This is a genomic window from Luteimonas notoginsengisoli (genome assembly GCF_042648885.1).
GTDB lineage: Bacteria > Pseudomonadota > Gammaproteobacteria > Xanthomonadales > Xanthomonadaceae > Luteimonas > Luteimonas notoginsengisoli.
In genome coordinates, this window is record NZ_JBHRYF010000001.1 from 831093 (window position 1) to 887603 (window position 56511).

At 69.8% G+C, this 56511-nt stretch carries 50 protein-coding genes and 1 tRNA gene (1 of these 51 cut by a window edge); 24 read left to right on the forward strand and 27 right to left on the reverse strand.

The window, feature by feature from the left end; all coding sequences use genetic code 11:
- The first annotated feature begins 14 nt into the window (after positions 1 to 14).
- From ACFOM9_RS03870 to ACFOM9_RS03895, 6 genes are all read left to right on the forward strand, one after another.
- Positions 15 to 1118: an acetylornithine deacetylase gene (locus ACFOM9_RS03870; protein WP_386707308.1), complete on the forward strand. Its 1104-nt coding sequence runs from the start codon at positions 15 to 17 to the stop codon at positions 1116 to 1118.
- A gap of 115 nt (positions 1119 to 1233) precedes the next feature.
- On the forward strand, positions 1234 to 2550 hold the full coding sequence (locus ACFOM9_RS03875) for an acetylglutamate kinase (RefSeq protein ID WP_386706342.1): 1317 nt from the start codon (positions 1234 to 1236) through the stop codon (positions 2548 to 2550).
- A 3-nt stretch (positions 2551 to 2553) separates the two neighbouring features.
- Complete coding sequence (locus ACFOM9_RS03880) at positions 2554 to 3171, forward strand: GNAT family N-acetyltransferase (RefSeq protein ID WP_386706344.1); 618 nt, start codon at positions 2554 to 2556, stop codon at positions 3169 to 3171.
- Positions 3164 to 4141, forward strand: a complete 978-nt coding sequence (gene argC / locus ACFOM9_RS03885; protein WP_386706346.1) for an N-acetyl-gamma-glutamyl-phosphate reductase — start codon at positions 3164 to 3166, stop codon at positions 4139 to 4141. The genes ACFOM9_RS03880 and argC overlap by 8 nt, the downstream gene beginning before the upstream one ends.
- A gap of 111 nt (positions 4142 to 4252) precedes the next feature.
- Positions 4253 to 5542 (forward strand): argininosuccinate lyase, encoded by a 1290-nt coding sequence (gene argH / locus ACFOM9_RS03890; protein WP_386706348.1) that lies wholly within the window; start codon positions 4253 to 4255, stop codon positions 5540 to 5542.
- A 39-nt stretch (positions 5543 to 5581) separates the two neighbouring features.
- Entirely contained in the window at positions 5582 to 7498 is a 1917-nt protein-coding gene (locus tag ACFOM9_RS03895) for a CocE/NonD family hydrolase (protein WP_386706350.1), read from the forward strand.
- A 132-nt stretch (positions 7499 to 7630) separates the two neighbouring features.
- Here ACFOM9_RS03895 and ACFOM9_RS03900 read toward each other — a convergent pair whose 3' ends face one another.
- Both ACFOM9_RS03900 and ACFOM9_RS03905 read right to left on the reverse strand, forming a co-directional pair.
- The gene (locus ACFOM9_RS03900; RefSeq protein WP_386706352.1) at positions 7631 to 8893 is read right to left on the reverse strand and encodes an MFS transporter; all 1263 of its coding nucleotides are present in this window, start codon (positions 8891 to 8893) and stop codon (positions 7631 to 7633) included.
- Positions 8894 to 8996: 103 nt separating this feature from the next.
- Positions 8997 to 9073 (reverse strand) — tRNA-Pro (locus ACFOM9_RS03905).
- A gap of 145 nt (positions 9074 to 9218) precedes the next feature.
- Between ACFOM9_RS03905 and hisS the strand changes: the two genes are divergently transcribed.
- The 12 genes from hisS to hisIE all read left to right on the forward strand — a co-directional run bounded on the left by hisS (position 9219) and on the right by hisIE (position 20933).
- Positions 9219 to 10577 (forward strand): histidine--tRNA ligase, encoded by a 1359-nt coding sequence (gene hisS / locus ACFOM9_RS03910; RefSeq protein WP_386706354.1) that lies wholly within the window; start codon positions 9219 to 9221, stop codon positions 10575 to 10577.
- Between the two features lie 234 nt (positions 10578 to 10811).
- Positions 10812 to 12710 (forward strand): HAL/PAL/TAL family ammonia-lyase, encoded by a 1899-nt coding sequence (locus ACFOM9_RS03915; protein WP_386706356.1) that lies wholly within the window; start codon positions 10812 to 10814, stop codon positions 12708 to 12710.
- A complete protein-coding gene (locus ACFOM9_RS03920; RefSeq protein ID WP_386706358.1) occupies positions 12707 to 13084 on the forward strand; it encodes a hypothetical protein in 378 nt (125 codons plus the stop codon). Before ACFOM9_RS03915 ends, ACFOM9_RS03920 begins: the two co-directional genes overlap by 4 nt.
- Positions 13085 to 13496: 412 nt before the next feature.
- On the forward strand, positions 13497 to 13823 hold the full coding sequence (locus ACFOM9_RS03925) for a YerC/YecD family TrpR-related protein (protein ID WP_386706360.1): 327 nt from the start codon (positions 13497 to 13499) through the stop codon (positions 13821 to 13823).
- Between the two features lie 11 nt (positions 13824 to 13834).
- Positions 13835 to 14749 carry an ATP phosphoribosyltransferase gene (gene hisG, locus ACFOM9_RS03930; RefSeq protein WP_386706362.1) on the forward strand — a complete coding sequence of 305 codons (915 nt, stop codon included), beginning with the start codon at positions 13835 to 13837 and terminating at the stop codon, positions 14747 to 14749.
- Between the two features lie 5 nt (positions 14750 to 14754).
- Positions 14755 to 16056 carry a histidinol dehydrogenase gene (gene hisD, locus ACFOM9_RS03935; RefSeq protein ID WP_386707311.1) on the forward strand — a complete coding sequence of 434 codons (1302 nt, stop codon included), beginning with the start codon at positions 14755 to 14757 and terminating at the stop codon, positions 16054 to 16056.
- Complete coding sequence (gene hisC, locus ACFOM9_RS03940) at positions 16053 to 17129, forward strand: histidinol-phosphate transaminase (RefSeq protein ID WP_386706364.1); 1077 nt, start codon at positions 16053 to 16055, stop codon at positions 17127 to 17129. The genes hisD and hisC overlap by 4 nt, the downstream gene beginning before the upstream one ends.
- Entirely contained in the window at positions 17126 to 18199 is a 1074-nt protein-coding gene (gene hisB, locus ACFOM9_RS03945) for a bifunctional histidinol-phosphatase/imidazoleglycerol-phosphate dehydratase HisB (protein WP_386706366.1), read from the forward strand. The genes hisC and hisB overlap by 4 nt, the downstream gene beginning before the upstream one ends.
- A 5-nt stretch (positions 18200 to 18204) precedes the next feature.
- On the forward strand, positions 18205 to 18807 hold the full coding sequence (hisH, locus tag ACFOM9_RS03950) for an imidazole glycerol phosphate synthase subunit HisH (protein WP_386707314.1): 603 nt from the start codon (positions 18205 to 18207) through the stop codon (positions 18805 to 18807).
- Positions 18804 to 19550, forward strand: coding sequence for a 1-(5-phosphoribosyl)-5-[(5-phosphoribosylamino)methylideneamino]imidazole-4-carboxamide isomerase (locus ACFOM9_RS03955; RefSeq protein ID WP_386707317.1), 747 nt, complete (start codon positions 18804 to 18806; stop codon positions 19548 to 19550). Before hisH ends, ACFOM9_RS03955 begins: the two co-directional genes overlap by 4 nt.
- Positions 19544 to 20320: an imidazole glycerol phosphate synthase subunit HisF gene (gene hisF / locus ACFOM9_RS03960; RefSeq protein WP_386706368.1), complete on the forward strand. Its 777-nt coding sequence runs from the start codon at positions 19544 to 19546 to the stop codon at positions 20318 to 20320. The genes ACFOM9_RS03955 and hisF overlap by 7 nt, the downstream gene beginning before the upstream one ends.
- Positions 20310 to 20933 (forward strand): bifunctional phosphoribosyl-AMP cyclohydrolase/phosphoribosyl-ATP diphosphatase HisIE, encoded by a 624-nt coding sequence (hisIE, locus tag ACFOM9_RS03965; protein WP_386706370.1) that lies wholly within the window; start codon positions 20310 to 20312, stop codon positions 20931 to 20933. The genes hisF and hisIE overlap by 11 nt, the downstream gene beginning before the upstream one ends.
- Here the strand turns inward: hisIE and ACFOM9_RS03970 are convergent.
- The gene (locus ACFOM9_RS03970; protein ID WP_386706371.1) at positions 20920 to 22725 is read right to left on the reverse strand and encodes a sensor domain-containing diguanylate cyclase; all 1806 of its coding nucleotides are present in this window, start codon (positions 22723 to 22725) and stop codon (positions 20920 to 20922) included. The genes hisIE and ACFOM9_RS03970 overlap by 14 nt on opposite strands.
- A 165-nt stretch (positions 22726 to 22890) precedes the next feature.
- Here ACFOM9_RS03970 and ACFOM9_RS03975 point away from each other — a divergent pair, with 165 nt between their 5' ends.
- Positions 22891 to 24477 (forward strand): calcineurin-like phosphoesterase C-terminal domain-containing protein, encoded by a 1587-nt coding sequence (locus ACFOM9_RS03975; RefSeq protein WP_386706373.1) that lies wholly within the window; start codon positions 22891 to 22893, stop codon positions 24475 to 24477.
- Between the two features lie 5 nt (positions 24478 to 24482).
- Entirely contained in the window at positions 24483 to 25067 is a 585-nt protein-coding gene (locus tag ACFOM9_RS03980) for a YdeI/OmpD-associated family protein (protein ID WP_386706375.1), read from the forward strand.
- Between the two features lie 105 nt (positions 25068 to 25172).
- Here the strand turns inward: ACFOM9_RS03980 and ACFOM9_RS03985 are convergent, their stop codons facing one another.
- From ACFOM9_RS03985 to ACFOM9_RS04010, 6 genes are all read right to left on the reverse strand, one after another.
- Complete coding sequence (locus tag ACFOM9_RS03985; RefSeq protein ID WP_386706377.1) at positions 25173 to 26117, reverse strand: C13 family peptidase; 945 nt, start codon at positions 26115 to 26117, stop codon at positions 25173 to 25175.
- Positions 26114 to 26815, reverse strand: coding sequence for an acireductone synthase (mtnC, locus tag ACFOM9_RS03990; protein WP_386706379.1), 702 nt, complete (start codon positions 26813 to 26815; stop codon positions 26114 to 26116). The genes ACFOM9_RS03985 and mtnC overlap by 4 nt, the downstream gene beginning before the upstream one ends.
- A gap of 210 nt (positions 26816 to 27025) precedes the next feature.
- On the reverse strand, positions 27026 to 27574 hold the full coding sequence (locus ACFOM9_RS03995; protein WP_386706381.1) for a 1,2-dihydroxy-3-keto-5-methylthiopentene dioxygenase: 549 nt from the start codon (positions 27572 to 27574) through the stop codon (positions 27026 to 27028).
- A gap of 179 nt (positions 27575 to 27753) precedes the next feature.
- Positions 27754 to 28395 carry a methylthioribulose 1-phosphate dehydratase gene (locus ACFOM9_RS04000; protein ID WP_386706383.1) on the reverse strand — a complete coding sequence of 214 codons (642 nt, stop codon included), beginning with the start codon at positions 28393 to 28395 and terminating at the stop codon, positions 27754 to 27756.
- A gap of 73 nt (positions 28396 to 28468) precedes the next feature.
- The gene (locus ACFOM9_RS04005; RefSeq protein ID WP_386706385.1) at positions 28469 to 29767 is read right to left on the reverse strand and encodes an amino acid permease; all 1299 of its coding nucleotides are present in this window, start codon (positions 29765 to 29767) and stop codon (positions 28469 to 28471) included.
- A 121-nt stretch (positions 29768 to 29888) separates the two neighbouring features.
- Complete coding sequence (locus ACFOM9_RS04010; RefSeq protein WP_386706387.1) at positions 29889 to 31427, reverse strand: amino acid permease; 1539 nt, start codon at positions 31425 to 31427, stop codon at positions 29889 to 29891.
- Between the two features lie 137 nt (positions 31428 to 31564).
- On the opposite strand from ACFOM9_RS04010, the gene ACFOM9_RS04015 reads away from it, so the two are divergent.
- Positions 31565 to 32158, forward strand: coding sequence for an NUDIX hydrolase (locus tag ACFOM9_RS04015; RefSeq protein WP_386706389.1), 594 nt, complete (start codon positions 31565 to 31567; stop codon positions 32156 to 32158).
- Positions 32159 to 32424: 266 nt separating this feature from the next.
- Here ACFOM9_RS04015 and serA read toward each other — a convergent pair whose 3' ends face one another.
- A complete protein-coding gene (gene serA / locus ACFOM9_RS04020) occupies positions 32425 to 33660 on the reverse strand; it encodes a phosphoglycerate dehydrogenase (RefSeq protein ID WP_386706390.1) in 1236 nt (411 codons plus the stop codon).
- Between the two features lie 313 nt (positions 33661 to 33973).
- On the opposite strand from serA, the gene ACFOM9_RS04025 reads away from it, so the two are divergent.
- Positions 33974 to 35362 (forward strand): FAD-binding oxidoreductase, encoded by a 1389-nt coding sequence (locus tag ACFOM9_RS04025; RefSeq protein ID WP_386706392.1) that lies wholly within the window; start codon positions 33974 to 33976, stop codon positions 35360 to 35362.
- A gap of 100 nt (positions 35363 to 35462) precedes the next feature.
- Here ACFOM9_RS04025 and yeiP read toward each other — a convergent pair whose 3' ends face one another.
- From yeiP to ACFOM9_RS04065, 8 genes are all read right to left on the reverse strand, one after another.
- On the reverse strand, positions 35463 to 36029 hold the full coding sequence (yeiP, locus tag ACFOM9_RS04030; RefSeq protein WP_386706394.1) for an elongation factor P-like protein YeiP: 567 nt from the start codon (positions 36027 to 36029) through the stop codon (positions 35463 to 35465).
- 152 nt (positions 36030 to 36181) lie between these two features.
- Entirely contained in the window at positions 36182 to 36952 is a 771-nt protein-coding gene (locus ACFOM9_RS04035) for an SDR family NAD(P)-dependent oxidoreductase (protein ID WP_386706396.1), read from the reverse strand.
- A 187-nt stretch (positions 36953 to 37139) separates the two neighbouring features.
- Entirely contained in the window at positions 37140 to 37628 is a 489-nt protein-coding gene (locus tag ACFOM9_RS04040; protein ID WP_386706398.1) for a GNAT family N-acetyltransferase, read from the reverse strand.
- Positions 37621 to 40203, reverse strand: a complete 2583-nt coding sequence (locus ACFOM9_RS04045; RefSeq protein ID WP_386706400.1) for a sensor domain-containing protein — start codon at positions 40201 to 40203, stop codon at positions 37621 to 37623. Before ACFOM9_RS04045 ends, ACFOM9_RS04040 begins: the two co-directional genes overlap by 8 nt.
- Complete coding sequence (locus ACFOM9_RS04050; RefSeq protein ID WP_386706402.1) at positions 40200 to 41099, reverse strand: hydroxymethylglutaryl-CoA lyase; 900 nt, start codon at positions 41097 to 41099, stop codon at positions 40200 to 40202. Before ACFOM9_RS04050 ends, ACFOM9_RS04045 begins: the two co-directional genes overlap by 4 nt.
- Positions 41100 to 41101: 2 nt before the next feature.
- Positions 41102 to 43156 carry an acetyl/propionyl/methylcrotonyl-CoA carboxylase subunit alpha gene (locus ACFOM9_RS04055; RefSeq protein WP_386706404.1) on the reverse strand — a complete coding sequence of 685 codons (2055 nt, stop codon included), beginning with the start codon at positions 43154 to 43156 and terminating at the stop codon, positions 41102 to 41104.
- A 29-nt stretch (positions 43157 to 43185) separates the two neighbouring features.
- Positions 43186 to 43359, reverse strand: a complete 174-nt coding sequence (locus tag ACFOM9_RS04060; protein ID WP_386707320.1) for a DUF559 domain-containing protein — start codon at positions 43357 to 43359, stop codon at positions 43186 to 43188.
- A gap of 29 nt (positions 43360 to 43388) precedes the next feature.
- Complete coding sequence (locus ACFOM9_RS04065; RefSeq protein WP_386706406.1) at positions 43389 to 44174, reverse strand: enoyl-CoA hydratase-related protein; 786 nt, start codon at positions 44172 to 44174, stop codon at positions 43389 to 43391.
- A 131-nt stretch (positions 44175 to 44305) separates the two neighbouring features.
- Between ACFOM9_RS04065 and ACFOM9_RS04070 the strand changes: the two genes are divergently transcribed.
- Positions 44306 to 46237 carry an FTR1 family protein gene (locus tag ACFOM9_RS04070; protein WP_386706408.1) on the forward strand — a complete coding sequence of 644 codons (1932 nt, stop codon included), beginning with the start codon at positions 44306 to 44308 and terminating at the stop codon, positions 46235 to 46237.
- Positions 46238 to 46375: 138 nt separating this feature from the next.
- On the opposite strand, the gene ACFOM9_RS04075 is transcribed toward ACFOM9_RS04070, so the two are convergent.
- The 8 genes from ACFOM9_RS04075 to ACFOM9_RS04110 form a co-directional block, all read right to left on the reverse strand.
- A complete protein-coding gene (locus tag ACFOM9_RS04075) occupies positions 46376 to 46747 on the reverse strand; it encodes a hypothetical protein (RefSeq protein WP_386706410.1) in 372 nt (123 codons plus the stop codon).
- Positions 46744 to 47295, reverse strand: a complete 552-nt coding sequence (locus ACFOM9_RS04080) for a bactofilin family protein (protein ID WP_386706412.1) — start codon at positions 47293 to 47295, stop codon at positions 46744 to 46746. Before ACFOM9_RS04080 ends, ACFOM9_RS04075 begins: the two co-directional genes overlap by 4 nt.
- Before the next feature lie 182 nt (positions 47296 to 47477).
- The gene (locus tag ACFOM9_RS04085; RefSeq protein WP_386706414.1) at positions 47478 to 49085 is read right to left on the reverse strand and encodes a carboxyl transferase domain-containing protein; all 1608 of its coding nucleotides are present in this window, start codon (positions 49083 to 49085) and stop codon (positions 47478 to 47480) included.
- A gap of 124 nt (positions 49086 to 49209) precedes the next feature.
- Positions 49210 to 49590, reverse strand: coding sequence for a hypothetical protein (locus ACFOM9_RS04090; protein ID WP_386706416.1), 381 nt, complete (start codon positions 49588 to 49590; stop codon positions 49210 to 49212).
- Between the two features lie 132 nt (positions 49591 to 49722).
- Complete coding sequence (locus ACFOM9_RS04095; RefSeq protein WP_386706418.1) at positions 49723 to 50064, reverse strand: hypothetical protein; 342 nt, start codon at positions 50062 to 50064, stop codon at positions 49723 to 49725.
- Between the two features lie 126 nt (positions 50065 to 50190).
- Positions 50191 to 51366 carry a thiolase family protein gene (locus ACFOM9_RS04100; protein WP_386706419.1) on the reverse strand — a complete coding sequence of 392 codons (1176 nt, stop codon included), beginning with the start codon at positions 51364 to 51366 and terminating at the stop codon, positions 50191 to 50193.
- Positions 51367 to 51698: 332 nt separating this feature from the next.
- Positions 51699 to 52856 carry an isovaleryl-CoA dehydrogenase gene (locus tag ACFOM9_RS04105; RefSeq protein WP_386706421.1) on the reverse strand — a complete coding sequence of 386 codons (1158 nt, stop codon included), beginning with the start codon at positions 52854 to 52856 and terminating at the stop codon, positions 51699 to 51701.
- 90 nt (positions 52857 to 52946) lie between these two features.
- The gene (locus ACFOM9_RS04110) at positions 52947 to 54050 is read right to left on the reverse strand and encodes a Glu/Leu/Phe/Val dehydrogenase dimerization domain-containing protein (RefSeq protein ID WP_386706423.1); all 1104 of its coding nucleotides are present in this window, start codon (positions 54048 to 54050) and stop codon (positions 52947 to 52949) included.
- A 407-nt stretch (positions 54051 to 54457) separates the two neighbouring features.
- Between ACFOM9_RS04110 and ACFOM9_RS04115 the strand changes: the two genes are divergently transcribed.
- On the forward strand, positions 54458 to 55225 hold the full coding sequence (locus ACFOM9_RS04115; RefSeq protein ID WP_386706425.1) for a flagellar brake protein: 768 nt from the start codon (positions 54458 to 54460) through the stop codon (positions 55223 to 55225).
- Between the two features lie 42 nt (positions 55226 to 55267).
- Here ACFOM9_RS04115 and ACFOM9_RS04120 read toward each other — a convergent pair whose 3' ends face one another.
- Positions 55268 to 56511 carry the 3' portion of a phospholipase D family protein gene (locus tag ACFOM9_RS04120; protein WP_386706427.1) on the reverse strand. 316 nt of this gene lie beyond the right edge of the window, so 1244 of the gene's 1560 nt are visible here — the last part of the coding sequence; its start codon lies beyond the right edge, outside the window; it ends in the stop codon at positions 55268 to 55270.

Below are 56511 nucleotides of genomic sequence, written 5' to 3' on the forward strand. Positions count from 1 at the left end.
TCAAGACTGACGACATGCTCGACCAGATCCTCCAGCACCTCACCGCCCTGGTGTCCTTCGACACCCGCAACCCGCCGCGCCGGATCGGCGTGGGCGGCATCTTCGACTACCTGCGCGCGCAGCTGCCGGATTTCCGGGTCGAGGTCATCGACCACGGCGATGGCGCGGTGTCGCTGTTCGCGGTGCGCGGCACGCCCCAGGTGCTTTTCAACGTGCACCTGGACACCGTGCCGTCGTCGCCGGGCTGGAGCGCCGATCCGCTTGCGCTGCGCGTCACCCGCAGCCGCGCGATCGGCCTCGGCGCGTGCGACATCAAGGGAGCCGCTGCATGCCTCGTGGCGGCGGCCCGCGCCACGCGTGGCGACGCCGCGTTCCTGTTCGGCAGCGACGAGGAAGCCAACGATGCGCGCTGCGTCGAGGCCTTCCTCAGGCGCGCCCACGGCTTCACCAGCGTGGTCGTGGCCGAGCCGACCAGCGGCGAGGCCGTGCTTGCGCATCGCGGCATCAGTTCGGTGCTGCTGCGGTTCAAGGGGCAGGCCGGGCACGCGTCGGGCGCGGCGGCGATGGAATCCAATGCGCTGCACCAGGCGATGCGCTGGGGTGCGCGTGCGCTCGACTTCGTGCAGGGCGAATCGCATCGCCGCTTCGGCGGCCTGACCGGCCTGCGCTTCAACATCGGCCGCGTCGAGGGCGGGATCAAGGCCAACGTGATCGCGCCAGATGCCGAGGTGCGGTTCGGTTTCCGGCCGCTGCCGTCGCACGACATCGACGAACTGCACGCGCGCTTGGGCGCGCTGGCCGAGACCGGCACCCTGGAGCGCTACGAGGAAACCTTCCGCGGACCTTCCCTGCCGGCCGGCGATGTCGCCGGGGCGGAGGAACGCCGGCTGGTCGCGCGCGACCTCGCCGATGCGCTGGGCCTGCCGATCGGCAACGCGGTCGACTTCTGGACCGAAGCGTCGCTGTTCTCCGCGGCCGGCCTCGACGCCGTGGTCTGCGGCCCGGGCAACATCGCACAAGCGCACACCGCTGACGAATGGGTGTCGCTGTCTGAGCTTCAGGACCACGCCGAAGCGGTGCGGCGGATCATCGCCAACAACAGCAGAATCACCCCTTGATCCTGTAGGAGCGGCTTCAGCCGCGAGTTCTTTCCTTGCAGGTGCCGACAGACAAGAGCTCGCGGCTGAAGCCGCTCCTGCAAAAGCAACGCCAGCACGAAAACCCGGAACACCCATGCAATCCAACCGCCAGACCCGCCAGACCATCGTCCGCCTGCTTTCCGGCATGGGCAGCACGAAGGAGATCAGCCAGTACCTCAAGCGCTTCTCGCAGGTCGATGCGGCGCGCTTCGCCGTGGTCAAGGTCGGCGGCGCGGTCCTGCGCCACGAACTCGATGCGCTGGTGTCGTCTCTGGCCTTCCTGCAGCAGGTCGGGCTGACGCCGATCGTGGTCCACGGCGCCGGGCCGCAGTTGGACGAGGCGATGCGGGCGGCGGGCATCGAGAAGCGCGTCGTCGACAACCTGCGCTGCACCGACGCCGCGGTACTCGCGGTGGTGCGCCGCGTCCTGCGCCAGGAGAACCTGCGCCTGGTCGAGGCGCTGCAGGCCGAGGGCGTGCGCGCGACCTCGATCCAGTCCGGGGTGTTCGAAGCCGCCTTCCTGGACCGCGAAAAATACGGACTGGTCGGGCGCGTCGCCGCCGTGGACACCGACGGCATCCACGCCGCGATCAAGGTCGGCTCGATCCCGGTGATCGCTTCGCTGGGCGAAACCGCGGAAGGCCAGATCGTCAACATCAATGCCGACTGGGCCGCCAACGAACTGATCAAGACCCTGCAGCCCTACAAGATCGTCTTCCTCACCGGCACCGGCGGCCTGCTCGACGGCGAGGGCCGGGTGATCGACTCGATCAACCTCAGCACCGAGTACGACGAACTGCTGGCGCAGCCGTGGCTGCACTCGGGCATGCGGGTCAAGATCGAGCAGATCCACGACCTGCTGATGGCGCTGCCGCCTTCGTCGTCGGTATCGATCACCCGGCCCGAGGAACTGGCCAAGGAACTGTTCACGCACAAGGGCTCGGGCACGCTGGTGCGGCGAGGCGAGCGGGTGCTGCGCGCGACGCGCTGGGACGAACTCGACCTGCCACGCCTGCGCGAGCTGGTCGAATCCGCATTCGGCCGCCGCCTGGTCGACGACTACTTCGAACGCACGCCGCTGCTGCGCGCCTACGTCAGCGAGCACTACCGCACCGCCATCCTGCTCACCGAGGTCGATGGCGTGCCGTACCTGGACAAGTTCGCGGTGCTCGACGACGCGCAGGGCGAAGGCCTGGGGCGTGCGGTGTGGCAGGTGATGCGCGAGGAAACCCCGCGCCTGTTCTGGCGCTCGCGCCACCACAACGCGGTCAACATCTTCTACCACGCCGAGTCCGACGGCTGCTACAGGCAGGAAAGGTGGAAGGCGTTCTGGTACGGACTGGATGGTTTCGCCGCGATCGAACGCGCGGTCGCGCACTGCGCCGTGCGCGAACCGACCTTGCAGGATTGAACGATGGATGCGTCCGCACATTCCTGGAACATCCCGCCACGACTCGAAGGCCGCCACGTCGCGCTCGAGCCGCTCTCGCCTGCGCACGCCGATGGCCTGCGCGCCGCGCTCGGCGACGGCGAGCTTGCGCGCTGCTGGTATACCCATGTGCCGGCGCCGCAGGACGCGTCGAACTACATCGCGGCCGCGCTCGAAAAGCAGGCGCGCGGCGGTTCGTGGGCGTTTGCGGTCCTCGACGCCGGCCGGGCGGTGGTCGGCAGCACGCGCTTCTACGACATGGACGCCTCGGTGCCGCGGCTGCAGGTCGGCTACACGTTCTACGCACCCCGCGTTCAGCGCACCGGCGTCAACACCGAGGCCAAGCTGCTGCTGCTCGGGCACGCGTTCGAATCGATGGGTTGCATCTGTGTCGGTTTCGAGACCAGCTGGTTCAACCAGCGTTCGCGCGCCGCGATCGCGCGGCTTGGCGCGAAACAGGACGGGGTGCTGCGCAGCCACCGCCGCCACGCCGACGGCAGCGTGCGCGACACGGTGGCATTCTCGATCATCGCCTCCGAGTGGCTGGCGGTGAAACGCAACCTGCTCGACCGGCTCGAAAACGGAGGACCAGCCCATGGCTGAGAAGAAGACCGTTGGGATCGTCGGCGCGCGCGGCCACACCGGCGCGGAGCTGATCCGGCTGGTTGCCGGGCACCCGCGGTTCGAGCTGGCGTTCGTGTCCTCGCGCGAGCTCGATGGCCAGCCGGTGTCCGCGCAGGTCGCCGAGTACGAGGGCCCGCTGCGCTACGCCAACGTCCAACACGAGTCGCTCGGGGATTTCAACGTCGATGCTTGCGTGCTCGCGCTGCCCAACGGCAAGTCTGGCGCCTGCATCGAGGGGCTGGCCGGGCAGGGCGGCGATCCGGTGATCGTCGACCTGTCCGCCGACCACCGCTTCGACGACGACTGGTACTACGGCCTGCCCGAACTCACCCGCGACCGCTACGCCGGCCAGAAGCGCATCGCCAACCCCGGCTGTTACGCCAGCGCGATGCAGTTCGCGATCACGCCGGTGCGCGACCTGATCGAAGGACCGGTGCAGTGCTTTGGCGTGTCCGGCTACTCCGGCGCCGGCACCACGCCGTCCGATCGCAACGACGCCGACAAGCTGCGCGACAACCTGATGCCGTACGCGCTGGTCGACCACCTGCATGAGCGCGAGGTCAGCCGGCAGACAGGACTGGCTATCGAGTTCATGCCCCACGTCGCGCCGCATTTCCGCGGCCTGACGGTCACCGCGAACCTGCACCTGGGCGAACCGGCGACGATCGATGCAGTGCGAGCAAGGTACGCCGGCCGCTACGCCGACGAACCGCTGTTGCGCATCGACGACGAAGCACCGTGGGTCAGCCGCATCGCCGGTCGCCATGGCGCCGAGGTTGGCGGCTTCACGCTGTCGGAAGACGGACGCCGGCTGGTGGTCGTCTCCACGCTCGACAACCTGCTCAAGGGCGCCGCGACGCAGGCGATGCAGAACCTCAACCTGGCCTTCGGATTCCCGGAAACCGAAGGCATCCCGATCGACCCGCCCGGGACGCGCCGGAACTCGTAGAAGCGGCGGAAGCCGCGACGTGTTGTCGCCGTGCCGTTGTCGCGGCTTCCGCCGCTCCTACAATGCGGCGGGCAAGCATCGGAACAAGCCAAACCATTCTTGGAGCGCCACATGGCCGACCTGCTCTGGCAAAAACCCGGCGTCGCCGTCGACGCGCAGATCCAGGCTTTCCTGGCCGGCGACGACGTGATCCTCGATCGCGAGTTCTTCCTCCACGACATCGCCGCCAGCCGCGCGCACGCCGAAGGCCTGCAGCGCATCGGCATCCTGTCGGCCGACGAGCTGGCAGCCATCGCGCGCGAGCTCGACGTGCTTGCCGACGACTTCCGCAGCGGCGACTTCGTCCTCGACGAACGCCATGAGGACGGGCATTCGGCGATCGAGGCGCGCCTGGTCAAGCGCCTCGGCGACACTGGCAAGCGCATCCACACCGGCCGCAGCCGCAATGACCAGGTGCTCGTCGCCACGCGCCTGTGGCTGAAGGACAGGCTCGCCGCGCTGCATGCCATCACGCATGAAGCCGCCGCGGTCGCGCTGGATCGCGCCGAAGCCGAGGCGGCGCTGCCGATGCCCGGCTACACGCACCTGCAGCGCGCCGTCGTGTCCTCGGCCGGCATGTGGTGGGCCGGCTGGGCCGAGGCCTTCATCGACAATGCGCAGCGTGCCCGCGATACCGCGGCATGGATCGACGCCAACCCGCTCGGCACCGCGGCCGGCTACGGCGTCAACCTCGCCCTCGACCGCGACCACACCACCCAGGCGCTGGGCTTCGGCCGCATGCAGGTCGCCGCGACCTATGCCCAGCTTTCGCGCGGCAAGTTCGAACTTGCCGCGCTCGAGGCCCTGGGCAGCGCCATGCTCGACCTGCGCCGGATCGCCTGGGACCTGTCGCTGTTCACCAGTGCGGAATCCGGCTTCGTCGCGCTGCCGCCGGAATACGTCACCGGCAGTTCGATCATGCCCAACAAGCGCAACCCGGACGTGGTCGAACTGATGCGCGGGACCTACGCCAGCGTCGCTGCCGCGAAGTCCGAGATCGAACACCTGCTGTCGCTGCCATCGGGCTACCACCGCGACCTGCAGGTCACCAAGGGCGCGCTGTTCCACGGCTTCGGCAAGGGGCTGCAGGCGCTGGCGCTGTTGCCCGACCTGCTGCGGCGCATGCAGTGGAATCCGGACGCCATGCGCGCCGCGCTGGAACCGTCGATGTACGCCACCGACCTGGCCGTCGATCTCGCACGGCAGGGCATGCCGTTCCGCGACGCCTATCGCCACGCGGCCGATCCCGGACAATGGGAACATGGAGATCCGCAGGCCAGTCTCGACGCGCGCGTCTCGCCGGGTGCGGCGGGCGACATGCGCCTGGATGCGTTGCGCGCGAGGTTGGCGGCGTTGCGCTGACCCGCGTTAAAGTCGGCCTTCGTTGCCGAAGGATCCGACATGCGCATTGCGAACTTCCGCCTGTCCTGCTGGCTGCTGCCGGCCCTGTTGCTCGCGGCGCCCGCCGTGGCGCAGACCGCCCCGGATATGCCGGACATCCCGCCGCGGTTCGTCGCCCCTACAGGCAGTTACGACTACGAGAAGCGCGAAGTGATGATCCCGATGCGCGACGGGGTCGAGCTGTTCACCGTGATCGTGGTGCCCAGGGGCGCGAAGGACGCGCCGATCGTGCTGACCCGCACGCCGTACAACGCGGCCGGCCGCACCAGCCGCATGGCCTCGCCGCGGATGCTCGACATCCTGCCGCAGGACGACGAAGTGTTCGTCGATGGCGGCTACATCCGCGTCGTCCAGGACGTGCGCGGCAAGCACGGCTCCGGCGGCGACTACGTGACCGCGCGCCCGCTGCGCGGCCCGCTCAACGACAGCGACACCGACCACGCCACCGACGCCTGGGACACCATCGACTGGCTGGTCAAGAACGTCCCCGAATCCAACGGACGGGTCGGCATGGTCGGCTCTTCGTACGACGGTTTCACCGCGGCGATGGCGCTGTTCGATCCGCACCCGGCACTGAAGGTGGCCGCAGCGTACAGCCCGATGGTGGATGGCTGGATCGGCGACGACTGGTTCAGCTACGGTGCGTTCCGCCAGGCCATGTTTTCTTACTTCCTCGGGCAGATGACCAAACGCGGTCGCGGCGTGCCCATCGCGAGCACGGGCTACGACGACTACACGACGCTGCTGCGCGCCGGCTCGGCGTCGGCGTATGCGAAGTCGATCGGCCTGGACCAGGTGCCGTTCTGGCGCAAGCTCACCGAGCATCCGTCCTATGACGCCTTCTGGCGCGGGCAGGCCGTGGACAAGCTGCTGGCGAAGGTGCCGCTCAAAGTCCCGACCATGTGGCTGCAGGGCCTGTGGGACCAGGAGGACATGTACGGCGCCAACCACGCCTACGCGGCGATGGAAGGCAAGGACCGCGGCAACGACCGCAACTACCTGGTGATGGGGCCGTGGCGCCACAGCCAGGTCAAGGTCGACGGACGCTCGCTCGGTGCGCTGCAGTGGAACGGCGACACCGCGCTGCAGTTCCGCCGCGACATCCTCAGGCCGTTCTTCGACCAGTACCTGGTGCCCGGCGCGCCCAAGGCGGATACGCCGCCGGTCCTGGTCTACGACACCGGCGCCAACCGCTGGGATCGCCTTCAGGCGTGGCCGCAGAGTTGCGCGAAGGGCTGCGCGGCAACGTCGAAGCCGCTGTACCTGCGCGCCGGCGGCGCGCTCTCGTTCGAGGCGCCGGTGGCGGGGCAGGCCGGGTACGACGAATACGTCTCCGATCCGGCCAAGCCGGTGCCGTACCTGCCGCGCCCGGTGAGTTTCGACGACCGCGAGGGCTGGACGACCTGGCTGGTGCACGACCAGCGCTTCGTCGACGGCCGCCCGGACGTGCTGACCTGGGTGAGCGAGCCGCTGACCGAGCCGCTGCGCATCGCCGGCGAGCCGAAGGTCCATTTGCAGGCCTCCACGACGGGCAGCGACAGCGACTGGGTGGTCAAGCTGATCGACGTCTATCCCGAGACCGTGGCCTCCCGGCCGGAAATGGGGGGTTACCAGTTGCCGCTGGCGTTGACCATCTTCCGCGGCCGGTACCGCGACAGCCTCGAGACCGCCAAGGCGATCGAACCGGGCAAGGTGCTGGCGTACGAGTTCCCGCTGCCCAACGCCAACCACACCCTCCAGCCGGGGCACCGCCTGATGGTGCAGGTGCAGTCGACCCTGTTCCCGCTTTACGACCGCAACCCGCAGACCTTCGTGCCGAACATCTTCTTCGCCGAGCCCGGGGATTACCGCAAGGCGACCCAGCGAATCTGGCATTCGCCGGAGGCGGCGAGCTATATCGAACTGCCGGTACGCTGAGAACGCCGGATCGCCGAGGGCGCTTTCGCCGCATCTCCCGAGCCGTCGCCATTCCCGAGTTCGCGGGAGGGCAACGCGGAGGGCTGCCGTTTCGCAGGCACCGGAGTCGCGAGACATCTGCTGCAGGCGGAGCTACCAGCAATCCTCCAGCACGCGCGGCTTGCACGCCTGCCAGCCGCCGATGACCATCACCACCACGCTCGCCGCCAGCATTGCGAACGGCCACGTCCAGCCGTGCGTGGCCTCGTGCAGGACGCCGAAAAGCAGCGGTCCGAGGCAGGAGATCGCATAGCCCACGCCCTGCATGAAGCCCGACAGCGATGCCGAGCCCCCCGGCGTTCGCGTGCGCAGGTTGATCAGGGTGAGGGCGAGCGGGAAAGTGCTGGGGCCGAGTCCCACCAGCGGCACCCACAGCAGCGGCGCGGTCATGGGCGCCAGCAGCAGGCCGGCGAACCCGGCGAAGTGGGCAGCGGCGCAAGCCAGGACCAGCGGGAACGGATTGGCCACGCGCACCGCCAGCGCGGGGATCGCCAGCGCTCCCGTCAGGCCCAGCGCCGAATACAGCGCCACCATCGCGCCACCGAATGCCGGCGTGGCGCCGGCCCCGGTCAGGATCTTCGGCAGCCAGGTGAACATCGAGTACGTCGCCAGCGACGTCATCCCGAACATCAGCGCCATGCCCCAGCCCAGCGACGTGCGCCAGACCTTGCCGCGCGCGGCGGGCGCGGCCAGCTCCGGCGCTTCGTCGCCCGTGGCGACGGCGGCGTCATGGCAGCGGGCGAGACCCGACTCCTTGCGGCGTTCGATCCACAGCACCCCGATCCACGGCAGCGCGGCGGCGATCGCCACCAGCGCCCAGGCGCCCATCGAAACGCGCCAGCCCACGGCCGCGGCCACCGGCACCGCGGCCAGCGCCGGCAGGATCGTGCCCAGCTGCAGCACGGTGATGTACAGCGTGCTCAGCGCACCGAGGCGATCGGCGAAGTAGCGCTTGACCAGCGGCGGCAGCACCACGTTGCCGATGCCCATGCCCGCCAGCGCCACGATCGAGCCGAACAGCAACCCGCCAGTGCCGCCGGCGAGCGAGCGCAGCACCAGCCCCAGCGCAGCGAGCAGCATCGACAGCAGTGCAGCGCGCTCGAGACCGATGCGGTGGGCGATGGCGGGCGTGGCAACGCCGAAGACCGCGAACGCCGCGCTCGGCAGCATCCCCAGTACCCCGGCCATGGTCGCGCCGAAGCCGAACACGCCGCCCAGCTCGTCGAGCAGCGGCGTGATCGAGGTGACCGCGGTGCGCAGGTTCAGCGCCGACAACACGATGCCGGCCAGGACCAGCGCGCGGCCTTCCGCGAGGCCCGGCCGGGCGGAGGAGGGCGGTGCGGCCTGCGTGCTCATGCGGCGGGATCCAGAACGGCGCCGGGGCGGCCGGGGGCGGCCAGCGGGGCCGGAAACGAAAAAACCGGCGCGCGCCGGTTTTTGTCTAAAACATTGATTCAATTGGTCGGGGAGACAGGATTCGAACCTGCGACCTCTACGTCCCGAACGTAGCGCTCTACCAGACTGAGCTACACCCCGACTGGGTGAGCCGCGCATTGTAAAGAGCCCGATGGGGTCGCGGCAATAGTCCGGGGTTGCCGGCACCCGGCGGTCGCGTCCCGAGCGGGTCGCGTTTCGCCAGCGGCTAAACTGTGCGGCTCGCGCATACCCCCGGAGTTTCGCCTTGATCAAGCCCCGCACCCCGCCCGGGGTCATGGAGCTGCTGCCCCGTGACCAGATCGCGTTCCAGCGGATGCTGGACACGATTCGCCTGACGTTCGAGCGCTTCGGCTTCCTGCCTGTGGAAACGCCGGTGTTCGAGCTGTCGGACGTGCTGCTGACCAAGTCCGGCGGCGAGACCGAACGGCAGGTGTACTTCGTGCAGTCGACCGGGGCCCTCGAGAAGGGCGGCGACGGCCTGCCCGAACTGGCGCTGCGCTTCGACCTGACCGTGCCGCTGGCGCGCTACGTGGCCGAGCACGAACACGAGCTGGCGTTCCCGTTCCGCCGCTACCAGATGCAGCGCGTCTACCGCGGCGAGCGCGCGCAACGCGGCCGCTTCCGCGAGTTCTACCAGTGCGATATCGACGTGATCGGCAAGGATGCGCTGTCGCCGCGCTTTGATGCCGAGATCCCGGCGGTCATCGCAGCGGTGTTCGAAGCCCTGGACATCGGTGAATTCACCATCTGGCTCAACCACCGCAAGCTGCTGCGCGGCTTCTTCGAGGGGCAGGGCATCGACGGCGACCGTCAGCTGGCGGTGCTGCGCGAGCTCGACAAGCTCGACAAGCGCGGCGAGGACGCGGTGCGCGCCACGCTGGTCGGCGAGGGCTTCGAGCTGGCCGCCGACGTCGCCGACCGGCTGCTGGCGTTCTCGCGCGTGCGCTCGTCCGGCCACGACGACGCCCTGTCGAAGCTCGATGCGCTCGGCGCGGGCACGCCGCTGTTCGAGGAAGGGCGCGCGGAGCTGCGCGAGCTGCTTGGCCGGCTCCGGGCGATGGGCGTGCCCGAATCGCGCTACGCGATCAACCTGTCGATCGCGCGCGGCCTGGACTACTACACCGGCATGGTCTACGAGACCACGCTCGACGCGTACCCGCAGATCGGTTCGATCTGTTCCGGTGGCCGCTACGACAACCTGGCCAGCCACTACACCAAGTCGAAGCTGCCCGGCGTGGGCATCTCGATCGGCCTGACGCGGCTGTTCTTCCAGCTGCGCGACGCAGGCCTGGTCGCGGGCGCGGCCAGTTCGGTCGATGCGCTCGTGGCGCTGCTCGACGACGCCGGCCTCGACCACGCCCTGGCGCTCTCGCAGCGACTGCGCGAGGCGGGCTTGAACGTGGAGACCCAGCTCGAGCCGCGCAAGCTCGCCAGGCAGTTGCAGTACGCCGATCGCGCCGGGATCGGCTTCGTGGTGATCCGCGGCGAGGACGAGGCAGCGCGCGGCGCGGTCGCGGTGAAGGACCTGCGCCGCGGCGAGCAGTTCGAAGTGTCCGAGGCCGGGCTCGCACAGAGACTGCTGGACGAGCGCCAGAAACCATGATCTCCGGCAAACCTGCAGGAGCGGCGGAAGCCCCGAGCTTTAGCTCCCTCCCCTGCGAAGGCAGGGGAGGGATGGGGAGGGGTGTCTTCAGCAGCACCGCGAGCCGTGGACACCCCCTCCCAGCCTCCCCCTGCCTTCGCAGGGGGTGGGGCCACAGCAAAAGCTCGCGGCTTCCGCCGCTCCTACAAGAATTTCCGGTGCCGTTGCGGTAACGGCCACCCACAGGATCGAAACATGAAACCCATCCTCCTCGACGGCAAGTCGCTGACCCAGCGCCAGCTCGCCGAAATCGCCTACGGCGCCTCCGTGGCCCTGTCGGACGATGCGCTGCGCGATGTCGCGCGCGCGGCCGACTTCCTCGCCGACCAGGTGCGCCGCGAAGAGCCGATCTACGGCGTGTCCACCGGCTTCGGCAGCAACGCCGACAAGCTGCTCGGCGCGCATCCGCTGCGCGACGAACTGCCCGGCGCCAAGCCCAGCGGGCGTTCGCTGCACCAGGAGCTGCAGACCAACCTGATCGTCACCCACGCGGTGTGCGTGGGTGAACCGTTCGCGCCGGAAGTGGTGCGCGCGATGCTGTGCATCCGCATCAACACCCTGCTCAAGGGCCATTCCGGCATCCGCGTGCAGACGCTGCAGGCGCTGGCGGCGATGCTCAACGCCGGCGTGGTGCCGGTGGTGCCGCAGCTCGGTTCGGTGGGCGCGTCGGGCGACCTCGCCCCGCTGTCGCACCTGGCCATCGTCCTGCTCGGCGGCGGCGAGGCGTTCTTCGAAGGCCAGCGCATGCCGGGTGCGGACGCGCTGCAGCGCGCTGGCCTGCAGCCGGTGTCGCTGTCGTACAAGGAAGGCTTGGCGCTGAACAACGGCACCGCGCAGATGCTCGCCACCGGCGTGCTGGCGCTGCAGAAGATCGAGGACCTGCTCGATACCGCGGACCTCGCCGCGGCGATGACCATCGACGCGTTCGCCGGGCGCATGGGCGCCTTCGCCGAGGATGTGCACGCGCTGCGCCCGCATCCGGGCCAGGTTCGGGTGGCGGCCAACCTGCGTTCGCTGCTGGGCGGTTCCACGCTCGCTGACATTCCCTACCACCTGGTGCCGAAATTCCGCTCGTGGCTGCCGTCGAGCTGGGAATCCGACTCGCCGCTGCAGCCGAACTTCGACATCGGCTGGGAGTGGGTGCCGTTCTCGCAGCGTCACGGGCGCGAGAAGTTCTACCAGCGCTTCAAGCCGTTCCGCGGCGGCAAGAAGCACCAGCCGCAGGACAGCTATTCGCTGCGCTGCATCCCGCAGGTGCATGGCGCGGTGCGCGATGCGGTGGCGCACGCGCGGCGCGTGTTCGACATCGAGCTCAACGCGGTCACCGACAACCCGCTGGTGTTCCCGGAGAAGCAGGCCGAGCACGTCGAACAGCAGGTGATCTCCGCCGGCCATTTCCACGGCATGCCGCTGGCGCTGGCGATGAGCTACGTGAAAGCCGCGATCCCGGTGCTCGCCTCCATCTCCGAGCGCCGCATCAACAAGCTGGTCGACCCCGCCACCAGCGACGGCCTGCCGGCGTTCTTGATCGGCAACGAGGACGGCACCGAGTCGGGCTTCATGATCGTGCAGTACACCGCGGCCGCGATCGTCAACGACCTGGCCAGCCGCGCGATGCCGGCATCGGTGTATTCGATCCCGACCAGTGCCAACGCCGAGGACCACGTCTCGATGGGCGCCAACGAGGCGCGCCACGTGCTGGCGATGGCCGACGACCTGGGCAAGGTGCTGGCGCTGGAACTGTACACCGCCGCGCAGGCGCTCGACCTGCGGCGCGAGATGATCAGCGCCGCGCGCGACCTGGCCGGGCGTGCGGGCGCGCGGGCGCTGGCGGTGAAGGTGCAGGGTGCTCCGGCCGCGGATGCGCGCGACCACGCCGGCTTCCTCGACGAGGTCGAAGCGCTGCGCGCCGAACTGGCCTCCGGCGACGACTACCACCCCGGAGCCGCTGTTGCCGCCGCGCATGCCGCGCTGCGCGAGGTCATCGCCTTCCTCGATCGCGATCGCGCGCTCGACGGCGAGGTCGCCGCCGCCGTGCGCCTGGTGGCTGACGGCACGCTGCTCGCTGCCGCCCGCAGCGCCGGCGCGCCGTGAACCTCGCCCTGCACAACGGTTGGCTCGGCGCGCTGGAAGCCGGCGCGCTGGCACTGGTGATCGGCCTGCTGGCCTATCTGCTGTGCCACTTCCTCGCCCGCGGCCTGCGCTGGCCGGAAGGCCATGCGATCGGTTGGGCCGCGTTCGCCTCGGTGGCCATCGGCGCCGGGATCGACCTGTGGCACCTGTTCTCGCTGTTCTTCGTCAATCCCGGCTCCCCGGCACGCGTGCAGCTGGCCCTGGCCGGTATCCACGATCCAGGCGGGCTCGGAACGCGGGTGATGATGGAAATCTTCGGCGCGCTGGGCGGGGTCCTGCTGGCGTGGCTCTGGTTCGAATCGCGCAAGGCCGGCCAGGCTCCCCGGACGCGATAGCAAACCGTCGCGGCGCCCGTCGCCGGCGGAAGTCGCGGCCCCGGGTGCCAGCTTCTTTTTTGATGCGTGACGCGTAGACGCGGCGCGTCGGTGGGCCGTGCCGACGCTTGGGTACAAGCGCTGCTGGGTCTCGCGACGGCGATGTCCGGGAGGGACTGAAGCCCAGTCCGCCTTGCGGGGGAGGGCGTCTAACCTGTCCCGCATCGGCAGTTCGTGTCGCGAGCGCTTTTTTTTGGAAAGACATGCCGCCCGTTCGCCGCCCGGGCACGCTGCGCATGCACGGGCCTGATGAAATCCCGCCTGCTCCTGCCGGGAGGCGCGCTATCCTGATTGGCATCCAGGTAAGGCACGTTCCCGCACGCGAACTTCGCCCGCGCTTGACAATGTAATAGCACGCTATTACATTGGCGCAATGAAGCAGCGCCCACAGCCCGTTCCGGAACGCGACACCAACGCCTCGCTGCGCGCGCTGGCGCGGGCATTCGCGGGCATCGAGCGTCCGCAGGACGTCCTGGCGTTCCTCGAGGACCTGTGCACCCCCGCCGAGCTGGAAGCCATGGCCGACCGCTGGCGCGTCGTGCCGCTGCTGTTGCAGGACGTCCCGTATCGGGAGATCCACGAGCGCACCGGCGTCAGCGTCACCACCGTCGGCCGTGTCGCCCGTACCCTCGAACGCGGCGCGGGCGGCTATTCGGTTGCCGCGCGCCAGCAGTTCCCGCGCCTGACCGCATCCCATTGAGGCGCCCCGCCATGGACCCCATCGCACCCAGCGAGGCGCGCGATCGCCTGCGCATCGCCATCCAGAAGTCCGGCCGGCTCGGCCCGCCCGCCCGCGCGCTGCTGTCCTCCTGCGGGCTGGCCTGGCGCGAGCAAGCCGACCGCCTGTTCTGCCGCGGCGAGACGCTGCCGGTGGACCTGCTGCTGGTGCGCGACGACGACATCCCCGGACTGCTCGACAGCGGCGCCTGCGACTACGGCGTGGTCGGGCGCAACGTGCTGCTCGAGTACGCCGGCCGGCGCCCACAGGAGACCGGGTCGGCCGCGGCGGTCGAGCTGCGGGGCCTGGGATTCGGCGGATGCCGGCTGGACATCGCCGTGCCGGAGGACTGGGACTGGCAGGGTCCGGCGCAGCTGCAGGGCCGCCGGATCGCCACCACCTATCCGCGGCTGCTCGATCGCTGGCTGGTGGCCCAGGGCGTGCAGGCCGACGTGGTCACGCTGTCGGGCTCGGTCGAGATTGCGCCGCGGCTGGGGCAGGCCGATGCCGTCTGCGACCTGGTGTCGAGCGGCGCCACCCTGCGCGCGAACCAGCTGCGGCCCGTGGTGACGCTGCTGCAGAGCGAGGCGGTGCTCGCCGGTCCCGCCCGGCCTTTCGCCGACGCGCGTGGCGCACTGGCCACGATGCTGCTGCGGCGGCTGGACGGCGTGCTGAAGCTGCGCGACAGCCGGCTGCTGCTGTTCCAGGCACGACGCGACGCGGTGCCCGGTCTGATGCAGCTGTTGCCCGACGCCGAGCCGCCCACGGTCATGCAGGTCGATGGCGGCGACACGCTCGCGCTGCAGGCGCTGTGCCACGGCGCGATGACCTGGCAGCGGCTGGAGCAGCTGCGCTCGGCCGGCGCGCGCGGCCTGCTGGTGGTGCCGGTCGAGAGGACGCTGGCGTGAGCGCGATGCCGGAGATCGTCGACTGGTCGGCGGCCGACGCGGCCACGCGGCAGCGGCTGCTGCAGCGACCCGCGCAGCAGGCCGGGCCGGAAGTTTCTGCGGCGGTGGCGCAGGTGCTGGCGGAAGTTCGCACCGGGGGCGAGGCCGCGCTGCGCGCCTGCACGCAGCGCTACGATGGTGTCGCACTCGACGAATTCGAGGTGGGCGCGGCCGAATTCGATGCGGCACTGGCCGCGGTGCCATCCTCGCTGCTGGGCGCGCTGCGCGAAGCGGCCGATCGGATCGCCGCCTTCCACCGCGCGGGCATGACGGGCGCCTACGCACTCGAGACGGCCGCTGGCGTGACCTGCGAACGGATCGTGCGGCCGATTCCCCGCGTCGGCCTGTACGTGCCCGCAGGCAGCGCGCCGCTGCCGTCGACCATGCTGATGCTCGGCGTCCCCGCGCAGCTGGCCGGGTGCCGCGAGCGCATCCTGTGCACGCCGCCGCGGCCGGACGGCAGCGCCGACCCGACAGTGCTCGCCGCCGCGCGCCTGACCGGCGTGTCCCGCGCGTTCAAGCTCGGCGGCGCGCAGGCGATCGCGGCGATGGGCTTCGGCATCGGCCCGGTGCCGCGCTGCGACAAGCTGTTCGGGCCCGGCAACGCCTACGTCACCGAAGCCAAGCGCCAGGTGCAGCAGACGGGCGCGGCAGCGATCGACATGCCCGCGGGGCCATCCGAGGTGCTGGTGGTCGCCGATGACGGCGCCAACCCGGCCTTCGTCGCTGCCGACCTGCTGTCGCAGGCCGAACATGGCCCGGATTCGCAGGTGCTGCTGCTGTCCGACAGCGCCGCGCTGCTGCGCGCGGTGGAGCGCGAACTCGATGCGCAGCTCGACGCGCTGCCGCGCCAGGCGGTCGCGCGGCAGGCGCTTTCGTCCTCGCGCCTAGTGCTGGTCGCGTCGATCGGCGAGGCGCTGGAGATCAGCAACGCCTACGCCCCGGAGCACCTGATCCTGGCGCTGCGCTCGCCGCGCGCCTGGCTCGATCGGGTGGAGTGCGCCGGCTCGGTGTTCCTCGGCGACTGGACGCCCGAAGCGCTGGGCGACTACTGCAGCGGCAGCAACCACGTGCTGCCCACCGGCGGTGCCGCGCGCGCGTGCAGCGGATTGTCGGTGGCGAGCTTCCAGACCTTCGTCAGCGTGCAGTCGGCGACGCCGGGCGGCATCGCCGCGATCGGCCCCTGCGCGATCACGCTGGCCCGCGCCGAGGGCCTCGACGCCCATGCCAACGCCGTGGCGCTGCGCATGCCAGGGGCTGCCGCATGAGCGCGGTGCTCGAGCTGGTGCGGCCCGACCTGCGCGGCTTCGCCGGATACCAATCCGCGCGCAGCGACGCCGCGCGCGGCGAGGTCTGGCTCAACGCCAACGAAGCGCCCTGGTCGAGCGTCGCCGACCGCGGCGGCCGCAACCGGCGCTACCCGGAACCGCAGCCGGCCGCACTGCGCGATGCGCTGGCCGCGCTGTACGGCTGTGCTCCGGACGCGCTGCTGCTCGGCCGGGGCAGCGACGAGGCCATCGACCTGCTGGTGCGCGCGCTGTGCGCGCCCGGGCGCGGCGCGGTCGTGGTCGCGCCGCCGGTGTTCGGCATGTATGCGGTCAGCGCGCGCCTGCACGGTGCGCGGGTGCTGGAGGTGCCGCTGCGCGACGGCGTTGCGGGCTTCGCCCCGGACCTGGACGCCATGGCGGACGCGGCGCTGTCCGGCGCGGCGAAGCTGGTCTTCCTGTGCTCGCCGGGCAATCCCACCGGCGAGCGGATGTCGACCGAAGCCGTCGAGCGGCTCGCGCAACGACTCGCGGGGCGCGCGGTGGTGGTGGTGGACGAGGCTTACGCCGAGTTCGCCGACGCGCCGTCGGCGCTAGTGGCGCTGCCGCGGCACCGCAACCTCGTGGTGCTGCGCACGCTTTCCAAGGCGCACGCGCTGGCCGGGGCGCGGATCGGCTGCGCCATCGCCGATCCGGGACTGGTGGAGGTGCTGCGCGCCTGCCAGGCGCCGTATCCGCTGCCCGCGTCCTGCGTTGCACTGGGGTTGGCCGCGCTGGCGCCGGCCTCGGTCGACGCCACCGGCCGTCGGGTTGCGCGCGTGCGCGAGCAGCGCGACCGGTTGGCTGCGGCGCTCGCGCACTTGCCCGGCGTGCGCCGCGTGTATCCATCGCAGGCGAATTTCCTGCTGGTGCGTTTCGACGATGCAGGCGCTGCGCTGCGGCGACTGCGCGCGGACGGCATCGTGGTCCGCGACCAGCGCGCCGCACCGCAGCTTGGCGACGCGCTGCGAATCAGCATCGGCACGCCGGCGCAGAACCGCCGCGTGCTGGCCGCCCTGGGTGGAGCAGCGGCATGAGGCCGATCCTGTTCGTGGACCGCGACGGCACCCTGATCGAGGAGCCCGCCGACTGCCAGATCGATGCCTTCGAGAAGCTGCGCTTCGTCGAGGGCGCGGTGCCGGCCCTGTGCAGGCTGCGCGATGCCGGCTACCGGCTGGTGATGGTCAGCAACCAGGACGGCCTGGGCACGCCCGCGTTTCCGCAGCACGCATTCGACGGACCGCACGCGCTGGTGCTGCAGGTGTTCGCGAGCCAGGGGGTGGCGTTCGAGCAGGTACTGATCGACCGCAGCCTGCCCGCCGAGTGCGCGCCGACCCGCAAGCCGGGGATCGGGCTGGCGTTGCCGCTGCTGCGCGAGCGCGATGTCGACTGGGCGCGGTCGGCGGTCGTGGGAGATCGCGACACCGACCTTGCATTCGCCGACAACCTTGGCATCCGCGGCTTCCAGCTGCGGACGGAGCGCTTCGGCGGCGACTGGGACTGGGAGGCGATCGCGCACGCGCTGGTGGATGCGCCGCGCACCGCGACGGTGGCCAGGCGCACGCGCGAGACGGCGATCCGTGTCCGCATCGACCTCGATCGCGCTGCCGAGCCGCGGGTGCAGACCGGGCTGGCGTTCTTCGACCACATGCTCGAGCAGATCGGCAAGCACGCCGGGATCGATCTCGACATCACCGCCGACGGCGACCTCGCCGTCGACGAACACCACACCGTGGAGGACACGGCGCTGGCGCTCGGCCAGGCCCTGCGCGAGGCGCTCGGCGACAAGCGCGGCATCGGTCGCTACGGCTTCGTGCTGCCGATGGACGAGGCGCTGGCGAGCGCCGCACTGGATCTCGGCGGGCGGGCGATGTGCGTGTTCCAGGGCGACTTCCACCGGGAGCGGGTCGGCGCGCTGCCGACCGAGCTGGTGCCGCATTTCTTCCGCTCACTGTGCGACGCCGGCGGCTTCAACCTGCACCTGCAGGTGCGCGGCGAGAACGACCACCACCAGGTCGAAGCCTGCTTCAAGGCGTTCGCGCGTGCGCTGCGCCAGGCCGTGGCGCGCCAGGGCACGGCGCTACCCAGCACCAAGGGCGTGCTGTGAGCGCGATGGCGGGCGAGGTGGCCGTTGTCGACGCCGGCGGCGCCAACCTGGGCTCGGTGTGCGCGGCGCTGCGGCGCCTGGGCGCCACGCCACGGGTGGTGCGCGACGGCCGCGAGCTGGCCGGCGCCGGGCGCGTGATCCTGCCGGGCATCGGCGCCGCGGCGCCGGCCATGGCGCGGCTGCGCGCGCGCGGTTTCCTCGTGCCGCTGCGCGCGCTCGACGTGCCGCTGCTCGGCATCTGCCTGGGCATGCAGTTGCTCTACGAATGGTCGGACGAAGGCGATACGCCGTGCCTGGGACTGCTGCCCGGCCGCGTGCGCGCGCTGCGCGGCGGCCTGGGCGTGCGCGTGCCGCACATGGGCTGGAACACGCTCGAAACCACGGACGACGAACCCCTGCTCGACGGCATCGCAACCGGGGAGCACGCGTACTTCGTGCACGGCTATGCGGTCGCGCCTGGCGCCGAAGCCCGCGCGGTGACGTGCCACGGCGACCATTTCGCGGCAGTCGTGCGTCGCGGCCTGGTGGCCGGCGCGCAGTTCCACCCCGAACGCTCGTCTGCGGCAGGCGCGCGCCTGCTGCACAACTTCCTGGCATGGCAGCCATGAGCGCGGCCGAGGTCGGGTTCACCGTGTATCCGGCGATCGACGTGCGCGACGGCGCCGTGGTGCGCCTCGCCCAGGGCGACTACGCGCGCGAAACGCGCTACGACGTCGATCCGCTTGCGCTGGCCGCCGCGTATGCGCGCGCCGGTGCGGCTTGGCTGCACCTGGTCGACCTGGACGCCGCGCGCGCGGGCGGGCCGACGCTGCATGGGCTGCTGCGGCGCATCCGCGACCAGACCGGCCTGCGGGTGCAGGTCGGCGGCGGCGTGCGCGACGAGCGTGACGTCGAGGCGCTGATGGAAGCCGGCGCCGAGCGCGTCGTGGTCGGCTCGGTCGCGATCCGCGAGCCGGAGCGGGTGCTGCGCTGGATCGCGTCGACGCCGGCACGGATCGTGGTGGCGCTGGACGCCCGCTGCGACGAAGACGGGCGCTGGGTGCCCGCCAGCGACGGCTGGACGCGCCCGGCAACACGCGGGCTCGACGCATTGGTCCGGCTCTATGCCGACGACGGGTTGCAGCACCTGCTGTGCACCGACATCGGACGCGACGGCATGCTCGCCGGCCCCGCACTGGCGCTGTACCGTGCGCTCCACGCCTGCGCGCCGGCGCTGCGCCTGCAGGCATCCGGCGGGGCGCGCGACGCTGCCGACGTCGCCGCGGCCCGCGCGGCCGGCTGCGCCGGCATTGTGCTCGGCAAGGCGCTGCTGGAAGGACGCCTCGAACTGCAGGACGCGCTGCAATGCTGAGCCGGCGGATCATTCCATGCCTGGACGTGCGCGACGGACGCGTGGTCAAGGGCGTGCGCTTCCGCGACCACGTCGACGTCGGCGACGCACTCGCGCTGGCCCGCGCCTATCGCGACCAGGGCGCCGACGAACTGGTGTTCTACGACATCGCCGCAAGCCCCGCCGGAAGCAGCGTCGACCCGAACTGGGTCGAGCGGATCGGCCGCGAGCTGGACATCCCGTTCTGCGTCGCCGGTGGCATCCGCAGCGTCGAGGACGCGCGGCGGGTGCTGCATGCCGGCGCGGACAAGATCTCGCTCAACACCCCGGCGCTGGAACGGCCAGCGCTGGTGTCGGAGCTGGCCGCGCGATTCGGTAGCCAGTGCGTCGTGGTCGGCATCGATTCGATCCGCGAGGCCGACGGCCAGTGGCGCGTGCGCAGCCACACCGGCCGCCCCGAGGCCATGCGCGCGCCCGGGCGTTCGACTATCGATTGGGTGCGCGAGGTACAGGCGCTCGGCGCCGGCGAGATCGTGCTCAACTGCATGGGCAGCGACGGCGTACGCGCCGGCTACGACCTGGCGCAGCTGCGCGCCGTGCGTGATGCGTGCGCGGTGCCACTGATCGCCTCGGGCGGCGCCGGCAGCCTCGCCCACTTCGTCGACGTCTTCCGCGAGGCCGATGTCGACGGTGCGCTCGCGGCCAGCGTGTTCCACGACCGTAGCATCGCCATTCCGGCGCTCAAGCGTGCGCTGGCCGATGCCGGCATCGAGGTGCGCCATGTCGCATGAGGGCACGCTCGACCCCGACGCGCTCGCGTGGGAACGGCAGGGCGGGCTGCTGCCGGCGATCGTGCAGGACGCCCGCTCGCATCGGGTCCTGATGCTGGGCTACATGGACCGCGCGGCGCTGGACGCGACGCTCGCCAGCGGCCTGGTCACGTTCTTCAGCCGCAGCCGCCAGCGCCAGTGGACCAAGGGCGAGACCAGCGGCCACGTGCTGGCGCTGGCCGCGATCGAAACCGACTGCGACGGCGATGCGCTGCTGGTACAGGCGGTTCCCCGCGGGCCGACCTGCCACCTCGAACGCACCAGCTGCTTCGCCGATGCGCCGGGCTCGGCGCTGGGGGAACTCGACGCGCTGCTCGCGACGCGCGAGCGCGAGCGCCCGCCCGGAAGCTACAGCACGCAGCTGTTCGAATCGGGCGTGCGCCGGATCGCGCAGAAGGTGGGCGAGGAGGGCGTGGAAACCGCGCTGGCGGGCGTGGCGCAGGACGATGCTGCGCTGCGCGCCGAGGCCGCGGACCTGGCCTATCACCTGCTCGTGCTGCTGCGCGCACGCGGCCTCGGGCTGCGCGAGCTGGAAGCCGAACTCGCCGCCCGCGCGATGGCTACGCCGCGCTGATCGACGTCTTGACGCAGTCGCGGCCGTTGGCCTTGGCAGCGTAAAGCGCGCGATCGGCGATCTCCAGCGCGGCGTCGATGTTGTCGATGGTGCCGGGCGCGATGGTGTGCACGCCCACGCTGGCGGAGATGCGGATCTCATGGCCCTGCGCGCTGCAGGTGTGGTCGACCAGGGCCCGGCGCAGGCTTTCGGCGACTTCCACCGCCTGGTGCAGGTCGTGCCCGAGCAGGCCGACCACGAACTCCTCGCCGCCGAAGCGCGCCAGCAGCGCATCGTGCACGCGCAGGACCTTGCCGACGCGCTGTGCGGTGCAGCGCAGGCAGTCGTCGCCGGCCAGGTGTCCGTGGCGATCGTTGATGGCCTTGAAGTGGTCGAGGTCGATCATCAGCAGCGACACCGCCCGGTGCGACTGCCGGCCTTCGGCCAGCATCTTCTCGAACGCCTCGTGGAAGTAGGTCCGGTTGTACAGGCCGGTCAGTCCGTCGCGCCGGCTGGAGTCGCGCAGGCGCCCATGCGCCTCCTCGAGCTGCACCAGCGCGCTGCGCACCTCCTGCGTGCGCTGTGCGACCTTGCGCTCCAGCTTCTGGTTGGCTTCCTCGGTGATGCGCGCGTTCTCCCTGCGCAAGGCGGCGTAGCGGTTGCCCAGCGCGATCGAGAGCAGCAGCATTTCGGCCGCCGAGCCGATCTGCACGCCGTACTCGGTGTAGAAGGTCTTGGGCAGGGCGCCAAACGCGATCAGGGTGAACAGCGTGGTGCCGAGCAGGAACATCGACCACGCCAGCATGAACAGTCGCGCCGGCACGTAGCCGCGGCGGACCACCACGATGCCCGCCACCGCGATCCACAGCACGCCCACCAGCACCGCGCGCGCCGCGATCGGGGTGGCCACCCGGTAGGGAAGCCACAGCGATGCGATGCCCAGCAGGACGAAGAAGCCGATCAGCGCGATGCTGACCTGGTTGCCGCGCGGGAAGCGCTTCTTCAGCTCCAGGAACGTGCGCGCGAACTGCTGCATGCCGATCAGCGCCAGGCAGATCGACAGCGGGACGGACTTGTCGGTCATCCACGCCGAGTTCGGCCACAGGTATTCGAACCCCAGGCCGTTGAGCGTGAACAGCACCATGCCGAACGCGCTGAGGTGGAACAGGTACCAGAAATAGCTGCCGTCGCGCAGCATCAGCCACAACACGGCGTTGTAGAAGAACAGCGCCAGCAGGATGCCGTAGTAGACGCCGATGGCCAGTTGCGCGTCGCGCGCGAGGCCGGCAAACGCCGTCGGAGTGAGCAGCGCCAGCGGTACCTGCATCGAGCTTTCGCTCTGCACCCGCACCAGCAGCTCCACCGGCTGTCCGGCGGGCAGGACGAACTGGAAGTTGGGGTGGCGGTCGCTGATGCTGCGCGCGTCGAACGGGCGGTGGTCGCCGCCGGCCTGGTGGACAACGCGACCATCGGCGTAGCGCACGTACAGGTCGACGTAGTCGCTCAGTGCGTATTGCTGGACGAGGATCCAGCGCGTCTCGGCCGGGTCGCGATTGACGACCCGCGCATGGAACCAGTACGCGCCGGGCTGGAAGCCGAATTCCGACTGTCCGGGCAGCGGCGCGAATTCGCCCGCGGCGAAACGGCGGAAGGCATCATCGGCTTCGTCGATGCCGCCGCTGTCGTGTCGATAGGCGAGATACGGGGACAGCTGGATGTCGTCGAAGCCGGGCTGGAGCTGCAGCACCTGCTGCGCCGACGCGACGCCAGGCAGCCACGCCGCGAGCAGCAGCGAGAAGAGCCACGCGAGCATCCGTACGTTGCGCATTCCCGGGCCCCGAATAAAGTCCCCTGGACCGCTGGCGCGGCCCTGCCGGCATTCTACGTCAGCGCGGGGTGCCGGCGCGGCGACGTTTCGGGCGGGCCGACCGTCTCGGGACGGCATAATGGCGGCCGATTCGGCAGAGGGAGAGCTGCGATGCGGCGTGGACTCGCGGCGGTACTCTGGCTGGCCTGCGGCGCAGCGCTCGCGCAGGCGCAGGGCGGCGTGGTGTTCGACGACGGCAACGGCAACGGCGTACAGGACGTCGGCGAGGCCGGCGTCGCAGGCGTCGCGGTGTCGAACGGCCGTGCGGTCGTGCGCAGCGACGGGCAAGGCCGGTACACCTTGCCGATAGCGGCCGGCCAGATCGTATTCGTGGTCAAGCCGGACGGCTGGCAGGTCCCCGCGGGCGCGGAGGGGCTGCCCGCGTTCTGGCACCAGCAGTCGCCAGGCGAACCCTCGACCCTGCGCCATGGCGGCTTGCCGGCAGGCCAGCCAAGCGATCGCGTCGATTTCCCGCTGCGGCGTGCGCCGACACCTGGCGCGGAGCTCGAAGTGCTGGTGTTCGCCGACCCGCAGCCAAAATCGCCTGCCGACATCGACTACTACCGCCGCGACATCGTCGCGCCGCTGCTGGACAGGACGCGCGCCACGCTGGGCCTGAGCCTGGGCGACATCGTCGACGACGACCTGTCGCTGTATCCGGCGATCAACGCGGTCACCGCATCGCTTGGCGTGCCGTGGCTGCACGTGGCCGGCAACCACGACATCGACCGGGACGCGCGCGACGATGCCGGTGCGTTGCAGACCTTCCGCAGCCACTTCGGCCCCGACACCTACGCCTGGGAAGAAGCGCGCGCAACGTTCGTGATGCTTGACGACGTGATCCACCAGCCCGGGTCGAAGCCTGGCTACACCGGCGGCTTCCGCGACGACCAGTTCGCCTTCCTCGAGGCCTACCTGCCGACGCTGCCGACCGATCGGCTGCTGGTGCTCGGCATGCACATCCCGCTGTTCGAGGCCGCGGGCCGCGACACCTTCCGCGACGCCGATCGCGAGCGGCTGTTCGCGTTGCTGCGCGACTTCCCGCACGTGCTGGTGCTCAGCGCCCACAACCACACCCAGCAGCACTGGTATCACGACGCAGGCACCGGCTGGCACGGCGCGCAGCCGCTGCACGAGTACAACGTCGGCGCCAACTGCGGCGCGTTCTGGTCCGGGGTCAAGGACGCGGCCGGCATTCCCGATGCGACCATGGCCGACGGCACGCCGAACGGACATGCGACGCTGAAGGTCTTCGATGGCGGACGCTATGCGCTGGCCTGGCACCCGGCGCGATTGCGCGGAGGCGATTCGGCTTTCACCGGGGCGATGGCGCTGCACGCGCCGAAGGTGCTGCGCGCCGGTGCGTATCCGGCGTGGGGGGTGTACGCCAACGTGTTCATGGGCGGCGACGACACGCGCGTGGAATTCCGGGTCGACGATGGCGAGTGGAAGGCGATGGCGAAGGTGGCAGCGGCCGATCCGCGGCTACTGGCGGAGAACGTCCGCGACGACCTCGCCGATGCGCTGCGCGGCTACGACCGCTCGCCGGAGGCCAAGCCGTCCGCGCACCTGTGGCGCGGCGCGCTGCCGACCGGCCTGGGCGTCGGCGAGCACCACGTCGAAGTCCGTGCGTTCGATGCCTGGCAAGGCGAGCAGCGCGCCGCGACGCGGTATCGTCTGCAGGACGCTGCGGAGTAGCGTCCATGGCCGATCCGTTGCCCATCGACCTGCAGCCCAGGCACTTCCGCGACGCCGCGAGCTGGGAGAAATGGCTGGTGGCGTGCGGCGATGGCCGCGGCGCATGGCTGAAGATCGCGAAAAAGAACGCCGGCGCGAACTCGGTGAGCTATGCGGAGGCGCTCGACGTTGCGCTTTGCCACGGCTGGATCGACGGCCAGAAGCGCAGCTTCGACGAGGTGTTTTTCCTGCAACGGTTCACGCCGCGCCGGCCGGGCAGCCTGTGGTCGAAGATCAACATCGGCCACGTCGAGCGGCTGGCGGCGGCGGGCCGCATGCAGCCAGGTGGCTGGCGCGAGGTCGAGGCCGCGAAAGCGGATGGACGCTGGGAGGCCGCATATGCCGGCGCGGCCAGCATGACGGAGCCGGAAGAACTCACGGCGGCACTGGCGAAGAACCGCAAGGCGCGCGCGTTCTTCAATGCGCTGGACAAGACCAACCGCTACGCCGTGTGCTGGCGCGTGCAGACCGCGAAGAAGCCGGAAACGCGCGCGGCCCGCGTCGCCAAGCTCGTGGCGATGCTGGCCAAGGGCGAGAAGATCCACGGTTGATCCGCTGGTAGCAATCGTTCTCCCGCCAGCTTGCGGGCGGAAAACCATCCGCGTTCGGGGCAGTCGCTTCGACGAGAAGCGCTGGCCTCGGTCAGCGTGGCGGCATCATCGTACGGGCGGATCCGCCGTAGCGGCGGGTTCAAGCAGACGCGACCCGGCATCGGCGGGCGCCGTGTTGTCGTCATAGGGGTAGGGAACGACCGGCCCGGGCACGAATTGCGATCGCCACAGTCCCAGCCGGTGCGCGATCTCGTCGCCCACGTCGATCTGCGGCAGCGAAGGCGTCTCGCCGTCCTCGCGTTCCCATCGAGAGATCTCGCCGCGGGCGATGTCGTAGGCGCCGGCGAAGCTGTTGCTGCGGTTGAGCCCGTCCACCAGCCACGCCCGGCCGAAATAGGTGGCGTCCGATTCGCTGCCGCAGCCGAAGGAGGCGCGGTCGGCCCGCGCGGCGGTGACCACCAGCGTGCGCGGCTCGCGCAGGGCGGGGATGAAGCCGCCCGAGTAGCAGGCCGAGATCGCCACCACCCGGTTGCGGATGCCGGCATCGTCCAGCGCCTTGCGCAACTCGCGCGGCGTGATCCATTGCTCCAGCACCGGCGGCAGCTGCACGGCGAGCTCGTGATCTTCGGTGCCGTGCAGGGTGAGATAGAGCAGCAGCACGTCCTCGTCGCGGTCCATCACCTCGCCAACGCCGGCCAGCGCGATGCGCAGGTTCTGCAGGGTGGCGAGCGGACGCGGGGCGGTGGTCAGGCTGTCGAGGTGGTTGACCAGGGTGACCACCCGATCCTGCGCGCCGAATCGCCGCGACATCAGTTCGTCGAGGTAGGCGACTTCATTGCGGAACACGTTCTCGGTGCTGTCGCCGGCGAAGCCGACGACATACAGGTCCACCTGGCCAGGACGCTGCGGCGCCAGCGCCGCGATGTCCCCGGCGATCAGGCGCCGGTCGCGGGCCCCCACGCTCTCGTCTTCGGCGCATGCCGGCAGCAGCAACAGCGCGGCGATCCCGAACAGGACCGCGGCGACGCCGGATCGGCGCCGACGGATCATGGCGCGGCGGGATCGATGTCGGTGAAGCGCTCCACCCGCACGTGGCCGTTGGTCGCGGCGCCGGTGCGCGGTTGCGGATAGTCCTCGCGGCGGTCGACGAGCACGGTGCGCATGCCGGCATCGCGCGCGGCGTCGAGCTCTTCGACCACGTCCGACAGGAACAGCACCTCGCCCGGCTCGCGCCCCAGCGAGCGCGCGATGCCACGGTAGCTGTCGGCTTCGCGCTTGTGGCCCACGGCGGTGTCGAAGAACGCGTCGAACAGCGGCAGCAGGTCGCCGGCGTCGGAGTTGCCGAACAGCAGCCGTTGCGCCGGCACCGAGCCGGAGGAATACACGGCGAGCACATGGCCGGCCTCGTCCCACCGCCGCAGCGCCTCGACCGCGTCGGGATAGACCGGCGCGGTGAAGTCGCCGCTGCGGTAGCCCGCGTCCCACACCATGCCCTGCAGCGCCTTGAGCGCGGTGTGCTTGCGGTCCTGGTCGATCCAGCCCTGCAGGGTCTCGACGACCATCGCGTCCTGGCACATGCCGCCGTTTTCCATCGCCACCTGGTCCAGCCAGTGGCGCACCTCCGGCTCGTTGCCGCGCGCGCGGACGAAGCCGGGCAGCGCCCGGCGGGCATAGGGAAACAGCACGTCCTTGACGAAGGAGATGCTGCTGGTGGTGCCTTCGATGTCGGTGAGGATGACTGGCTTCATGGGATGCCTTGATGCTCTTGTAGGAGCGGCTTCAGCCGCGAGCTCTTCTGGCTGCGAGGGGAGATTGAAAACTCGCGGCTGAAGCCGCTCCTACAGGGAGTCGGGTCGGTCGGTCAGAGGCGTGATGCGTGATTCACGATTCGTGATTCGTGATTGGTGGGCGGTTCCAGCGTCTTTGCGAATCACCAATGACGAATCACCAACCACCAATCACGACTTCTCGTAACGCGGGAAACGCTGCGCGATGTCGGTGCCGGTGAAATGCCCGACCCAGCCATCGGGCTCGGTGAAGAAGCGGATCGCCACGAAGTTCGGCTCCGGGCCCATGTCGAACCAGTGCGTGGTGCCGTCGGGCACCGCGATGAGGTCGTCCTGCACGCACTCGATCTCGTAGACCCGGTCGCCGACGTGCAGGGTGAACAGGCCGGAGCCGGCGACGAAGAAGCGCACCTCGTCTTCCTTGTGGAAATGTTCCTCGAGGAACTTCGCGCGCATCTCGTCGCGCTTGGGGTTGTCGGGCGCGATGCTCACCACGTCCACGCTCTTGAAGCCGCGCTCGGCGACGAGGCGGTCGATGTCGGCGCGGTAGGCGGCCATGACGTCTTCGGGGCTGGCGCCCGGCGCGATCGGCTGCGTGGCCCGCCAGCGTTCGAAGGTGACGCCGATCGCGCGCAGTTCGCGGGCGATCGCCTCGCCGTCACGGCTGTCGAATGCAGGAGTGTCGGGCGCGTTGTCGGCGAAAATGCGAAGACGGCTCATGGCGGCGGCTCGGATGGGGCCATCAGCCTACCAAGCCTTGCCTGCGCCGGCACGGACGCGGCCGAAACGCAGTGGTGCGCGTCGCGCGGGAAGCCCCGGAGCGGTCCGGAACAAGCATTCGCGTCGATCCAGGGGGAGGCACGCCCAGGGAGTTGCAAGCGCGTGCGACGCCAGCTCCGCTATGCGCAGCCGAGCTTGCGCAGTTCCAGCTCGCAGCCGAGCAGGAATTCGAACGCCTCCAGGTGGCGCCGCGCATCGGCCATGTCGCGACCCCATGCGTACAGGCCGTGGCCATCGATCAGGTAGCCCCACATGTCGCCGCGATCGAGCAGCGCGTCGACCTGCGCCGCCAGCGACGGCATGTCCTGGGTGTTGGGCAGGACCGGCAGGTCGAGCTCGGTCTCGTGCGTGGTGTTGCCGCTGAAGGCCTTGAGCAGTTCGTAGCCTTCCAGGTGCACATGGCCGGCGCCGGCATACAGCCTCGAGGCCACGGTCTGCACCTGCGAATGGGTATGCAGCACGCAGCCGATCCCGGGGAAACGGCGGTACAGCTGCGTGTGCAGCAGGGTTTCGGCGGACGGGCGGTGGTCGCTGCCCACGGCGCGGCCGTCGAAATCGACCACCATGATGTCGGCCTCGCGCAGCTTGCCCTTGTCGCGTCCGGAGACGGTGATCGCCGCATGGCGGTCGTCCAGGCGGCGGGAGAAGTTGCTGCTGGTCGCCGGCGTCCAGCCGAGCGCGGACAGTTCGCGGACGTTGACGATGATCTCGCCGGCCAGTTCGCACAGGCGATGGGTGTCGTAGGGCAGGGCGTCGGTCATCGCGCAATTCTAGCGCGCGGACAGTGCCTGCCCGGGCTCCCCCCGGAAGCGCCCGCGGGGCCGGCCCCCGGGATCACGCCCGGGCTTCGCGCCGGCGGCCGAAGCCGCGCCAGGCCGCCCATGCCAGCAGCACCACGATCATCGCGCCGACCAGGGTGTCGACCGGGGTGGAATACACGAGCAGGCCGCAGGCGATCAGTGCGCCCATGCCGAGCATGCGTTCGCGGGTCCCGGAGGGCTTCGCCCGGGTGCCGAGCAGCAGGCTGAGTCCGGCGGCGATGTAGGCCATCACCACCAGGATCACGACGATGCCGATCAGGAACTCGAACTGGTTGGCGACCGTGTCCGAAGAGCTCACGAACGCGAGCACGGTCATGGATGCCGCGATGACCAGCAGGCCCCAGCCGGCGGAGCCGTTGCTCCGCAGGCGGCCGAACAGCGAGGGCAGCATGCCGCGCTGGGCGGCACGGGCGCCGGATTCCCCCGTCACCAGCATCCAGCCCCCGAGCGTGCCGGTGGCCTTGAGCGCAGCGGCCGCGGCGATGATCGGGATCGCCCAGGCGCCGAACATCTTTCCGGCGACCAGCGCGAACGGGGCGCCGGAGGCGGCCATTTCCGCGGCGGGCACGATGCCCATCATCAACACCGACGACACCAGGTACACCAGCCCGGCGATCGCGATCCCGCCCAGCGTCGCGCGCGGCACGTTGCGGTCAGGGTCTTCGACCACGCCCGCCACCATCGCCCCGGTTTCCAGGCCGACGAAGGCCCAGAAGATCGGCGCCAGCGAACTGAACACGACCGACACGTCGGACTGCTCGGTGACATTCCACGCCGAGCGGTACAGCGCGGGGTCGAAGCTGGCCCAGCCGGCGGTCAGCACCGCGACGACGGGCAGCAGGCCAAACACCACGCAGAACGACTGGAACCTGGCGATCGAGCGCGGGCCGAGCAGGTTGAGGGCGAACATCAGCCAGATCAGGCCGATCTGCCCGAACAGGCGGACGGTCTGGCTGTCACCGATCGGCAGCAGCAGGACCAGGTAGCCGAACGCCGCCACCGCGATCGCGTTGTTGCCCATCCACGACGACAGCCAGTACAGCGTGGTGGCGAGAAAGCCCATGTCGCGCCCCAGCGCGGGCCGGACATAGTCGTCGGGCGACTGCATGTGCGGATATTCGCGCGCCAGTCGCGCGAACGCGCCGCCCAGCACCACCGCCAGCACGGTGCCCAGCAGCCAGGCGATGGCGGTGACGCCGCCGGATTTCGCAAGGGTCGCCGGAAGCAGGAAGAATCCCGATCCGATCATGTTGTTGGCGACCACGAAGGTCGCGAGCACGGGGCCGATCTTGCGGGCGGAGGCGGTGGTCATCGCGTGGTCCAGTGGCCCGCGGGCGGGCCGGAGGTTGACGATTCGGTCAAGGAAAGACGGCGCGGTTGCCCGCGCCGTCGTGGTTCACTGCGCTCCGGGCCGGTTCCCCGGAGCGGCCGCGTCAGGCCTGCGGGCCTTCGTGGAACGGCGGTTCCGGCGGCGGGATCTCTCCGGCCTTGGCATCGCGGATATCGCGTGCGAGCTCGCTGTGCCGGTACCCGTACAGCCGGTAGATGATGATGCCCAGGACCGCCCAGCCGAAGAACATCGACAGCGTATAGCCGGACAGGTTGAGGAACAGCAGCAGGCATCCCGCGATCGCGGCGGGGCAGACGATCCACGCGAACGGCGTGCGGAACGGCCGGTGCCGGTTGGGTTCGCGCTTGCGCAGGATCAGCACGCCCGCGGCCACGGCCATGAACGCGAACAGCGTGCCCGAATTGGAGATGTCCGCCAGGATGCCCACCGGGAACAGCGCGGCGAACAGCGAGACGAACAGGCCCGTGAGCAGCGTCACCACGTGCGGGGTGTGGAAGCGGGGGTGGATCCGGGACAGCGCTTCGGGCAGCAGGCCATCGCGAGACATCGTGAAGAAGATGCGGGTCTGCCCGAACATCATCATCAGGATCACCGAGGGCAGGGCGAGTGCGGCCGCCAGGCCGATCGCGTTGCCGACGTTGGCAAACCCGAGCATGCGCATCACGTGGGCCAGCGGCTCGCGGCTGCAGACCAGCGCCTGGCTGTTGGCACAGGCTTCGGCCATCGCCGGAGTGCCCGGGTGGATGGCGACGCCGGCCGCGTCGAACATCGGTTGCGCCCCCATCGAGCCGACCGCGCCATAGCTCACCAGCAGGTAGAACACCGTGCACACCGCGAGCGAACCGATCAGGCCGATCGGGATGTTGCGGTTGGGATTCTTGGTTTCCTCCGCCGCGGTGGACACCGCGTCGAACCCGACATAGGCGAAGAAGATCGACGCCGCGGCGCCCAGCACGCCGATGCCGCCCAGCGGACTGCCCCAGCCGGTCGGAAGGAACGGTTCGAAGTTGGGAGCCTGCGCAGCCGGGACCGCGATCGCGATGAAGATCACCAGCGCTGCCACCTTGATCGAGACCAGCACCGCATTGACCTTGGCGGATTTCGAGGTGCCGACCACCAGCAGGACCGTCACCAGCAGCGCGATCAGGAATGCGAGCAGATTGAAGCTGCCGCCGTCGATCGGGCCTGTTTTCAATGCCCTGGGCAAGTCGACGCCGACACTGGTCAGCAAGCCATTCATGTATCCCGACCAGCCCACCGACACTGCGCCTGCGGCCACCGCGTATTCGAGCACCAGCGCCCATCCGACAACCCAGGCGAGCGCTTCGCCCAGCACGCCGTAGGTGTAGGTGTAAGCCGAGCCCGACACCGGCACCATCGCGGCCAGTTCCGAGTACGCGAGCGCAGCCAGGCCGCAGACGACGGCGGCGATCACGAACGAGACCATCATGGCCGGTCCGGCCTTCTGCCCGGCCTCGGCGGTCAGCACGAAGATGCCGGTGCCGATGACCGCACCGATGCCCAACATAGTCAGCTGGAACGCTCCGAGTTGCCTTGTCAGCGCCTTCTTGCCGGCGGTTTCAAGAATCTTGTCGAGCGGCTTGACGCGCCAAAAAAGCATGGAGTGGCTCCCCGGGGTGGATGCTGTCGGATGGATGGCACACCGGCCGCTGTGCGGCCGGAACCCGGCGACCATAACCGCCGTGGCACCGCGCGCACAAGCGCCATCGCCCGCTGCCTCATCGCTAGAATTGGCCGATGGAGAGCGAGAACAGCGTGCCGCACCGCAACATCGCCGCGTCGCCCGATCCGCAGTTGCGGGCGGCGCTGCGTGACTATGCCCGTCGTTGGCCTGCCGAGGCCCTGCGCGTCGAGGATTTCCTGGCGCTGCTCGCCGATCGTGCCGACCCGTTCGCACGCGAGCGGATCGCTGGCCACTTCACCGCATCGGCCTGGCTGGTCGACCGCAGTGGCAGGAACATCCTGCTGACCCACCATCGCAAGCTCGGCATGTGGCTGCAGCTGGGCGGCCACGCCGATGGCGACCGCGACCTTGCGCGCACGGCGCTGCGCGAGGCGGAAGAAGAGTCGGGCCTGTCCGGCCTGCAGGTCGTGGAAGGCATCTTCGATCTCGACCGCCACCGGATCCCCGAACACAAGGACGTGCCTGCCCACTGGCACTACGACGTGCGCTACATCGTGCAAGCCGGCGACGACGAAGACTTCGTCGTCAGCGACGAATCGCACGCGCTGGCATGGCGTGACATCGAATCGCTCGCGGTGGACGAAACGGCGGACGCATCGCTGCGGCGCATGGCCGCGAAGTGGCTCGATCGACCAGCCGGCCCGTAAGGCGGGGCGCTGCCCTGTCCCGTGCCGAAAGCACCCTGCCTTTGCAGGAGCGGCTTCAGGCGCGAGCCGTTTCGCGAAATCAACGCGGCGTTGCACATCCAGGCAGCTCGCGGCTGAAGCCGCTCCTACAGGATCGTCTCCTCCGCGGTGTTGCCGGGATGCCGATCGCCATGCGACGCGCCTGCGGGCAGGCAAATCAGCCGGGATCCATGGTTCTCGCCAGAGCACTGGCCAGCACGCCGCCAGGGAATCAATCCCGCCCCGCTTCAGTACAGCACCCGCGCGCGCAGCGTGCCCGGGATCTCCGCCAGCGCCGCCCGCAGTTCAAACGCCTGGCGCTCGTCCGCATCCACGTCGATCACCACGTAGCCGACCTTCGCATCGGTGCGCAGGTACTGGCCGTCGATGTTGATCCCGTGGCTGCCGAAGACGTCGTTGACTTGCGACAGCACGCCCGGCACGTTGCGGTGGATATGCAGCAGGCGCCGGCTGCCGGCGTGGCCGGGCAGGGTGACTTCGGGGAAGTTCACCGCCGACAGGGTGCTGCCGTTGTCGCTGTAGCGCACCAGCTTGGCCGCGACCTCGACCCCGATGTTGTCCTGCGCCTCGAGCGTGCTGCCGCCGACGTGCGGGGTCAGGATGACGTTGTCCAGGCCGAGCAGCGGCGATTCGAAAGGGTCGTCGTTGCCCTTGGGTTCGCTCGGGAACACGTCCACCGCCGCGCCCGCGAGGTGCCCGGAACGCAGCGCGGCCGCCAGCGCGTCGATGTCGACCACGCTGCCGCGCGAGGCGTTGATCAGGTGCGAACCCGGGCGCATCCGCGCAATCTGCGCGGCGCCGTACATCATCTTCGTCGCCGGCGTTTCCGGCACGTGCAGGGTGACCACGTCGCTGCGCGCGAGCAGGTCGTCGAGATCAATCGCCGGCCGCGCGTTGCCCAGCGAAAGCTTGGTCTCGATGTCGTGGAACAGCACCTGCATCCCCAGCGCCTCGGACAGCACGCCGACCTGGGTGCCGATGTGGCCGTAGCCGACGATGCCGATGGTCTTGCCGCGCGCCTCGTGGCTGCCGGCGGCCGACTTCGACCAGCCGCCGCGATGGCACTGCGCGTTCTTCTGCGGCACGCCGCGCAGCAGCATGATCGCCTGTGCGAGCACCAGCTCGGCGACGCTGCGGGTGTTGGAGTAGGGCGCGTTGAACACCGGAATGCCGGCCAGCTGGGCGGCGTCGGTGTCGACCTGGTTGGTGCCGATGCAGAAGCATCCGATCGCCAGCAGCCGCCGCGCGTCCGCCAGCACCTCGGCCGTCAGCTGGGTGCGCGAGCGGATGCCGACGAAATGCGCTTCCGCGATGCGCCGGCGCAGCTCGTCTTCGGGCAGCGACTTGGCGTGCAGGTCGATGTTGGTGTAGCCGGCGGCGCGGAACGTGTCGACGGCGGTCTGGCTGACGCCTTCGAGCAGCAGGACGCGGATGTCCTGCTTGGGGTACGAGGTCTTGGTCATCGGCGGCGGGAGGGGAGGATGAAATCAGTTTGCCAGTAACCGGAGCCTTCTGCTGCATTGCCGCACTGGACGGAGATGCGGTCGGGCTGGCAGGCTGCGACACTGCGATGCGTGGCCGCCTTCTTGCGCTCATTCCCGCGGAAGCGGAAACCGCGACATTGCCGGTGGCTCACCGACTTACGCGGACATCATCGGGTCGGCCAGCTTCGCTGTCATGCTGCGCCTCCCCGTTCGCCAGAGCGGCGGGTCGAAGGCGGTGCGCGTCGGCTGCCAGCGAATCCTCCTAGCCATCCGCGCCCGAGGGCCGTCCCTGATGATCAATCCACGCCTCGACGACCTGCACCGACGCATCCCCGGCCTGCGGCTGGAAACCGCCCCCGCCGAGCTCGAATACTACGGTCGCGACTGGACCCGGCGCTGGACGCCGGCGCCGCTTGCGATCGCGCTGCCTGCGAACGCAGGCGAGGCGCAGGCGGTGGTCCGCTGGGCCGGCGCGCATCAGGTCGCGATCGTGCCCTCGGGCGGGCGCACCGGATTGTCGGGCGGCGCGGTGGCCGCCAACGGCGAACTGGTGCTGAGCCTGTCGCGGATGAACCGGGTGCTCGGCTTCGACCCCGTCGACCGCACGCTGACGGTGGAGCCTGGCATCACCCTGCAGGCCGTGCACGAGGCCGCCGCGGAACACGGGCTGGCCTATCCGGTCGACTTCGCCGCGCGCGGCTCCTGCAGCATCGGCGGCAACATCGCTACCAATGCCGGCGGCATCCGGGTGCTCCGCTACGGCAACACGCGTGAGTGGGTCACCGGGCTGAAGCTGGTGGCCGGCAGCGGCGAGCTGCTCGACCTCGGCCGCGGCCTGGTCAAGAACTCCAGCGGCTACGACCTGCGCCACCTCGCCATCGGTTCGGAAGGCACGCTGGGCGTGGTCGTGGAGGCCACGCTGAAACTGGCCGACCCGCCGCCGCCGACCCAGGTGATGCTGCTGGCGCTGCCCTCGTTCGACGTGCTGATGCAGGTGTTCGCCCAGCTGCGCGACCGCCTGCGGCTGGAGGCCTTCGAGTTCTTCACCGACCGCGCGCTGCATCACGTGCTGGCGCACGGCGGGCAGGCGCCGTTCGACCAGGTGCACCCGTATTACGTGGTCGCCGAACTCGCGATGGAAGGCGAGGGCGACGAAGCCGCGATGCTGGCGGCGTTCGAGCACTGCATGGGGCAAGGCTGGGTCAGCGACGGCGTCATCGCCCAGGGCGAGGCGCAGGCCGCGCAGCTGTGGCGCCTGCGCGAGGGCATCACCGAGAGCCTGGCGCGACACGTGCCGTACAAGAACGACGTGTCGGTGCGGGTGTCGGCGATGCCGGCGTTCCTGGCCGAGGCGCAGGCGCTGCTGGCGCAGGGGTATCCACAGTTCGACGTGGTCTGGTTCGGCCACATCGGCGACGGCAACCTGCACATCAACGTGCTTCGACCCGATGGCATGGACGACGCCCAGTTCGTCGCCCAGTGCGAGCAGGTGACCAGGATCCTTGCGCAGACGCTGCAGCGCCACGGCGGCAGCATTTCGGCCGAACACGGCATCGGACTGGTGAAGAAGGCCTATCTGCCTTCGACCCGCAGCGCGGCGGAGATCGAGGTGATGCGCGGCATCCGTCGGGTGCTCGATCCGTACGGCATCATGAATCCGGGAAAGCTGTTCGATCCCTGAGGGCTTTGGTAGGAGCGGCTTCAGCCGCGAGCTTTTCGCAGATGCTCAGGGGTCGAGGAAGAGCTCGCGGCGGAAGCCGCTCCTACAGAACGTTCGAGCCTCAGTCGGCGCGACCGCCGAATTCGCCGGTGCTGGTATTGACCCACACCCGCTCGCCGTTGCCGATGTACTCGGGCACCTGGATCTCGATCCCGGTGCTGAGCTTCGCCGGCTTCGGCCGCTTGGTCGCGGTGCCGCCCTTGAGCTCCGGCGGCGTCTCGACCACTTCCAGGGCCACGCTCTGCGGCAGCTGCAGCGCCACCGGCTGCTCGTCGATGATCTGCACGTAGCATTCGGCCAGGCCGTCGCTGATATAGCCCGCGTCGTCGCCGACGATGTTTGCGTCGAGGGTGTAGGGCGTGTAGTCCTCGTCATCCATGAACACGAACGCGTCGCCGTCCTTGTACGAGAAGGTCACCTGCCGGCGCGAAAGCTCGACTTCCTTGAGTTCGTCGTCGCCGCCAAGGCTGAGGTCGAACTTGTTGCCGCCGGGCACCGAATACATGGTGAAGCGGAACTTGACGTTGCCGCCGCGACCCTGCGGCGAGCTGCGCTCGATGTCGCGCACCTGGTACACGGTACCGTTGTGCTCGACCACGTTTCCTTTCTTGACGTCGTAGGCTTTCATTGGCTGATTGTTGGCGATGGGTAATGGGATGGGTTCGTGCGGATCGAGGGCTTTGGATCCGGGCAGGCCGGCATCTGTCATCTCGCTGCGGCGGATCGCGACTTCGACGGGACTCGCCCATGCGAACTCCCGATCGCGCGCGCGGATTCCAGTTACTTCGGCGCCAGCCGCACCGCGCCGTCGAGGCGGATGGTCTCGCCGTTGAGGTAGCGGTTGCCGAGGATGTAGGCGACCAGGTCGGCGAACTCCTCCGGCCTGCCCAGACGCGACGGGAAGGGGATCGAAGCCGACAGCGACTGCTGCACCTCGTCCGGCATCCCGTCGACCATCGGCGTCCAGAAGATGCCGGGGGCGACAGTGTTGACGCGGATGCCGAAGCGGGCGAGCTCGCGCGCCATCGGCAGGGTCATGCCGACCACGCCGCCCTTGGACGCGGAATAGGCGGCCTGGCCGATCTGGCCTTCGTACGCGGCCACCGAGGCGGTGTTCACGATCGCGCCGCGCTCGCCGTCCTCGCCTGCCTCGTTGTGCTGCATCTGCGCGGCCGCGGCCTTGGCGACGTTGAAGCTGCCGACCAGGTTGACCATGACCGTGGCCGAGAAATTCTTCAGCGCCATCGGCGCCTCGCGGCCGAGCACGCGACCGGCGCCGAGGATGCCGGCGCAGTTGATCGTGGCATTGAGGCCGCCCAGGAAAGCCTTCGCCGCGGTGACGTTGGCGACCACGCCGTCCTCGTCGGTGACGTCGGTGCGGAAGTAGCGCGCCTTGGCGTCGCCCAGCGCTGCGACCGCGGTCGCGGCCTTGTCGTCGTTGACGTCGAACAGGGCGACCTTGCCGCCGTCGGCGACGATGCGCGTGGCCACGGCCAGGCCCAGGCCGGAGACGCCGCCGGTGACGACGGCGCGGATGGAGTCGGGCTGCATGCGGGATCCGGGAAAGCGGAAAGCGGCGATTTTAACCGTGATGGCCGCGGGCCGGGGCCTCGTCGCGTCCCGGTTCCCCCGAGGCAGCGGCCTCGGCGATGAACCTTGCCGCCCGACGCGGCGACGCCCGTTGGATTTCGCTGCCGAAGCCGCTCCCGTCCGCCCTGACGGCGGCGGCGTGGCCCACCTACAGGTCGCGCAGGTAGTAGGTGTTGCAGCCGCCGTGGCCGGTTGCGCCGAGCGGCGCGTCGATGCGCCTGAAGCCGCTGCGCTCGTAGAGCCTCATCGCTGCGTCCATGCCGCGCAGGGTCTCGAGGTAACAGCGGCGAAATCCGAACTCGCGGGCGGTATCCAGGCAGCGCGCCATCAGCGCCGCGCCGGCGCCACGGCCGCGCAGCGCCGGCAGGAAGTACATCTTGCGTAGTTCGCAGGTGTCCGGGTCGCCGCCCAGCAGCGGTGCGATGCCGCCGCCACCCAGGAGCCTGCCGGCGTCCTCGACGACGAAATACGCCGCGCGTTCGATGGCGTAGGCGCGATGCATCCAGTCGACTTCCGGGTCGTTGATCGCGAACCCGTCGCCGACCGCGCCAAATTCCGGCATCACCGCGCGGATCACCGCGGCCACGGCCGCGTCGTCGCGCGCTTCGATCGGTCGGATGTGCAAGCGCTCAGGCATCGACCTGCACCGTGCCGGCGCCGAGGCGGCGCGCGAATTCGTCCGGCCGCAGGCCCGGCGCGAACAGAAAGCCCTGGCCGATCGGGACCCCGAGCTGCAGCAGGAAGCGGCGCTGCTGCTCCGATTCCACGCCTTCCGCGACCAGCCCCAGGCCGAGGCTGCGGGCGATGCCGGCGACCGCCTGGCAGACCGCGACGTCGGACTTGTTGCCGGGCACGCCCTCAACGAACAGCTGGCTCAGCTTCAGGCCGTGGATCGGCAGCCGCCGCAGGTAGTTGAGCGCGCTGTAGCCCTCGCCGAAATCGTCGATGGTCAGCACCACGCCCTGTTCGCGCAGGCGGGCGAAGGTACGCAGCGTGTCGGGGTCGTCCTCGATCAGCACGCGCTCGGTGAACTCCAGCTCCAGTGCCGTCCCGGGCAGGCCGAACTCCGCCAGCACGCCGCGCACCGTGTCGGCCAGGTCGTCGCCGAGGAACTGGCGGTAGGACACATTCACCGCGACGCGCACGATGCCCAGCCCGGCGTCGCGCCACTGCGCCACCTGCCGGCAGGCCTCGCGCAGCACCCAGCTGCCGATGCGGACGATGTCGCCGGTGGTTTCGGCATGGCCGATGAAATGGTCCGGGCGCATCTCGCCGAGCTGGCGATTCTCCCAGCGGATCAGGGCCTCGGCCGCGACGATGCGGCCGCCCTGCAGCGCTACCTGCGGCTGGTAGACCAGGTGGAACTCGTTGTTGTCGGCGGCGCGGCGCAGGTGCGTCTCCACGCGCAGGCGGTCCTGCTGGCTCTGCGCCAGCGCCGGGGTGAACACCTGCCAGCCGTTGCGGATGCGGCGCTTGCTGTCGTACATCGCCGCGTCGGCGTTGTGGATCAGGGTCTGCGGCTTGTCACCGTGTTCCGGCGCGCGCGCGATGCCGATGCTCGCGGTGATCGTGAATTCCTCCTTTTCGAACCGGAAGCTGTCGCCGAACGCGTCGAGGATCGCGTCGGCAACGCGTTCGGGCCGCTCCGGATCGTCTTCGGTGCTGCACACCACCAGGAACTCGTCGCCGCCGAAACGGGCGATCAGCCCTTCGGTGCCCACCGCGCGCAGGATGCGGCGCGCAGCGTTCATCAGCAGCTCGTCGCCGGCGTTGTGGCCGAGCACGTCGTTGACCACCTTGAACCGGTCCAGGTCGATGTAGAGCACCGCGACCCCGGACTGTCCGGGGTCGGCCAGGCGCGCGCTGATCTCGCCGAGGATCGCATCGCGGTTCATCAGTCCGGTGAGCGGATCCGTGCGTGCCTGCACGCGCAGCGTCTCTTCGCCGTGCTTGAGTTCGGTGATGTCCTGCAGGGTGCCGGTGAGGTGCGAGGTGGCCGGGTCGCCGGGCACGCCGCCGCCGATCACGCGCACCCAGAATGCATGGCCGTCGGCGCGGGCGCCCTGCAGTTCGAGGTCGAAGTCGCGGCCTTCGCGGACCGCCAGGTCGAGCGCCGCGTGCAGGCGCGCGCGGTCGCTGGCGGCGAGGCACTCGATCATCCGCGGCATCGTCGCCGGCGGCGCGTCCTGGGCGAGGATGCGCACCGATTCATCGGTGAGATAGAGCTGGTCGCTGGTGGCGTCCCATTCCCAGCCGCCGATGTGCGCCAGCGCCTGCACCCGGTCGAACAGGGTGCTGTCGCGCTTGAGTTCGGTGACGTCGCTGAACATCGACAGCACCTGGTGCGGCTTGTCGGCGTCCGCCGCGAACTGCGGCACCACCGTGACCGACAGCCAGCTGAGCTGGCGCCGCTGGCGATGGTAGAGGCCGACCAGGGTGCTTTCGATGATCCTGCCTTCTCGCAACGCGCGCATGGCGGGATATTCGGCTTCCGGCATCACCGTGCCGTCCTCGCGCACCAGCATCCAGTGCTGCAGGCGCATGGCGTCGTCGAGCGATTCGCTGCCGTCGATGCCCAGCAGGCGCAGCGCGGCGGAGTTGCCGTAGGTGAAGTTGAGGAACTCGTCCTGGACCACGATCCCCTTGTCGATCACCTCCATCAGCTCGCGGTAGCGCAGCTCGGCTTCCTGGCGGCTGCTCAGGTCGCGTGCCACCGCCACCAGGCACGTACGGCCCTCGTGCTGGAAGCCGGCCGAATGCACCTCGACCGGAAACCGCGTGCCGTCGGCGCGCATGTTGGTCACTTCGATGACGTAGGTGCGGCCGCGGTTGATCGTGTCCCACACGGGTCCGAGGTGGCCCTTGGGCAGGTCGGGGTTGAGCACTTCGATCGACTGGCCGACGATCTCCTCGCGCGGGCGCCGGTAGGCCACCATGCCGGCCTTGTTGAGGTCGAGCACGATGCCGCGTTCGTCGAGGATGCTGACCGGGTCGGGCACCGCGTCGAACAGCGCGTGGTAGCGCAGGCGCGCGGTTTCGGCATCGCTGCTGGCCGAGCGCAGGGCATCGCGGGCCTCGGCGAGCAGCTGGCGGACGTCGGCCGGGATCGCCAGGTCGCGGCAGGCGGCGTCCAGCGCCAGCGCAACCTGCGCCGTGCCGTCGTTGGCCGACAGCCTCGAAGCCTCCTCCGGCAGCCGGCCGCCCGTGCTCATGACGCGGTTCGCGCCCGGGTGACCTTGCTGCCGGTGTCGCGGCCGAGCAGGGCGGCAAGCCAGCGACCGGTGTCGCTGAGCGCGGCGAGGTCGATGCCGGTTTCGATGCCCATGCCCTGCAGCATATACGCGACATCCTCGCTGGCGACGTTGCCGGTCGCGCCCTTGGCATAGGGGCAACCCCCGGTGCCGGAGACGGCGGCGTCGACCACCGCCACGCCTTCCTCCAGGCAGGCCAGGATGTTGGCCAGCGCCTGGCCGTAGGTGTCATGGAAGTGCACCGCCAACGCCGGCATCGGCACCGCTTCGGCCACCGCCCGCAGCATCGTCCGCGCCTTGCCCGGCGTGCCGATGCCGATGGTGTCGCCGAGCGAGATTTCGTAGCAGCCCATCGCGTGCAGCGCCTGCGCCACGCGCACCACGTCGGCCACCGGCACCTCGCCCTGGTAGGGGCAGCCGAGTACGGTGGACACATAGCCGCGCACCGGGATGCCGTCGGCGGCGGCGCGCGCCAGCACGGGCGCGAAGCGGGCCAGGGATTCGTCGATCGTCGCGTTGATGTTGGCCTTGTTGAACGCTTCCGACGCCGCGGTGAACACCGCGATCTCGTCGGCGCCCGCGGCGCGCGCGCGTTCGTAGCCCTGTTCGTTGGGCACCAGTACCGGGTAGCGCACGCCCGGGCTTCGGTGGATGCCGGCGTACACCTGCGCGGCGTCCGCCAGCTGCGGCACCCACTTCGGACTGACGAAGCTGGTGGCTTCGATGGTCTGCAGGCCAGTGGCCGACAGCCGGTCGACCAGTTCGATCTTGGCGGCGGTCGGGATGATCGTCTTTTCGTTCTGCAACCCGTCGCGCGGACCGACCTCGACGATGCGCACCGACGCAGGCAGGGCCATGCTCAGGTTTCCAGGACGACGAGGCTGGCGTCGGCGTCGACGAATTCGCCTTCGGCCGCCCGCACTTCGGCGACCACGCCATCGCGCGGCGCCTTCAGGGAAAGTTCCATCTTCATCGCTTCCATCACCAGCAGTTCCTGTCCCTGCACCACGTTGTCCCCGTCCGCGACGCGCACCAGCACGATGCGGCCCGGCATGGGCGCGACGACCTGGTCGCCGCTGCCTTCCGTGCCCGCGTGGTCCGCCTGGTAGGCCGGCACGCGCTCGTAGCGCCAGCGCCGTTCCCCGTCGTGCAGCAGTATCCGGCGCGCATCGGCATCGATGCGGTAACGCCGGCCCCTCCCGTCGAAACGCGCACCGAGGCCCGCGTCGGCCATGTCCGGCGTGGCGGTGCCTCGCGCCGGCAAGCCGGGATCCGCGGGAGTCGCCGCCGACAGCCGCGCGCCGGAGACCGTGACCGTGGCGCCATCCGATTCAATGCGGTACTCGCCGTCCGCGCCGTGCGCGGTGATCTCGCGCCGTGCATCGCCCAGGCGCAGCGCCAGCCGGCGCCTGCCGGCGTGGCCCAGGCGCCAGCCATCGGCGATGGCCCACGGCGACGAGGGGTCGCCGCTGCGCGCCGCAGCTGCCCGCGTGCCGGCTTCGTCCTGCAGCAGCGCGACGGTCGCCGCGGCGGCGACCGGGTCGGCGTCGTTTTCGTCGCCGCCGATGAAGGCGTCCAGGTGGCGGTCGAGGTAGCCGGTGTCGATGCTGGCGTCGACGATGGCCGGGTGCCGCACCAGCCGTTCGAGGAAGGCGATGTTCGACTTCGGCCCCTCGATCTCGCACCGCATCAGCGCCTCGCGCATGCGGGCGAGGGCGCGAGGCCGGTCTTCGTCCCACACCACGAGCTTGGCGATCATCGGGTCGTAGAAGATGGTCACCGTGTCGCCTTCGACCACGCCCGAGTCGACGCGCACGTGCGTGGAAGGCGCAGGCAGGCGCAGGCGCTCGAGCCTGCCGGATCCGGGCAGGAAGCCGGCATCGGGATCTTCCGCGTACAGGCGCACCTCGATCGCATGGCCGCGCTGGACGATATCGCCCTGGGCCAGTGGCAGCGGCTCGCCCCCGGCGATGCGCAGCTGCCACTCGACCAGGTCCAGGCCGGTGACCAGTTCGGTCACCGGATGCTCGACCTGCAGCCGGGTGTTGATCTCCATGAAGAAGAATTCGCCCGAGGGCGCGACGATGAATTCCACCGTGCCCGCGTTGGCGTAGTCAATCGCGTGGGCGGCCTGCACCGCGGCTGCGCCCATCGCCGCGCGCAGCTCCGGGGTGACGAAGGGCGAGGGCGATTCCTCCAGCACCTTCTGGTAGCGGCGTTGCGCCGAGCATTCGCGTTCGCCCAGGTGGATCGCGTTGCCCTGGGCGTCGCCGAACACCTGGATCTCGATGTGCCGCGGCGATTCGATGTAGCGCTCGAGCAGCACGCGGTCGCGGCCGAAGGCGTTCTTCGCTTCGCGCTGGCAGCTCCCCAGGCTGGGCAGGAATTCCTCTGCGCTGCGCACGATGCGCATGCCTTTGCCACCGCCGCCGTGCGCGGCCTTGATCATCAGCGGATAGCCGATGCGCCCGGCCTCGCGCGCCAGCAGCTGCGGCGACTGGTCTTCGCCGGTGTATCCCGGCACCACCGGCACCCCGGCGGCGGCCATCAGGTCCTTGGCCCCGGCCTTGCTGCCCATCTTGCGCATCGAATCTCCCGATGGACCGATGAAGGCCAGTCCCGCGGCCTTCACCGCATCGGCGAAATCGGCGTTCTCGCTGAGGAAGCCGTAGCCGGGATGGATCGCCTGCGCGCCGGAGCGGCGTGCGACCTCCAGGATGGCGTCGCCGCGCAGGTAGCTGTCCTGCGGCCGCGGGCCGCCGATCGGCCAGGCTTCGTCGGCCAGGCGCACGTGCTGCGCATCGGCATCGGCTTGCGAATACACCGCCACGGTGGCGACGCCGAGCCGGCGCGCGGTGCGGATGACCCGGCAGGCGATTTCGCCGCGGTTGGCGATGAGGATCTTGTCGAACATGCGGTGTCGTTGCTCTGAAGCCCGCCCCCTCAAGGGGAGGGTTTGGGTGGGAGTGGTGTCGCGCGTGCTTGCAGCGTTCGCAATATCACCTCAAGCACGCCATCGGTGTTGTCGAAGATGCCATTGTTCCAGAACCCGAGAATGACCAATCCGACGCCTTCCAATACTGCAGTCCGTCGTGAGGCTCCCTTGAAGGGGAGGATTTAAGACGCGTGGCGTCAGCCGATGCACGTCATTTCGCTACCCACGCCGCCGCGCGCTTGTCGAGGAACGCCGACAGCCCTTCCTGCCCTTCCGGCGAGACCCGCAGCCGGGCGATCAGATCGGCATTGGCCGCATCGATGGCGTCGCGGTCGCGCAGCCCGGCCACGTCGCGCACCAGCGACTTTGCCTGCGCCGAGGCGACCGGCCCGGCCTTGAGCAGCAGGGCAACCTGCCGGTCGACCGCGGCATCCAGCCCGTCCGCGGCCACCACTTCGTGCAGCAAGCCGATCCGCCGGGCCTGCGCGGCGTCGAAGACTTCCGCGCTGGCAAAGTAGCGACGTGCATGGCGCGCGCCGATCGCCGCGATCACGTACGGCGAGATCACCGCCGGCAGCAGTCCGAGTCTGGCCTCGGTCAGGCCGAACTTCGCATCCTCCGCGCCGATGGCGATGTCGCAGCAGGCCACCAGGCCGACGCCGCCGCCAAAGGCCGCGCCCTGGACGCGCGCGATGGTCGGCTTGGGCAGCTCGTCCAGCGCCCGCATCAGCCGGGCGAGCGCGAGGGCGTCGTCGCGGTTCTCGCGTTCGCACGCGGCGGCCATGCCGCGCATCCAGTTGAGGTCGGCGCCGGCGGAGAACGATGCGCCGCTGCCTTCGAGCACGACCACGCGTACGCCTTCGTCGCGCGCCAGCAGCGTCAAGGCGTCGGTCATGGCGGCGATCAGTTCGGCATCGAAGGCGTTGTGCAGCCCGGGGCGATGCAGGCGAACGCGGGCCACCGCGCCTTGGCGATGGGTCTGCAGGGCGTCAGTCACGCGCGCGTGCTCCGGGGAAGGGATTGGACATCATAAGTGGCGCCGGGACCTTCCCGTCTCTGTCTCGGATCTAAATGCGATTCATTCTCGGTTGTCTGTAGAATGCGCTGATCTTCCCCCGGGTAACGCCGATGCGTCTGTTGCGCCTGCTTTCGCTGATGATCCTGCTGGCCACGGCCGGCAGCGCCTTCGCCGCCCCGCAGGTGCAGACCCTCTGGCGGCTGCTGGACTACATCGCGGTGGACTATCCCGGCGCCGTGCGGGGCGGGGCGGTGATCAGCGAGGTGGAATACGGCGAGATGACCGAATTCTCCGCGACGGTTCGCGAAGGGCTCGCAGGCTTGCCCGTGCATCCGTCCAGACAGGCGCTCGAAGCGCAGTCCGTGGCCCTGCAGGAGGCAATCGCCAACAAGGCCAGTCCGGAGCAGGTCGAGGGCCAGGCGCGGGCGCTGGCCGACGCGCTGTTGCGCGCCTATCCGGTGCCCAGGGCGCCCGATGCCGTGCCGGACCTGTCGGTCGCCAAAGCGCTGTACCAGCAAAATTGCGCGAGCTGCCACGGGGCGACGGGCGCCGGTGACGGCGCTGCCAGCGCGGGGCTCGACCCGCCGCCGATCGACTTCACCGATGCGGCGCGCGCGCGCCAGCGCAGCGTGTTCGCGCTGCAGCAGGTGATCGAGCAGGGGCTGGAAGGCACCTCGATGGCGAGTTATGCGCAGCTGTCGGAGGACCAGCGCTGGGCCCTGGCGTTCTACGTCGGCCAGCTTGCATTCCCCGGCGAAGCGGCCGCCCGCGGCAAGGCGCTGCTGCGCGAGCACCCCGAAGCGCAGGCGGCGGTACCGGACCTGGCGGCGCTGGTGCAGGTGCTGCCGGCCGGCCTGGCCGGGCTGCCGCAGGACGTGGCGGACGACATCACCGCCTACCTGCGTCGTGAGCCGCAGGCGGCCCTGGCCATGGCCGACGCGGGACAGAAAGACGGCGCGCTGGTGCTGGCACGCACGCGCCTGCGGGAAGGCGTGGAAGCCTACGCAGCCGGCGACGCCGCGGTGGCCCGCGACAAGGTGCTGTCCGCCTACCTCGACGGCGTGGAACCGGTCGAGCCGCTGCTCGGTACCCGCGACGCCGGGCTGCTGCGCGAACTGGAAACCGCGATGGCGGGCGTCCGCGCGCGCATCGGCGAGGGCGCCGGCGTGGCCGATGTCCGCGCCAGCGCGGATGCGGCCAATGCGCTGCTCGACCGCGCCGAGGCCGCGCTTGACGACAACGACAGCGCAGGCGCCACGACGGCCTTCGTCGGCGCCCTCACCATCCTGCTGCGCGAGGGCCTCGAGGCCCTGCTGATCGTCATCGCGATGGTGGCCTTCCTGCGCAAGGCCGGGCGCGTGGAAGCCATGCCGTACGTGCACGGCGGATGGGTCGGCGCGCTGGTCGCCGGTGGCGCCACCTGGCTGGCCGCCACTTACCTGGTGGACATCAGCGGCGCTAGCCGCGAACTCACCGAAGGATTCGCCGCGCTGTTCGCGGCGGTGGTGCTGGTTTCGATCGGGATCTGGATGCATGGCAAGAGCCAGGCCGACGCGTGGCAGCGCTACATCCGCGAAAAACTGTCGCGCGCGCTTTCGCGCGGTTCGGCGTGGTTCCTGTTCCTGCTGGCCTTCATCGTCGTGTACCGCGAGGCGTTCGAAACGGTCCTGTTCTACGCCGCACTCTGGAGCCAGGGGCACCATGGCGCGATCATGGCCGGTGCGGCGACCGCGGCGGTCAGCCTGGCCGTGGTGGCCTGGCTCATGCTCCGCTACAGCCGCAACTTGCCGTTCGGGAAATTCTTCGCGGCAAGCGCGGCCCTGGTCGCGGTGCTGGCGGTGGTGCTGGCCGGCAAGGGCATCGCGGCGCTGCAGGAGGCGGGCTGGGTGCCGATGTCGCTGTTCAACGGGCCGCGCATCGACCTGCTCGGCATCTACCCGACCATGCAGGGCGTCACCGCCCAAGTCGTGGTGCTGGTGGCGCTGCTGCTCGGGTTCGCGTGGAACACCCGCACCGCGCGCGCCGCGGCTGCGACGCGCTGAGCGCCGCCTGTGGCGCCAATGGCGCTGCGGGAGGTCGTGTTCGCGCAGCGCGGCTAGCCCGCGCCACAGCAGGAAGGCAGCCGAGGGCGCCTTCTTTCGATGATCGGGCGACGGCCGGGCGTGCAGCCCGGACCAGGCTCAGTGCTTCGTCCCGCGCTTGGCCGGCCGACGCATGTCGTTGGTGGGCATCACCTCGACCGCGAGGCTGAAAGTGCGTTCTTCGCCCGGATGCATCGCGCCGACCCCGACCACCTGGTGCGCGATCTCGTTGCCTTCGTCGTCGCGGATGGTCAGCACCACCGAATATTCCCAGGCGCCGCCCTCGGAAGGATGGCGGATCTTGCCTTCGACGTTGAGCGGGGTGATGGTCGTCGAGGCCTGCGCGTTCGGGGAATCGAAGCGCAGGTAGTGCCGGCAGGACGGACAGATGCTCGAGCTTTCGAGGATCGTCGTCTTGCAGTGCGGGCAGGTGCGCGTGGCACCTGCCGTGCCCGGACGGGCGTTGCTCACGAGGCGAGGTCGCGTTCCGGCTTGCTGTCGACCTTGCCATTCGCCTTCGCGGCATCCTTGTCGCCCCAGCCGCATTCGACGTGGCCCCGGATCCGCGAGCCTGCCGCGACGGTGAGCGAACCGGCCTTGATGTCGCCGGTCAGCGCGCCCGAATCGAGCAGTTCCACGCGCGAGGCCGATTCGATGTTGCCTTCCAGCTCGCCGGCCACGATGACCTTCTTGGCGCGCACGCCACCGCTGAGCTTGGCGCCCTTCTCGATGGTCAGGTCGCCCTGGACGTTGACGTCGCCCTTGAACTTGCCGGCGATCCGGACGTGGCCGGCGCCTTCGATCTTGCCCTCGATGGTCAGGTCGGCGGCGATCAGCGATTCCTTGGCTTCGGGCTGCGCGACGGCGCGCGGTGGCGCGGCCTGGGTCGGGTTGAAGTCGGCCACGGCGGGCGTCTCGCGGATCGGGGTAGGGGGCGCCTGCGGCTGCGGCGCGGCGTCGTTGGCGAACGACGGTACGTCTTTCTTGGCGGGGCTTTGCTGGTTGTTGAAGATGGCCATGGAGCGACTTCCTCGGACAGGACTGGACGGCTGGGGGAACGGCCAGACTAGCATGCAGCCACCTTCACATGGCTGTGACATGGCTCACCAAATCCACCTTCCGACAAGGGGTTGCAAGCCCATCGGAAGGCCTTACGCGAACAACAGGGCCGGCGACCGGCCTCCGCGGGGCTCCATCGGAACTACATCCGGAAGACCCCGAACCGGGCTGGCTCCACGGCTGCGTTGAGCGAGGCCGAGATCCCCAGCCCCAGCACCCGGCGGGTGTCGGCAGGGTCGATGATCCCGTCGTCCCAGAGTCGCGCGGTGGCGTACCAGGGGCTGCCCTGCGATTCGTACTGTTCGCGGATCGGCGCCTTGAAGGCGGCCTCGTCTTCGTTGGACCATTCGCCGCCCCGCGCCTCGATGCCGTCGCGGCGCACCGTGGCCAGCACGCCCGCGGCCTGCTCGCCGCCCATCACGCTGATGCGCGCGTTGGGCCACATCCACAGGAAGCGTGCGCCGTACGCGCGGCCGCACATGGCGTAATTGCCGGCGCCGAAGCTGCCGCCGATCACCACGGTGAACTTCGGGACCGACGAACACGCCACCGCGGTGACCATCTTTGCCCCGTCCTTGGCGATGCCGGCATTCTCGTACTTGCGCCCGACCATGAAGCCGGTGATGTTCTGCAGGAACACCAGCGGGATGCCGCGCTGGTTGCACAGCTCGATGAAGTGCGCGCCCTTGAGCGCGCTCTCGGAAAACAGGATGCCGTTGTTGGCGACGATGCCGACCGGATAGCCGTGCAGGTGGGCGAAACCGGTGACCAGGGTCTTGCCGTAGCGCGCCTTGAACTCGTCGAACTCGCTGCCGTCGACGATGCGCGCGATGACTTCGCGGATGTCGAACGGGCGGCGGGTGTCCTTCGGCACGATGCCGTACAGCTCGCGCGCGGCGTACAGCGGCTCGCGCGGTTCGCGCGTGGCGAGCTGCACCTGCTTGCGGCGGTTGAGGTTGCCGACCAGGTTGCGCGCGATCTCCAGTGCGTGGCGGTCGTCTTCGGCGAAGTGGTCGGCCACGCCCGAAACCGACGTGTGCACGTCGGCGCCACCGAGCGCCTCGGCGTCCACGACTTCGCCGGTGGCGGCCTTCACCAGCGGCGGGCCGCCGAGGAAGATCGTGCCCTGTCCCTTGACGATGACGCTTTCGTCGCTCATCGCCGGCACGTAGGCGCCGCCGGCCGTGCAGCTGCCCATGACCACGGCGAGCTGCGGGATGTTCTGCGCGCTCATCCGCGCCTGGTTGTAGAAGATGCGGCCGAAGTGCTCCTTGTCGGGGAACACCTCGTCCTGCAGCGGCAGGAACGCACCGCCCGAGTCGACCAGGTATACGCAGGGCAGGTGGTTCTCGCGGGCGATCTCCTGCGCCCGCAGGTGTTTCTTCACCGTCATCGGGAAATAGGTGCCGCCCTTGACCGTGGCGTCGTTGGCGACGACCACCACTTCCTGGCCCATCACCCGGCCGATGCCGCAGACCATGCCCGCGGCCGGAGCGGCATCGTCGTACATCTCTTCGGCGGCAAGCGGCGCGATCTCGAGGAACGGGGAGCCGGGGTCGAGCAGGGCGATGATGCGTTCGCGCACCGGCAGCTTGCCGCGCGCCACGTGCTTCTGCTGCGCCTTCTCGCCGCCGCCCGCGGCTGCGCGCGCAAGGCGCCGGCCGAGTTCGCGCGACAGTTCGTCGTGATAGGCGACGTTCTCGACGAACGACTGCGCGCGCGTATCCAGGTTGGAGCGGAGAACGGGCATGGCGGACCGAAGGCTGTCGATGAAGCGCAAAGGATAACCGCAGGCCCTGCCGGGCCGTCGCCGGACCCCGAAAACACGAAGACCCGCCGAAGCGGGTCCCGTGAGAGCAGCAATGGAAGCTGGCTCAGTGCTCGGCTTCTTCCGAAGCGGCTTCAGCCTTGTCGGCGACGTCCTGCGCGGCGGCCTCGGTGGCGTTCGCGGCATCGGCGGCGGCGGCCTGCGTGGCATCGGCGGCGTCGCTGGCAGCGGCCTGCGTCTCGTCGATGGTCGGCTGCATGGCGTCGGCAACCTCGGTGGCGGCTTCGCCGGTGGAAGCGGCGGCGGCGTCGGCGCCTTCGGCCATCGCGTCACCAGCGTCCGATGCGGCGGCAGCGGCCGAATCGCCCGCCTGTTCCATCGCGGCCTGCGCTTCGGCAGCTTCGTTCTGGGCGGTCGGGGTTTCGTTCTTGCAGGCTGACAGCGCCAGTACGCTGGCGGCCAGCAGGACCACAATACGGGTGTTCATGGGTGCGGATACTCCTCAGGTTCTGTTTCCAGCAATCGGAAGCGCGCAGTTGCGATTACGCTTCCCCCCTAACGGAAAAAGTCGCTGGCGAACCAGCGACTCTTCCTTATTGCAATGTCGCTTGGAAGCCGATTACTGCTGGGCTTCTTCTGCGGCGTCCTTGGACTGGTCGGCAGCGTCGGCAGCGGCGTCGGCCGAGTCGGCGGCAGCGTCGGCAGCCTCGTCGGTGGTCGCAGCAGCGGCGTCGGCAGCGGAATCGCTGGCGGCAGCGGCGGCGTCGGCGGCGGTGTCGGCGGCATCCTGCGCAACGTCGGCGGTCGCATCACCGGCAGCGGTGGCTTCGTCGGCGGCGGTCTGGGCAGCGGCGGCAGCGTCGGCTGCGTCGGCGGCCGAATCCTCAGCCTGCTTCTGGTTGCTGCAGGCGGCCAGGGCGAAACCCAGGGCCAGAGCGAGCAGCGCCTTGTTGATCGTCATGTCAATCTTCCTCGTCGTTTATATGAGTTGGCAACGCGCGGTAGCGCGCCCACGAACATGATGACAAGCCCTTTTCCACTGTCAAGCGTTTGAACGGTTTTTTTTGTAAATAACCCATTAAACCTTTCACGCGATCTCGACGGCGATGGCGGTCGCTTCGCCACCCCCGATGCACAGGGAAGCAACGCCACGCTTGCCGCCACGGGCCTTGAGCGCACTGAGCAGGGTGACCACGAGACGCGCGCCACTGGCGCCGATCGGATGCCCCAGCGCGCATGCGCCGCCGTGGACGTTCAAGCGGTCGTGGGGGATGCCCAGGTCCTTCATCGGTGCCATCGCGACGCACGCGAACGCTTCGTTGATCTCGAACAGGTCGACGTCGCCGACCTTCCAGCCGGCCTTGTCGAGCACGTTTGAAATCGCTTTCACCGGCGCGGTGGTGAACCATTCCGGCGCCTGCGCGTGGGTGGCGTGCGCCACGATCCGCGCCAGCGGTGCAAGCCCGCGTCTGGCCGCTTCGTCGGCGGACATCAGTACCGTCGCCGCCGCACCGTCGGAGATCGAGGACGAGGACGCGGCGGTGAGCACGCCGTCCTTGCCGAAGGACGGGCGCAGGGTCGGAATCTTGGCGGTGTCGATCCGGCCCGGCTGCTCGTCGGTGTCGACCACCACTTCGCCCTTGCGGGTCTTGACCACCAGCGGGACGATTTCGTCCTTGAACACGCCGCCGGCGATCGCCTGCTTGGCACGGTTGGCGCTCTCGGTCGAATAGGCGTCGACGTCCTCGCGGCTGAAGTCGTACTTGGCGCAGGCGGCATCGCCGAACACGCCCATCGCCTTGCCGTCGTCCGGATTGGTCAGGCCGTCCCACGCCATGTGGTCCAGCATCTCGGTGCTGCCGTACTTGATGCCGGTGCGGGACCCGTTGAGCAGGTGCGGCGCGTTGGTCATCGACTCCATGCCGCCGGCGACCACGACGCTGGCGGAGCCGGCCTTGATCAGGTCGTGGCCGAACATGATCGCCTTCATGCCCGAACCGCACACCTTGTTGATGGTGGTGCAGCCGGCGGCATCGGGGATGCCCGCTGCGCGCGAGGCCTGGCGCGCCGGCGCCTGACCGAGCCCCGCGGGCAGCACGCAGCCCATGATCACTTCGTCCACCTGGTCCGCGGCGAGGCCGGCGTGCGCGAGCGCGCCTTCGATGGCCGTGGCGCCGAGGGTCGGGGTGGGGACGCTGGTGAACTGGCCGAGGAAGGAACCGATGGCGGTGCGCTTGGCACCGACGATGACGATGTCGGACATGGGAGTCTCCGGTGTGCAGGCCGGCGGCGGGGCCGGGGATCGCCCGATTATGCGACCGGATGCTGCAGTGCCGCAAACCGCGGCTGCCCCGGCGCGGGGGCTCGCTCTGGAGCGGTGCGGTCAGGAGCTCGCGGCTGAAGCCGCTCCCACAAGAGCGTCGCTGCCGCACCTCCCGCCCTTGTGGGAGCGGCTTCAGCCGCGAGCTCTTCCCCATTCCAGAAGCTCCGCACCCGGTCAACGTCGTCCCGACACTGGCCGCTGCCGTCCGAGAAGGTCGCGCGGCCTGCAGAGCCAAATGCTCCGGCCCGGGCCGCCAGGGCACCCGGTCCCGCTTAACCGTTCCCCTCGAACAGCTCGCGCCCGATCAGCATCCGCCGGATCTCGTTGGTGCCGGCGCCGATGGCATACAGCTTGGCGTCGCGCAGGATCCGCCCGGTCGGGTATTCATTGATATAGCCGTTGCCGCCCAGTGCCTGGATGCCTTCCAGCGCGACCTGCACCGCCGCTTCCGACGCATGCAGCAGGCATGCGGCGGCGTCGATGCGCGACTTGTGCCCGGCGTCGTAGTCGCGTCCCACCTGGTAGGCGAACGCGCGGCTGGACTGCAGCGCGGTGTACATGTCGGCGATCTTGCCCTGCATCAGGCCGAAGGTGCCGATCGCGGCGTCGAACTGCCGGCGCTCGCGCACGTAAGGCAGGGCGGCGTCGAGCGCGGCCTGCATCAGGCCGATCGGCCCGCCGGTCAGCACCAGGCGTTCGGTGTTGAGTCCGGACATCAGCACGCGCACGCCCTGGTTGACCTCGCCCAGCACGTTCCCGGCGGGGATCTCGCAGTCCTCGAACACCAGCTCGCAGGTATTCGAGCCGCGCATGCCGAGCTTGTCGAGCTTCTGCGCGGTGGTGAACCCCTTCATGCCCTTCTCGACCAGGAAGGCGGTCATGCACTTGCTGCCCGCATCCTTGCCGGCGGTGCGCATGTACACGATCAGCACGTCCGCCTCGGGGCCGTTGGTGATCCACATCTTGTTGCCGTTGGCGATCCACGTGTCGCCGCGCAGCTCCGCGCGGCAGGCCATCGAACCGACCACGTCCGAGCCCGCGCCCGGCTCGCTCATCGCCAGCGCGCCCTTCCACTGCCCGCTGCACAGCCTGGGCAGGTATTTCCCGCGCTGCGCGGCGTTGCCGTTGGCATAGACGTTGTTGACGCACAGGTTCGAATGCGCGCCGTAGCTCAGGCCCACCGAGCCCGACGCCCGCGAGATCTCCTCCATCGCCACCAGGTGGGCGAGGTAACCCATGTCGCTGCCGCCGTATTCGCCCGGCACCGTCATGCCCAGCAGGCCCAGTTCGCCGAGCTTCGGCCACAGGTCCTGGGGGAAGGCGTTGTCGTGGTCGATGGCTTCGGCGCGCGGCGCGATCTCGGCGTCCGCGAACCGGCGGACGGCCTCGCGCAGTGCGTCGATGTCTTCACCCAACGGGAAAGGGCGCATGCAAGGCTCCTGTGGTGTGGCTGGTTTGCGGTGCCGCAAAAGACAACGGGGCGCGCAGGCCCCGTTGTCGGTCACGCGTTGGGGCGCAGTTTACGCGCCGCCGCGGATGCGGCCCTGGAAGCGCGGGGTAGTGCGGCCCAGCGGCAGCTTGAGCTTGCCCATCACCGCGATCCGCTCTTCGGCCATGCGGTCGGCGGCCTTGTAGGTCGGGATGCCGTCGCGGTCGGCGATCTCGTAGATGCGCGCGAGGTTGTGGTAGATCGTGCGCATCATCCGCATCGCGCGCTCGCGGTTGTAGCCGGTGATCTCCAGAGCCACGTTCATCACGCCGCCGGCGTTGACCGCGTAGTCGGGCGCGTAGAGGATGCCGCGCTTTTCCAGCTCGTCGCCGATGGCGTTGGTGGCCATCTGGTTGTTGGCCGGGCCGCAGACGACCTTGAACTTGAAGCGCGGCAGGGTCTGCTCGTTGAGCGTGCCGCCCAGCGCGCACGGCGAGTACACGTCGGCGTTGACGTCGTAGATCTCATCCGCGCCCACGGCTTCGGCGCCGTATTCGTTGACCGCCTTGTCGACCAGGGTCTTGTTGATGTCGGTGACGAACAGCTTGGCGCCGCGTTCCTTGAGGAGCTTCACGTACTCCATGCCGACGTGGCCCAGGCCCTGCACGGCGTAGCTGTACTTGCCCACTTCCTCGTCGCCGAACTTCTTGTTGAGCGTGGCCATCAGGCCCTGCAGCGCGCCGTAGGCGGTGAACGGCGAGGGGTCGCCCGAGCCACCGTGCACCTGGTGCACGCCGGTGACGAACTCGGTCTCGCGATACACCAGCTCCATGTCGTTGACGTCGATGCCGACGTCCTCGGCGGTGATGTAGCGGCCACCCAGAGACTGGACGAACTGGCCGAACGCGCGGAACAGCGCCTCGGACTTGTCGGTCGACGGGTCGCCGATGATCACCGCCTTGCCGCCGCCGATGTCCAGGCCCGCGACCGCGTTCTTGTAGGTCATGCCGCGCGACAGGCGCAGCACGTCGTTGAGGGCTTCGGCCTCGGACTTGTACGGCCACATCCGGGTGCCGCCCAGGGCCGGGCCCAGCACGGTGTTGTGGATCGCGATGATGGCCTTCAGGCCCGCGTCCTTGTTGTGGCAGAAAACGACCTGTTCGTGGCCGAAGGTGTCCAGGTGTTCGAAGATCATCGCGAAAACTCCGTTGCATGGCGCCGATCCGCTCGCGCGGGACGCCGGCAAAGTGTGGGGAAATGGCTGGATCGCTGGCGGGCAGCGGCCGGACGGGCAGAGGCCATCGTGGCGGCGCGGCATTTTACGCGTCCCGCGTCACAAAAGCTCGTTCGACAGGGTATGGCCCGGCTGGAGGGGCGGGCGAGGTAGCTGAATGGGGAATCCCCTCGCGCGCGGATCGACAGCCCAGGGTGGGGCAGCGCCTGACCCCGAGTCCCGATGTCCCTGCCGGCGCGCGGGGACCGGCGGTCGTCCAGGCGACCGGGCCCAAGGGTCCGGTGGCGACGCACCAGGACTGCCTCGACCCCTCGCGGCCGGTCCCGACCGCCCTTCAGGACATCGCCCCCCGGCCGTTAACACGTCCGATGCCCACGACGCCGCCAGCCTCGACCCATGGTCACGACGCCCCCGACCAGGTGTTCGAGAAATGCACGCTTCACGACGCCGGCAGCATCCGGGAACTGCTGCAGCGGCTGATCGAACGCCGCTGCGTGATGTCGGCCAGCGCGGAGGGTGCAAGCGAGGGCATGGTGACCGCGGTGCTGGCGCTCGATGCGTGCTCGATCTGGATCGACGCGCCACGCGACGAACGGCTGCTGCAACGCCTGCTGGTCGCGCCGCGGCTCATGCTGCGCGGCGCGCTGGACCAGGTGCGGCTGCATTTCAGCTGCGGGCCGGCAAGGCTGGGTGACCTTGCCGAGCTGCCGGCGCTCGTCCTTCCGCTGCCCGAGCAACTGCTGCACCTGCAGCGGCGCGAACTGCTGCGACACGAGCCCAGCCCCGAGTCGGTGCGCTGCATGGTCCATCCGCGAAACGGCGACCCGCCGGTCGAGGTGACCATCCGCGATATCGGCGGCGGAGGCCTGGCCCTGCTCGTGCCCGAAGATGGCCTGGCGCTCGCGGCCGGCGACCTGCTGCCGCGCTGCGTGATCGAACTGCCCAAGCCCTTCGGCACCGTGGAAGTGGCGCTGTGCGTGCGCCACGTGCGCCAGACCACCCGCCGCGGCAAGTCCCTGCGGCAGGCGGGCTGCGAGTTCGTCGATCCCTCCGGGATGGTCCAGGCCAGGCTGTTCCGCTACGTGATGCAGCTCGACCGCGACCAGCGCGCCGCGGAGAAGCGGCTGTTCGACTGACTGCGGCGCGGCGCGGCGGCGGGGCGCAACGGCCGCCCCTTGCTACAGCTGCGATTCGATCGGCAGCCAGCCGATCGCCCGCGCGGTCGCGCGCTGCCAGGCGGTGGTCTGCGGTTCCTCGTGCAGGATCAGGGGCGGCTCGTGGCTGCGGTCGCGCCAGCACAGCGCACCCTGCTTGTCGCGGCACACCTGGTAGCTCAGCGCGGGACTCGCGAGGCGCCGATATTCCTCGGCGACCGCCGCGGCGATGTCGGGGTCCTCGAACAGCACGCCCATCTCGGTGTTGAGGTAGGCCGAGCGCGGGTCGAGGTTGAACGAGCCGATGAACCCGCGCCTGCCGTCGATCACGAACGCCTTGGTGTGCAGGCTCGCGCCGCTGCTGCCGAACAGTCCATGGCGCTCGCCTGCGCCCTGGGCACGCAGTTCATACAGCTCGACGCCGCCGTCGAGCAGCTCCCCGCGATAGGCCATGTAGCCGGCATGCACCGCCGGGACGTCATTGGCCGCCAGCGAGTTGGTGATCACGCCCACCTTCACGTGCTTGCGTCCCACCAGGTCCAGCAGGCGGCTGGTGAGGGTTTCGCCAGGGACGAAGTAGGGCGAGATCAGCAGCGCCTGGCGCTGCGCGCCGAGGATCTGCTCGGCCAGCTTGTTGAGCAGCCATCCGCGGCGGTCGTCCTGCTTCCACTTCAGCGGCGGATCGGAGGCCACTTCGATCGCGTGGCTCCAGTGCGGGGCGAGTTCGCCGCGGAAATAGCCGCGCACCGTGGACGAGCTGTCCATCCGCCGCAGGTAGCTCTTCGCGTAGTCGCTGCGCGCCTCGGCGCGCACCCGCGCCACCGCGGTGTCCAGCTGCCGCCGCGAACGCGAGCTCAACGCGGAGATCGGCACCGCCGCCTCGCTGTTCCAGAACGCGTCGAAGATCGTGCTGGCCTGCGCCACTTTCGGCCCGAACAGCACCACGTCCAGGTCGCGGAAGTTGGTCTCGGTGGAGGCGTCGAAGTATTCCTGCCCGATGTTGCGCCCGCCCAGCACCGCCACCCGGCCGTCGGCGATCCAGGCCTTGTTGTGCATGCGGTGGTTGACGCTGAAGAAGCGCTGCACCAGTTCGAGCATGCGCATCGCGCCGTTGCGGTTGCGGAACGGGTTGTAGACGCGGATCTCGATGTTGGGATGGGCGTCGAACGCCAGCAGGTCGGTGTCTTCGTCCCGGGTGTTCATGTCGTCGAGCAGCACGCGCACGCGCACCCCGCGCTCGGCCGCGCGCCAGGCTTCATGGGCGAGCA

Bases quoted from the DNA above. Each gene is read 5' to 3' on its own strand.
- ACFOM9_RS03870 (WP_386707308.1), top strand. From the start codon at position 15: ATGCTCGACCAGATCCTCCAGCACCTCACCGCCCTGGTGTCCTTCGAC.
- ACFOM9_RS03875 (WP_386706342.1), top strand. From the start codon at position 1,234: ATGCAATCCAACCGCCAGACCCGCCAGACCATCGTCCGCCTGCTTTCC.
- ACFOM9_RS03880 (WP_386706344.1), top strand. From the start codon at position 2,554: ATGGATGCGTCCGCACATTCCTGGAACATCCCGCCACGACTCGAAGGC.
- argC (WP_386706346.1), top strand. From the start codon at position 3,164: ATGGCTGAGAAGAAGACCGTTGGGATCGTCGGCGCGCGCGGCCACACC.
- argH (WP_386706348.1), top strand. From the start codon at position 4,253: ATGGCCGACCTGCTCTGGCAAAAACCCGGCGTCGCCGTCGACGCGCAG.
- ACFOM9_RS03895 (WP_386706350.1), top strand. From the start codon at position 5,582: ATGCGCATTGCGAACTTCCGCCTGTCCTGCTGGCTGCTGCCGGCCCTG.
- ACFOM9_RS03900 (WP_386706352.1), bottom strand. From the start codon at position 8,893: ATGAGCACGCAGGCCGCACCGCCCTCCTCCGCCCGGCCGGGCCTCGCG.
- ACFOM9_RS03915 (WP_386706356.1), top strand. From the start codon at position 10,812: ATGAAACCCATCCTCCTCGACGGCAAGTCGCTGACCCAGCGCCAGCTC.
- ACFOM9_RS03925 (WP_386706360.1), top strand. From the start codon at position 13,497: ATGAAGCAGCGCCCACAGCCCGTTCCGGAACGCGACACCAACGCCTCG.
- hisG (WP_386706362.1), top strand. From the start codon at position 13,835: ATGGACCCCATCGCACCCAGCGAGGCGCGCGATCGCCTGCGCATCGCC.
- hisD (WP_386707311.1), top strand. From the start codon at position 14,755: ATGCCGGAGATCGTCGACTGGTCGGCGGCCGACGCGGCCACGCGGCAG.
- hisC (WP_386706364.1), top strand. From the start codon at position 16,053: ATGAGCGCGGTGCTCGAGCTGGTGCGGCCCGACCTGCGCGGCTTCGCC.
- hisB (WP_386706366.1), top strand. From the start codon at position 17,126: ATGAGGCCGATCCTGTTCGTGGACCGCGACGGCACCCTGATCGAGGAG.
- hisH (WP_386707314.1), top strand. From the start codon at position 18,205: ATGGCGGGCGAGGTGGCCGTTGTCGACGCCGGCGGCGCCAACCTGGGC.
- ACFOM9_RS03955 (WP_386707317.1), top strand. From the start codon at position 18,804: ATGAGCGCGGCCGAGGTCGGGTTCACCGTGTATCCGGCGATCGACGTG.
- hisF (WP_386706368.1), top strand. From the start codon at position 19,544: ATGCTGAGCCGGCGGATCATTCCATGCCTGGACGTGCGCGACGGACGC.
- hisIE (WP_386706370.1), top strand. From the start codon at position 20,310: ATGTCGCATGAGGGCACGCTCGACCCCGACGCGCTCGCGTGGGAACGG.
- ACFOM9_RS03970 (WP_386706371.1), bottom strand. From the start codon at position 22,725: ATGCTCGCGTGGCTCTTCTCGCTGCTGCTCGCGGCGTGGCTGCCTGGC.
- ACFOM9_RS03975 (WP_386706373.1), top strand. From the start codon at position 22,891: ATGCGGCGTGGACTCGCGGCGGTACTCTGGCTGGCCTGCGGCGCAGCG.
- ACFOM9_RS03980 (WP_386706375.1), top strand. From the start codon at position 24,483: ATGGCCGATCCGTTGCCCATCGACCTGCAGCCCAGGCACTTCCGCGAC.
- ACFOM9_RS03985 (WP_386706377.1), bottom strand. From the start codon at position 26,117: ATGATCCGTCGGCGCCGATCCGGCGTCGCCGCGGTCCTGTTCGGGATC.
- mtnC (WP_386706379.1), bottom strand. From the start codon at position 26,815: ATGAAGCCAGTCATCCTCACCGACATCGAAGGCACCACCAGCAGCATC.
- ACFOM9_RS03995 (WP_386706381.1), bottom strand. From the start codon at position 27,574: ATGAGCCGTCTTCGCATTTTCGCCGACAACGCGCCCGACACTCCTGCA.
- ACFOM9_RS04000 (WP_386706383.1), bottom strand. From the start codon at position 28,395: ATGACCGACGCCCTGCCCTACGACACCCATCGCCTGTGCGAACTGGCC.
- ACFOM9_RS04005 (WP_386706385.1), bottom strand. From the start codon at position 29,767: ATGACCACCGCCTCCGCCCGCAAGATCGGCCCCGTGCTCGCGACCTTC.
- ACFOM9_RS04010 (WP_386706387.1), bottom strand. From the start codon at position 31,427: ATGCTTTTTTGGCGCGTCAAGCCGCTCGACAAGATTCTTGAAACCGCC.
- ACFOM9_RS04015 (WP_386706389.1), top strand. From the start codon at position 31,565: ATGGAGAGCGAGAACAGCGTGCCGCACCGCAACATCGCCGCGTCGCCC.
- serA (WP_386706390.1), bottom strand. From the start codon at position 33,660: ATGACCAAGACCTCGTACCCCAAGCAGGACATCCGCGTCCTGCTGCTC.
- ACFOM9_RS04025 (WP_386706392.1), top strand. From the start codon at position 33,974: ATGATCAATCCACGCCTCGACGACCTGCACCGACGCATCCCCGGCCTG.
- yeiP (WP_386706394.1), bottom strand. From the start codon at position 36,029: ATGAAAGCCTACGACGTCAAGAAAGGAAACGTGGTCGAGCACAACGGT.
- ACFOM9_RS04035 (WP_386706396.1), bottom strand. From the start codon at position 36,952: ATGCAGCCCGACTCCATCCGCGCCGTCGTCACCGGCGGCGTCTCCGGC.
- ACFOM9_RS04040 (WP_386706398.1), bottom strand. From the start codon at position 37,628: ATGCCTGAGCGCTTGCACATCCGACCGATCGAAGCGCGCGACGACGCG.
- ACFOM9_RS04045 (WP_386706400.1), bottom strand. From the start codon at position 40,203: ATGAGCACGGGCGGCCGGCTGCCGGAGGAGGCTTCGAGGCTGTCGGCC.
- ACFOM9_RS04050 (WP_386706402.1), bottom strand. From the start codon at position 41,099: ATGGCCCTGCCTGCGTCGGTGCGCATCGTCGAGGTCGGTCCGCGCGAC.
- ACFOM9_RS04055 (WP_386706404.1), bottom strand. From the start codon at position 43,156: ATGTTCGACAAGATCCTCATCGCCAACCGCGGCGAAATCGCCTGCCGG.
- ACFOM9_RS04070 (WP_386706408.1), top strand. From the start codon at position 44,306: ATGCGTCTGTTGCGCCTGCTTTCGCTGATGATCCTGCTGGCCACGGCC.
- ACFOM9_RS04080 (WP_386706412.1), bottom strand. From the start codon at position 47,295: ATGGCCATCTTCAACAACCAGCAAAGCCCCGCCAAGAAAGACGTACCG.
- ACFOM9_RS04085 (WP_386706414.1), bottom strand. From the start codon at position 49,085: ATGCCCGTTCTCCGCTCCAACCTGGATACGCGCGCGCAGTCGTTCGTC.
- ACFOM9_RS04090 (WP_386706416.1), bottom strand. From the start codon at position 49,590: ATGAACACCCGTATTGTGGTCCTGCTGGCCGCCAGCGTACTGGCGCTG.
- ACFOM9_RS04095 (WP_386706418.1), bottom strand. From the start codon at position 50,064: ATGACGATCAACAAGGCGCTGCTCGCTCTGGCCCTGGGTTTCGCCCTG.
- ACFOM9_RS04100 (WP_386706419.1), bottom strand. From the start codon at position 51,366: ATGTCCGACATCGTCATCGTCGGTGCCAAGCGCACCGCCATCGGTTCC.
- ACFOM9_RS04105 (WP_386706421.1), bottom strand. From the start codon at position 52,856: ATGCGCCCTTTCCCGTTGGGTGAAGACATCGACGCACTGCGCGAGGCC.
- ACFOM9_RS04110 (WP_386706423.1), bottom strand. From the start codon at position 54,050: ATGATCTTCGAACACCTGGACACCTTCGGCCACGAACAGGTCGTTTTC.
- ACFOM9_RS04115 (WP_386706425.1), top strand. From the start codon at position 54,458: ATGCCCACGACGCCGCCAGCCTCGACCCATGGTCACGACGCCCCCGAC.